We start from the raw sequence: 57,671 nt of genomic DNA on the forward strand, positions 1-57,671 counted from the left end.
TACTCATTTTATTGATGGGTGCTTCGGGGATATCCTATGCCCAAAATACTTTTCCCGCTACAGGTAACGTGGGGATAGGTACTACCAGTCCGACCAATAAGTTGGATATCCGAGGTACCATTACCATGGATAACGGTAAAGATGCTGCCATTTTTACAGGAATAGGAAGCTCGGAATTAAACAGGTTTCTGACATTATTGAATTCAGCTGGTTTAAGTTCGGCGTCGGGTCTTAAAGCGGGAGGTATCTTAGTGGCGGGCGACTATACGTATGCAAATCCCGGGAAGAATGATTTGGTGGTGAAGGGGAATGTAGGTATAGGTATTCAGCAGCCAAGATTACCGTTAACGGTTTTTAACGACTATGGCACCGGGAACTCTGGCTACTTGGCAAAATTTGGAGCAAAACGATATTGGACTATCAATGACTGGGAAGGGATACAGCTGGGGTTCAGTCACATTCATTCTATTTATGAGGGGAACAGCTTGTGGGGCCTGCGTATCTCCACCGGTAACTCAGCTGATTCGTTAGGGACAGAGGCTATTCGCATTGCTGGAAATGGAAACATCGGCATTGGCACTACAAATCCGCAGGCCAAACTAGCAGTAAACGGCAATATCCTAGCTAAAGAAATCAAAGTAAAAACAGATATCTCCGTGCCTGATTATGTCTTTGAACCCGATTATAAGATACGATCGCTCTCCGAAATTGAAAATTATGTGAAGGAACATAAGCACCTTCCAGAAGTTCCATCAGCGAAAGAAATAGGTGAAGAGGGATTGGATTTAGCAGAAATGAACCTGCTGCTTTTGAAAAAAGTGGAGGAATTGACTTTGCATTTGATAGAAGAGAGAAAAGGGCGAGAAGAGCTGGCAAGATATTGTAACCAACGTATAATGGTTTTGGAAGAGAAGTTGGGAAATCTATCAGCTGACAAACCGAATTATAAATAAGATCTGAAAAATCAGGTACTTAATTACGCATAAATGAAAACCTATCCCACTGCAAAGATTTTAGCAGTTACCGCAATATGCCTGTTGCTGCTCAAAAAGAACGCGCTGTCGCAAACGGTCACCACATTAGCGCCTGGAGACCTTAAAAGCATTGTTATCAACATGAATGGCAGTAACGACTATACCCGAGGAGTCATTTTGCTACATGAAATGTATAACGGAGTCAATCTTGCCAATAATTATGCCATTGGTACATTGACCGCCCGGAGGGGGACGGCCGCTTCTGTAAATAGAATCGCCGTAGCGGAACTTAATACTTCATCGGCTTATCAAAGTACCGCCGCCGCTTTAACATCACAAACAGATGGAGCTGTTTGGAAATTGAAGACGTGTATATATAGCGGGAAAAAATATTTAGCTGTAGATGTTCCGTATGCTGCACCTCGCTTCGAGAGCTATAAATTCAGTGGATGGACTATTTCTTCAGGCGAAAATATGCTTTATGTGGCCTATGAAACGAATGGCCAGGCCGTAAATCAATCGTTGATATCCAATCTGGCAGATTACGAGGGAACGATGCACTCTACGCAATTCTTAAGAACTAGCAACTTCATGGGTAATGTCGGCATTGGCACTACAAATCCGCAGGCCAAACTAGCAGTAAACGGTAATATCCTCGCTAAAGAAATCAAAGTAAAAACCGATATATCCGTGCCCGATTATGTCTTTGAACCAGACTATAAAATGCAATCACTTGCCGAAATCGAAAATTATGTAAAGGAACACAAACATCTTCCTGAGATTCCATCAGCGAAGGAAATAAAGGAGAAAGGATTGGATTTAGGCGAAATGAACCTTTTACTTCTCAAGAAGGTGGAGGAGCAGACTTTACACCTTATCAAACAACAGAAGAAGATCGATGCGCTGCTTAGCAGGCAAAAAAAGCTGCAGCAGGAAGTGAACACATTAAAAGGCAATTTGATCAAATAGAGTGCGAAATGGGCAGGTCTGCGTTAAAAATGATCGAATGCAATACCAAATAACATCAAAACATAATATATTAAATATGTTAACTAGCTTAATAGATACCAATTTACCGCCGAAAGGTAGAAAAAGGAAAAAGAGAGCATTAAGCCGATGGTCTTTAACGGTTATTCTAACTTGGTTTACGCTGTTACACGCTGTAGCCCAAAGTGTAGTTGATCCGTATAAATCCTTGTTTCCCAATGTTATCGAGCCTGCGCCCACCTCCAAGGCGTTGCAAAAGTTTTTAGGATATCCTGTTTCCCATGCAACTGGTCTGGTCGATATAACCATACCGCTCTATGAATTGAAGTTGAGAAATCTATCAATCCCTATTTCGTTGCGATACCATTCGTCAGGTATAAAAATACAGGATCATCCGGGTATAGTTGGCTATGGCTGGTCATTATTTCCCGGATTCAAAATTTCCAGAACCATTATGGGAAAGCCAGATGATAAATATCCGGTAAAGGGTGGGTTTGATCCTGGTAATTTAACATTTGATCAGCTTCAACAAAGATTGGTAAATCTAGCCCTTCCGGCGTCTTATCTGGATGTGAATACTACCGAAGACGGGCAATATGATATTTTTTCGATCCATTTGCCAAATCTGGATGGCTCTTTCATCGTTCAATACATTAATGGCGTTTTCCAAGCTAAAAGTATACCGGACAATCCGCTAGCTATCAAGCCTATAGTCGTCAATGTGAATTCAGGGACAAGTGCTCTTTTCTCGGGTTTTGAGGTAATGGATGATAAAGGTGTGAAGTATATTTTTGGAAATGAAGCAAACTTTCAAGAATTCTCGGATGCCCGTACTACAAATGTAATAACAGGTTGGATGCTAAAGGAGATCCTTCTACCGAATGGGGAGAAGATATCCATAGAGTATACGACTATACTGGAGTACCCGACAATTACTCCGTCCTATTGTAGTGTTTTGGATAATGGAAAGGTCTATTTCGGAGACCTTACTCAAATACGTACCAAAGTCAATCAAAAAACAGGAGGGGCGGGCTATAATGTTGCATATAACATTTCGCCTTCCGCTGACCCGGCCAGGGAACTGAAAGTGCCATCGGTTATTCGATCAAAAGATCAAACCATAACATTCAACTATACAGATATTGGAAGCAGAAAGCGGCTGTCTTCTATTGCGATACCGGCAACAAACCGAACTGTAACGCTCTCGAACGATGCGTCTAATTTTCTCAGACAGGTTGCTATCAGTGGAGAAGGAGCCTATAATCTAGACTATTATAACCAACCCTCTCAGTTTTCACAAACGTCCATTGATTGGTGGGGATTCTTTAATAATGCCGGGAACGAGAATAATATACCACGCTTTCAATTGCAAATGCGAACGCTTGGAAGTACGAGTTTTACCACGATGGTGGGTGGAGCTTTTCGCGAACCAAGTGCGACAAGTATGGAGGCCAAATCGCTTAAATCTATCACCTATCCCACGGGCGGTATTTTCACCTTAAAATACGAACCTCATAAGTTTATCATAAACGGAACTGAAAAAATCGGCGCCGGTTTACGGGTTACGTCAACAGAATCCTTTGACCCTGTCGCTGGACAAACGATTGTAAAGAGCTACCAATACGAAGACGCACATTATACAGCAGGTAACTATCCAATTGGGAACGATTTTATTAAGGAAACGGAATTATGTTATCGAGAGCCGGACCCGTTTGTTGATCGACTGGATTTTTCGATACGTTCGCGTACGATTAGTACGTTTTCCCCCAATGCGAATATATCGAACAACAGTACACCCGTCTGGTATGGGAAAGTAATAGAGTTCAGCAATGAAGGTAAAACCGAATACCATTACGAGTATTTTCCCGATGCAAACAACAATCGGTTAAGTCTTGTACCAATATCTGAATTTCACGTACTGCGTGTAAATAGACTTGTATATTCAGCTCCACGACTCCTTCGGCAACAGATTTTCAAGCGAGTTGGAAGCGGTTATGAACCTGTAAAATCAATCAATAATATTTATTCTCCCGCACAACCATACGTATCTAATATCCAGGGATACATTGCAGTGCCATTTAAACGTTTTAAGACGATCGATAACGAGCGGAATTCTGATTTTACAGCATCGGGACCTTCCACTACAACGGGTACACTATTAAATGTTTTTGGTTCTCCAATAGCATATAGTGCGTATTATATCACTACTGACAATACCTCGTTGACCGAGACGCTCACCGCAACTTATAGTGCAGCTGATAGTACAGTTGAAAAAATAGTTTATACATACGATGCTGCAAGACCTTACAATCTGGCAGAGAAAACAACATTGACTAGCGATGAGGGAACTTATAAGGAAAGCTATTATTATACCAACAATACGATTCCTAATAGGTCTGCTCTTACTACGGCCCAAAACCAGGTTATAGCACAAATGGATCAAGCGAACTATAAAACGACGGTTATCCAGCAGACTCTCGAAAAGGGAGGAAAACGTGTGTTCAGTAATCTTGTTGGTTACAAAAAATTGTCAGACTTCTTTTTTCTGCCCGAAACACAATACACTCAGCTGGGTAGCAGCACTATAATGGAAGCTAAATTAAACTATTTGCGATACGACAATCTGGGTAATGTTTTAAGTGTTTCAAAGCCGGGAGCACCACATATATCGTATGTGTATGGCTATAACGGGCTGTATCCGATAGCAAAGATCGAGAACCTGGAATACAGTGCGGTAGAAGCGGCTCTAAACGGTAACTCTGCCATAGAAACTTTCCGGAATAAAGTTAATCCAACGGATGCAGAAGTCACGAATTTCTTGTTGCCTTTGCGGTCGACTATATCAACCGGAGGAAGACTTATGAATTCCTACACCTATAGACCACTTTTCGGCATAAGCAGTAACATCGACCCTTCTGGCAGAACTACCTATTACAACTATGACAGCTTTGGGCGCTTGGAAGAGATAAAAGACACCCAGAGCAAGACAACGGATACCTATGAATACCATTACAGGCAATAGAGCTATGAAAGCAGGAAATAAACATACACCATATATTGACCTAAAACGTATCAATTTGGGGGCGATCAAAAAGCTTTTCGTCGGGGCAATTGTAACGCTGACCCTACCATTGTCCGTATCCGCACAATTGGTGCTAAGCACGCCCACAACAGGTGTAAAGACGGACCCTGTAAGCATTACCCTAAGGCCGGGTTTCAGCACGACGAGCTTTCATGCCTATATCACGAGCATATTACCGCCCGTGGCGCTGGGCAGCAGCCCCAGTGCAGACCGGAACTACATCCGGACGCGGACGTATCTGAGCCCCACTGTCTCGGCCACACCGCAGACCAATGAGATCATGGAGGATATCAGCTACTATGACGGGCTGGGGCGGTCAATCCTGACAATCGGCACCAAGGCAAGCCCGAGCTATAAGGATATCGTCAGTGCCCGGAGCTACGATGCCTTCGGGCGGGAGGACCGGAGCTACCTTCCGTATGCCACGGCGGCAACCGGTAACGGCGCCTACCGAGCGGCCGCGGTAACGGAGCAGGCCACTTTCTACAATGCACCGCCGACAGGAGTGGTGACCATCGCCAAACTTACAAGTGGCACCACGCCCTCTTTCGGCAGGCCTGTATACGAGGCCAGTCCGTTGAACCGGGTACTGGAACAGGGCTTTGCGGGCGCTGCCTGGCAACCAGGCACGCGGGGCACCAATACAGGCCGTACCGTGGCAACGGAATATACCACCAACAATACAACAGCGATCAGCGACTTAGCTAATACACGGCTGGCCAAACTGTATACGGTAACCTATGATGCTGCCGGCAGGCCGAAGCTGAACCTTTCGGGCAATTACGGAGCGAACCAGCTGTATGTAACGGTAACGAAGGATGAAAACTGGGCAGGCGGCAGCGGTAGCTTTGCCTCACGTCTGAATACCACGGAAGAATATACGGATAAACAGGGAAGGGTGGTACTAAAACGGACTTTCAATACCTACAAGAGCGGTACCACGGATGTGAACGAGATCCTGAGCACCTATTACGTGTACGACGATTACGGTAACCTGTGTTTTGTGCTGACGCCTGGAGTGAATGCCGATACCGCACGGCCGACAGAGCAACAACTGAAAGATCTGTGCTATATGTACCAGTACGACGGCCGTAACCGGATGAAACGGAAGCATTTACCCGGAAGGAGCCGCTGGGAAAGCTTTAATTACAATATGATGGACCAGCTGATCCTGCACGAAACGGCGAAGGATTCGGCGGAAACCTATAACGGCCATGCCGGAAGGAATCACCATTTCTACAAATACGACGGGCTGGGCAGGTTGATCATGACCGGTATGGAATGGGGGCGGACGGGCACACAGGAAGAGATCGAGGGTTATATCAAAGAACCCGGCAGGGCGAATACACAGTGGGAGACACGGACCGACGGGAGCAGCAGTCTGCACGGTTATACCAATGTAAGTATTCCTACCGCCTCGGCGAATTTCGATGTGCTGGAGGTGAACTACTACGACTATTACGGCAGTATACCGGGCTTTCCGTCCAACCTGGACAAACGCTCGCAGTACTCGGCAAAGACCCAGGGGCTATTGGTAGCAAAAAAGACCAAAGTGATGGGCTCGAACAACGTTTACCTCTGGACGGTGTACTACTATGACGAGCGGGGCGACAATGTACGCACCTTGAGCCAGCACTATAAGGGTGGGGCCTATAACCTGAACAATTATGACGATATCATCAACGAATATACCTTTACGCACAAGCTGAAGAAGAGCACCCGCAACCATTATGCAGGAACTACCACGGTTGCGGTAACGGTGACCACGGAATATACCTATGATCACCGCGACCGCCTGATCGATACCTGGAAGACGGTAACGGGCGGGGCCAAAACACTGGTTGCCCGTAACGAGTACAATGAGGTGGGGCAGCTGCGGGCAAAACAGCTGCACAGTGAGGACCAGGGCGGTACCTTCGGGCAGCGGATAGGTTATGCCTATAATGAGCGGGGCTGGCTGCGCTATGCCAATTCGGAGCTGATGCAGCTGCAGTTGCAGTACAATACCGGCACAGCGAAATACTATAACGGCAACATTGCCTACCAGACTTTCTCGCGGAAGCATACGGACGGAACTACCGCCAGCGGTACCTACAGTTATACCTATGATGCAGTAAACCGGCTGCGTGAAGGGATCATGGCAGGCGGAAAGGGGCGGGAGGGGATCGCCTATGACAAACTGGGCAACATCACGGCGCTGAACCGCAGGGCGAGTGATGGACTGACTGCCGATAGTCTTGCCTACAGTTACAGTGGTGGAAGACTCACCTCGGTGAATGACCGGAGCACCAATATCGGGGCTGCCTATATGCTGGCGGGGACAACGGCCTATACCTACGATGCCAACGGCAACATGAGCACGCGGGTGAACTCGGCCAATACAGCGAACAACATTACGGCAACCGTTTACAATTACCTGGATCTGCCGCAGACGGTTACGGCAAACGGTACAGCGGTAAGTTTTATTTACGATGGCAGCGGTAAAAAGTTGCGGAGCGTGAACGCGGTGAACGGGCAGACGCGGGATTACATTGACGGGATCGAGTATAGCGGCACGGCACTGGAGCTGATCCATATGGAAGAGGGGCGGATACTGAAGGGAACCAGCGGCTACACCTACGAATATATACTGAAGGATCATCTGGGCAATAGCCGCTCGGGCTTCAGGGGAACCAACGCCGTGGCGACCACGGCCAACTTCGGTTCGGACTATTATCCTTTCGGACTGGCATACCAATCAAAGATTGCACAGCCAAGTCCGAAAAATAACTATCTTTACAACGGGAAGGAATGGCAGGATAAGTTAAAGACCCTTGATTACGGGGCAAGGTTCTACGATCCGGTGATAGGGAGATGGGGAAGCGTGGATCCTTTGGCGGAGCAGGGAAGAAGATGGTCGCCTTATGCGTATGCGTTTAATAATCCGATAAGGTTTGTTGATCCAGATGGTATGTGGCCGGATGATCCTCGGGGTAACGGAATGACTATCGTTGAAAACGTTTACTGGGATATGCGGGACAGGGCTTCGTCTGCTGTACTTACTCTAGGTACCTATGTTGCCAATCTTCAGAACGGTGTAACCCCGATACTGGGCATAGATTATACTTATACTGATGCTGGAAGACAGGGGAGCGTTGTTGTCCGTGATGGTAACAAACACGTAGAGGCGGGTGTAGCGGCATTAGATGTTGTGGCGTCATTGCCTGGAGGAGGGCCTGCAGGTTTACTTTCAAAGGCCGCTGGCAGTAAATCTGCTGTTAGTGGCGTTGTTCAAGAGGCGTTGAAAGTCAACAAGAACTCCAATGCGGCAGAGGGCGTGTTTGTGTTGTATGGAGTAAAATCGGATAATAAACTGTTGAAAGTAGGAAAGGCAGATGCTGAAAGGACAACTGCTTTAGGAGACCCGGTAAGAATGAAGGCGAGTGAAAGAGCTGCTCAAAAAGCTGGTTATCCCGATGCTAAAGCCGAAGTCATAGAATCTTTGGGGAAAACCACCACAGGAGCGGCCAAAGAGGCCGAAGCAACTCGTGTAAGAGCGGAGAGAGCCAACGGAAATGATCTGCCTTTAAATAGAGAAAGAGATAAGCGTTATCATAATCAATAAAAGTATGCAAATGAAAGTTCGACATGTTTCTTATGTCCTTGATTTTATGGATAAGGACTTTGATACAGATAGCATAAGTGACGCCTTAACAAAGGAATTTAGTGGAGTCTTTGAAAGCATAAAGAACAGCAAATCGCAAATGTGGGAAATCCAGTTTAGAGCGACGTATACAAATGGAAAAATGCTATTGATCTCTAAAAACAAATTTGGAAACTATACTTCTGATAAAATAAAAGAGATTACCATTCCTATACCAATTCCAGTAGATGAAACGGTGTCTTGGGGAGTTAAACCCCAGCAGCATACCTTGAAAGTAGATCATTATGATAAGCTTTTGAATAACTTTTGGGAGTTGGATGTTGATTATACTAAGTTCTTTAATCGTACCGACTATATAATGGATTGTATGCGGAGGGCAATAAACCTCTGCTTTGAAAAAAGTTATACCGTAAACGGTGTTAAGCTGAATAAGAAGGAATGAAAAAGAGTCCGGTCATTGCGCCGGACTTTTTACTTTAATATAGCCTGTAGTTTCCTCTTGGCGAGGAACCAGATAAGATAAAAATAGAGCCTAAGGAAGTAATAAATCTAACAAAAGGCGTGGAAAGAGATTTCTTTTTGAAGGATGTTGTCAGTCAAAGTGGCTTTAAAAAAATAATGTTTGCTTCTTATAGAGATACGATTGACAATGACTTTTTTTCGTATCTTAAGAATTTTGTTAGGAAAAATGAAAGTAAATATTCTTTAACTATTAGGTATGCATTACCTGAAGAAAAATATGCAATAAAAGAGAAGAGACAATAGAAACCGAAGCGATATGATTATAGAGCTGCGGATATAGCCAATGTTTCTATTGACTTTGTCCAAAAAGTCGGTGCTGATCTAGCTAAAAAGAAAAAATAAAGATTTAAAACAGACATTTAAAGCCGTTTCTTTTTAGGAACGGTTTTTTATAATATGATCGCTCTTTCCCGCTGAACAACTTATTTATCAGTTTTTCTTAGTTTTTCAAGTTCCTCTTTAAGGATTTTGTTCTTCCAACACTAAACCGTAAGGAAAACTGACCCTTTGTTACAATTCATTATTTGCCAGAACAATGTAATTGGGCTTTGTTTAACTTTTCTTGTCACTTTTAAACAATCAAACTACCAATAATTAAAATAAATTTTTCACTCATCTTTATGATGGGCGTGTACATGGCGTCCTATGCACAAAATACTTTCCCTACTACCGGTAATGTGGGAATAGGTACAACTGCACCATACGGAAAATTACAAGTGATCAATACAGAGGAGGATTCCAATGGCAAAGCTCTTGTAATTGGTCAAGTCACATCTGCTACATCTTCTAATTTGAGGCTTGGATATAACTCAACTTATACATGGATACAATCGCACGGACAAAAACCATTATACATTAATGAGCTTGGGAACAATCTTATTTTAAATAAGACCACTGGTAATGTTGGTATTGGAACTACCAATCCTACAGAAAAACTAGCTGTTAATGGGGTTATCCGTGCAAAAGAGATCAAGGTAGAATCAGGTTGGGCGGATTATGTTTTCGATGAAAGCTATGAACTCAAAAGTTTGGGAGAAGTTGAAGCCTTTATCAAAAACAATAGACATTTACCTGGGCTACCAAGTGAAAGGAAGGTGAAGGAAGAGGGTGTTGAATTGGGTGAAATGAATCGGCTATTATTGGAAAAAGTGGAGGAGCTCACCTTGCATTTAATTGAAGAACAAAAAGCACGACTGACCATGGAAAAGGAAGTTTCTGATCTGAAGAAGGAAATCGGCAGTATGAAAGCAATAAAAGAAGTGATGAATCAATAATTATCAAAGATGAAAAAAGTACTATTTACACTGTTTACTCTTTGCTTACTACTGGATCAGGCTTGGGGTCAAACAACTTCAACCGTATCCTCCGGTGGAACAGGCTGGAAGAGAATCGCGTCCTCCCAAGGGAGTGCCGGGCGTGGTTTTGGTAAGGTGACGCTGTATACAGCGGGAGGCACTTTTACACCTTCGGCCTTGACCATCGATTGGTTCCATGATTGGAACGTAAGTGGCGGTATAACGCTCCATTCGGATAGTAAGAATTTTCCCTATTGGTCGGCGGCGCGCCTCACCGACGACGGGACGAATTCTTATATAGAGGTAAACTTTACCACCAGCGTTACCGGATTGATTTTAGTATCCGATAGCTACGGGTGGCGCCCCGCTACCCTTTACACGGGTACTCTGCCCGATGGTGGCGGTACGGTGAGGGCGGCGGCCAATGTCGGGAGGCTGAACATAGAAAATAATTTTTTAGTACATCAAAACGGACGGGTGGGTATTGGCACAGCTAGCCCGCAAGCAAAGTTGGCGGTCAACGGCAATATCCTCGCCAAAGAAATCAAGGTAAAAACAGACATATCCGTTCCTGATTATGTGTTTGAACCTGATTACAACCTGCAGTCACTTACCGAAATCGAAGATTTTGTGAAAGAGCATAAACATTTACCCGAAGTTCCATCGGCGAAAGAAATCAATGACAAAGGTTTGGATTTAGCGGAGATGAATCTGCTGTTACTGAAGAAAGTGGAGGAGTTGACTTTGCATTTAATCGATAAAAATAGGGTGATCGATCAACAGCAAAATATACTTACAGACGTGCTGGCGAGGCTAAAGCGGTTAGAAAATAAATAACACATTAAGAACTACATGATATATTAAAGGTTTGGGTAGAGATGAAACACATGAAACAAAAACAATACTTCTTATTTAGTTTACTGATGCTTCTGTGGCTTGGTACATTAGGGCAGACTGAGCCAAAATATATCGGCATCAAAACGCCGGAAAGCTATGCTTTTGGCAAAAATATCGAAACACCGGTTTCCCACTATTCCGGTCGACCGTCCATTTCAATTCCCATTTACGAGATCCAGGTCGGCAACGAGATCATCCCTATCAGCGTCAGCTATAATGCCGGCGGTATCAGAGTCAATGAACGAGCAACAATTGTGGGGCTGGGATGGAATCTCGATCTAGGCGGTCAGATATCGAGAAAAAGGCGGGGAGGTGCAGATGAGAGAGGATTCTACACGAGTAATTCTGTTGCGAATTTCAAGAATTTAAAGAACCATGTTGCTGATCCATACCTCACAGACCGGGCGAGCTACGTATGGAACGCGAAATATAACCTCAACAATGTAGATTATATGCCTGATGAATTTTATTTCTCAGCCTTAGGTTATTCGGGTAGATATATGTTCAGTCAGAAAGCCAACAAATTTGTTTTATTTCCGAAGGAAGATATTGATATCATACGGAATACAGGCGGTTGGGAGTTTCGGCTGCCCAACGGGAATCGCGCAATATTCACGGCTAACGGTGCCATGTCGGAGACTATTACAGGGATGACAGAGCCCGGCTCCAATTCATGGAATATCAATCACCTTGTCACGCCGAAAAACGATAGTGTTACCTTTAATTATGAGTCTTTCAGCTATTTCCTAACGGAGATAGGCCGAGAAGTCAGAATGGTTAACCTCGGTTCAAGTTACGATCTTAGTTATAGTGAAAATAGGTTTTCAGATAAAAGGATTGAAAGTATTAAATTTCCGTCGGGACGGATGATCTTTACCTATATAGCTCGGGAAGACCTGCCCACTAAAGCATTAGATAAAATTAGGATAACAAATAATAAAGGCGAATTAATTAAGGAAGTTGCTTTTCATTATAGTTATTTTCAATCTCCTAATCACTACACCACAGCGAATGTAGCTTTTACAACCTATGCCGTTAAACGGCTGAAATTGGATTCTGTTTCCGTAAAATCATCGATTGCGGCAGATCCACCTGAAAAATATCGTTTTACTTATTATGAGGAGACGAGTATGCCCTCTCGTTTTGCATACAGCAGCGATTATTGGGGTTTTCATAATGGAATCAATAACCCTTCGCTTGTTCCAAACATTGAACCGGACTTGTTTGTTGGCGGCAATAAAAAGGTAGTGCCGGAGCGAGCCAAAGTTTTTTCCTTAAGAACGATGCAATTTCCTGAAGGGGTAACTCGCGAATTTATCTATGAAGGTCACACTGCACTATCGAATAATATTCCAGCGGAAATGCTTTTAACCTATCAGGATGATAATTTCGTTGAAAAGAGCGAGCAGATTTATTTCAGCGGTTATGACAGAACCTATTTTGTGCCGGGGCCGGACTCAGTTTCGTCTTTGTATGAAAAAATTTGGAAGAAAACTTTCGATGTGCCGCAAAACGCGTTTCCCTATCTTGGAAAAGGCTTGCAGATAACTACGGATTTTGGACAAAGTCAGCTGGATCGAATGCTTACTTGTCAGGCTTGCCGTGCAGATTTTGCACTGTATCGTGTAAACGGAGGCCAAAGAACGCTTATCGCATCATTCAGCGCTGTTGATTGTAATAGTAATACACGCGTAGGCTCATATTCAAAAGCTGTAAGTATGTATCCCGGTAAATATCAAATGGAGGTGAAAATTCTCTATAGAACAAGCAGCACGGATCATATCAATCAAAGACATAGTACCGATTTTGTGGTTAAATGGAGAGAGTTAAACTTTATCGAGCAATATGTTAACGTGGGTGGTCTTCGCATAAAGGAAATAAAGGATTATGATAAAAACGTACTGATCAAACACAAAAAATATACTTATGAAAACGGGAGAGTGATAAGTTTTCCTGTGCATCGCAAGCTTCTTGTCGATATAAAAAATCTCAATGGGGCTTACGGAAGTGGTTATTATTCCAATTCCATTATACCATTGGAAACGACCGCAGGTGCTTATACGGGATATGAATATGTTACAGAAGAACAGCTAGGTATAGGTACGACTCAAACTTTGAAAACGAAGTATAGATTTTCCTATAAGGATCCCTTGTTCAGTGAGTTTTACGGTAACCGCTCGATGGCGATGTTGGAGCCCAAAGAATGGGAAAGAGGTAATCTGTTACGTAAGGAAGTATACCGAGGTAATGCTATCATTTATGCTGAAGATAATGAGTATTATTTCTATTCCCCTCATTTGGCAGGAAACAGCTATGAAGAAACAGTAGAAGAAATCAATACGGATTTTATAAGTTTTGCGAATCTTTCAGGCTTCAATTCCCAAATTGCCCCTATTGATTTTCGGGATCCCGTAGGTCTTGATTATACCGGATTTTACTATGGTCTTGATGATTATTTTGTACAGGGTATAAATCCTCCTAATGGTGCGCCGGGAACAAGTGCGGGCTATCCTGTAAGACTTCCCTATTTCGAACGTTATACCGGTTTCGGAAAATTGAAGTCAAGTACGGTTACACGGTATGACGGTGGGACAAGCTCGACGACTACTACGACCTATTATGATAATACAAGTAAACACTATCAGCCGACTCGCGTTGCTGTAACAAAAAGCGACGGAAGTATAGAGGTAATGGCACGTATATATCCCGAAGACTATGCCAGCGGTACGACCTTCATCGATAATATGAAGCGAACAGGCAGGCACCTCATGGCCTACCCAGTAGAGCAGGTAAGATACCGGGAGGTGGGTACGGCGAGGACCATCCTTTCGGGCACAATTACTAAATACCTGACGGGAGGTAAAGGATTGGTGGACCAGGTGCTGGAGCTTGAAACGGCCAGTCCCATCACCCAATCTACGTTCAAGTTCAGCAACACATTCGCAGGGCAGCTGCCCATTGGGACGGGGACGGGGCCTTTCGCACCTGATCCAAGCTATGCCGTTAGATTGACTTATGGTAATACATATGACGCTTTCGGCAATCCGCAACAGGTACTGCCGGCAGCAGGCATCCCTGTAACCTACATTTGGAGTTATAAAGGGCAATACCCGGTAGCTGAGATCCGTAATGCAACATTTACCCAAGTGCAGACTGCATTTGGAGGAAGTGCTGCATTAACATCCTTTATAGCTTCCGATCCTACAGATGCGGTAGTGAAAAGTAAGCTCGATCCGCTCAGAGCGGCGCTACCCAATGCCGTGGTCAGCTGGTATACCTACAAACCATTGGTTGGCATGACCAGCGCAACGGACCCATCGGGCAGGACCACCTATTACAATTACGACGGCTTTGGAAGGTTGAAGGAAACAAAGGATACCCAGAGCAAAACGACCGGTACCTATGAATACCATTACAGATAAAAAAGAGAATAAAATTATGATCAGGTTCTTTATAAAAAGAAAAGCAATATCGCCCGATAAGATTATCGGAAGTGAAAATTCTTCAGGCCATATCCATCAATGCAGGAGGTTTCTGGTTATAGCATTCGCGCTGGTCTGTTCCTTCAGGGTTTCGGCACAGACCAACAGATTCCCGTCGGACGGCAATACCGGTATCGGTACGTTCAATCCCACGGCCAAACTGCACATCGTGGAAGGGAACAACACCTTCAGGTTCAACAGGGGGGCGCTCAATGTAACACCCAATATATCCATCGGAACCTCGGGAGGTAAATCGCTTGCAGTGCTCTCGGGCCTGAACGGGACAGCCTCTGTTTTTGACAATACGGGCACGTTCATGATCGCCGGCGATACCAAGGCCAATATCGATGGCGGCGGCAGCTCGGGAGGCACCCCCTATTTAACGGTCACGGGAGGCGGGTACGTGGGTATCGGCACGGTGAACCCGCAGGAGCTGCTGACGGTGAACGGGATCATAAAGTCGAGGGAAGTAAAGGTGGAGAGCGGGGTATGGCCCGATTACGTGTTCGCGGCGGGCTATAAAATGCCCGGTCTGGCTGAAGTGGAAAAATACATAAGGGAGCATGGGCACCTGCCGGGAATCCCGGGGAAGGAAGAGGTGGCAAGAGAGGGGGTCGGCCTGGCCGAAATGAACCGGAAACTGCTGGAGAAGGTGGAGGAGATTACCCTGCTGCTGATCGAAAACGAGAAGATAAGGGAAAGCCAGGCGAGGGAAATGAAGGAGCAGGCGGCACGGATAGACCGGCTGGAAGACCTGTTAACGACCGGTAAACGAAGATAAGACTTTAGCTATATGAGATCGATCTACAAACTATACGCCGCTTCACTGCTGTTATCATTTACAGCTGTAAAGAGCCGGGCCCAGCTGGTACTGAGCAGCCCGAATACGACGGGGACCTATACGAACGGGGTGAGTATCACGCTCCGGCCGGGCTTCACGAGTCAGGCACCATTCCATGCCTATATAACGAGTATATTACCGCCCGTGGCGCTGGGCAGCAGCCCCAGCGCGGACCGGAACTACATCCGGACGCGGACGTACCTAAGCCCCGCTGTCTCGGCCACACCGCAGACCAATGAGATTATGGAGGATATCAGTTACTATGATGGGCTCGGTCGGCCTGTTCTGACAATCGGCACTAAGGCAAGCCCGAGCTATAAGGATATCATCAGCGCGCAGAGCTACGATGCCTTCGGGCGGGAGGACCGGAGCTACCTTCCGTATTCAAGCGGCTCGACGGCGAGCGGGAGCTATAAGGCCTCGGCGGTCACGGACCAGGCCGCCTTCTATAATACACCGCCGGCAGGGGTGGTGGCCATCGCCAGACCGGCAAGCGGTGTTACCCCTTCGTTCAGCCGCCCGGTATACGAGGCGAGCCCGCTGAACCGGGTGCTGGAACAGGCCTTTCCGGGCGCTACGTGGCAGCCCGCCGCAACACGGGGCACCACTTCAGGGCGTACCGTGGTAACGGAATATACCACCAATAACACGACGGGCATTACCGACCTGGTCAATACCCGGCTGGCCAGGCTGTACACGGTCACCTATGCAGCGGGTATACCCAAGCTGAACCTTGCGGGGAACTACGCAGCGAACCAGCTCTACGTAACGGTGAGGAAGGACGAGAACTGGACCGGGGGCAGCGGCTTTGCCCACTTTGGTTCCGGGATCGCATCCCAACGATACCCGTCTTTTAAATCGCTTTTGCAACATGTCACAATATTACGATTTTTATTAGCATAAACAGGGTTAAGAATGTTCTTTCGGCCTTGCTATGTTATAATTTATTTAAGTTTTCTTAACATTGCAAAAAAAACACCATTGAGCACGAGGGGAAAAAAAATAATAAGTGTAAGTATTAAAATTACCGTACTCTTACTGACGATATGGTTCATACATAGGAAATTAAGTGACAATAAAAACCTATATGAGTTTAAACGCTTAATCGGACGGTTGGATACAGAGTTACTAAGCTTAACCATTTTTTCGCTTTTCACTTTAATGCTTATAAACTGGTGTTTAGAATGCATTAAATGGCAATACCTTTGTCGTCCCATTCAAAAAATTTCCTTCGTAAAAGCGTTTGAATCGGTTTTTTGCGGGTTAAGCTGGGCTATTTTTACGCCTAATAGGATAGGCGAATATGGTGGACGGGTATTGTTTTTAAACCCTCGTAAACGCATGTTCGGTGTACTGGCTATGGCCGTCGGAGCTTTCGCTCAGTTAGTCATTACCAACATGATGGGAGCCATTGCGTTGGTATGGTTTATTGGCAACTACAAGTACCCTTCGTTTTGGTTATATCTCGCACTCTGCTTGTTGGCCCTAGGCTTTATTCTCCTCATGTTGCTTTTATACTTTAGAATCAAATGGCTTAATCGTTTCATCCGGAGGATCAAATGGCTCACTAAAGTGCAACGCTTCTTTTTCCTATTAGAACGATATGATACAAAACAGTTATGGTATGTTTTTTCCATGTCGTTATTCCGATATGCCGTGTTTACGTCTCAATATATGTTGGTAATGCACATACTTATCCCTTCGATACCCACAGGGCCAATGGTTTTGATGGTTTTTTTATTGTTTTTTATTCAATCTGCAATGCCTTCATTAGATTTGTTGGATGTGGGTGTAAGAAGCTTAACGGCGGGATATCTTTTTGCTTTTATAACAACGCAAGAGTTGGCGGTTATGGCCTCTGCGGCATCCATTTGGTTTATTAATCTGATTATTCCGGCCATCATAGGTTCGGTATTTGTTTTTAAAATTAATTTCTTTGGCAATTCAAATCATTAGTGGGATCACTACGATACTGTGTTTATATTACGGATATATGGTGTTTACGCTCCGAAGAGGGTGGAAGCAGCTGCCGGATCATGTAGCTAAGAACACGCACACTTTTAAAACATCGGTCAGCGTGCTCATCGCAGCTCGCAATGAAGAAGGTAATATTGCAAAAACAATAGAGTGCATCTTGAAGCAACATTATCCGAGTGAGTTAATGGAATTGATTATTATAAATGATCATTCGACGGATAGAACAGCTGAAATTATTGCATCGTACAGTGATCGGGGGGTTAAATTGATTGAGTTGAATGAGCATGAAAAACTAAATTCGTATAAAAAGAAAGCCATCAGTGAGGGAATTGCTAGTGCAAAGGGTGAGTTAATGGTCGCAACGGATGCCGATTGTGTTATGGGCCCAAATTGGTTACGCACCATTGTGAGCCTGTATGAAGAGAAGAACTATAAGTTAATTTCTTCTCCCGTTGTTTATCACCAAGAGAAGAGTTACTTCGAGAAATTACAGACCTTAGAATTTTTATACCTTATAGGTTTGGGTGCTGCTTCTATTGGCCTGCGTAGGCCATCAACATGCAATGGTGCCAATCTCGCCTATCGGCGAGACGTATTTTATGAATTAGGTGGATTTAACGGAATTGACGATTTAGCAAGTGGAGATGATGAGCTTTTTCTGCATAAAGTGGCGCAGAAGTATCCCCTCGGTATCGGGTTTTGTAAGTCGGAGGAGGCTATTGTCTATACAGAAGCTAAAGAAAACCTGAAAGAATTTATCCGGCAACGGAAGCGCTGGGCCTCTAAAAGCACTAAATACAAGAATAAAAACATCGTGCTATTAGGAATAGCAATTTGGATATTCAATCTGGCGGTTTTACTGAATGCCTTACTGGGCGTTTTTTTTCCTCCCATGCTTTTAGGGTTCGGCATCATTCTGTTGGCTAAAATTGGGATAGAGCTTTTATTTTTAATGCCGATTACAAAATTTGCTTCCCGAAGTGCCCTGCTGATCAATTTGCCTTTACTCAGCGTTATGCATCTTTTTTACATCGTTTACATTGGGATCGCCGGTAATACCGGTAAGTATTATTGGAAGGGAAGAAAGGTGAGATAATGGTGATGAGTATTTTATACTAGGGAACCACTTTCTCCCGAATCGCTTCTTCTGCCGCTTTTACTACGTCTTCTGCTGTGCGTCCTTCCGAAGAGATAGGAGCAAGCACTTCCCAGCTCATCGCTGTGAAAGCACGAAGCGGAAAAGAACCATATTGAACCATTTTCCAAGAGTTGTTAATGACTACGGGTACAATGATTGCATGAGGTACTTTTTTTAGAATGGTGGCGATGCCGCCAACCGCAAAGGGTTTCATAACGCCTGTTTTGGATCGTGTCCCTTCCGGAAAAATAACCGTTGACCAGTTTTTATCTTTCATGTTCTTCGCCAACTTCAATATTTCCGCGATCGACTGCTTTGGGTCACTTCGATCAATATTGGCTGCACCACCATATTTAAGATTGAACGATATACTTGGAATACCGCTTGCCAGCTCAATTTTAGACACGAATTTGGCATGATGCTTTCTTAGGAAGTAAATCAACGGCGGGATATCATACATGCTTTGATGATTTGCAATGAAAATGATGGGTTGAGCAACAGGTAGTTGTTGATTATTGATAAAATGTACGCTATTTCCTAAAAGATAATAGCTGCTTGTAAGAAACCAATTAAGGATATCGACAGACCTTTTGTGCGCTTCATACCCGCCTAGTTTGAGACAGATCCACTGAATAGGGTGGAAGATCACAAGAATAAGGCCGAAGTAAAGGTAATGGAATGGTGTCAGGATATATCCAAAAAATTTGTTCATATGTAAATAATCTGTTTTTGTGTAACCTATAAGACATGATATTTCATGTATTAAAGGTTCTACCCTTGCATTTTCAACCAGGTCTTTTGCAATGCCAGCAAAAATAAATATTTTTATAAAGCTATTGAATAAAAAAAGCCCGGCGTATGCCGGGCTCAAACAACATTTCAAATCCTTTAGAAGCCAAAAGCCTTCCTTACCGGTTCAATATAGTCCAGTTTTTCCCAAGTAAAAAGTTCTACCTCCACGGTCTTTACTTCACCCATCGAGTTTTCGAAGGTTTTATTAACAATAACGGATTCGCGTCCCATATGGCCGTAAGCAGCGGTCTCAGAATAAATAGGATTTCGCAATTTTAGTCTGGTTTCAATTCCATAAGGCGTTAAATCAAAAAGCTCAGCTATTTTTTCTGCAATCTGTCCATCGGTTAAAGCCACATTGCTTTTGCCATAGGTATTTACATAAATACCCATTGGGTGCTTTACGCCGATAGCATATGAAAGCTGAACGAGTATCTCGTCTGCAATGCCCGCAGCTACCAGATTCTTCGCAATATGTCGGGCAGCATAAGCTGCTGAACGATCCACTTTTGAGGGGTCTTTACCTGAAAATGCGCCACCACCGTGTCCACCTTTACCCCCATAAGTGTCTACGATAATTTTCCTGCCGGTTAATCCTGTGTCTCCATGCGGGCCGCCGATTACAAATTTACCCGTGGGATTAATGTGGTACGTAATGTGTTCATCAAATAATTGCTGAAGCTCAGGTTTGAGCTGCGCTTTCACTCTAGGAATTAAAATATGGATGATATCATGTTTAATCTTGTCGAGCATGGCGCCCTCTTCATCAAAATCGTCATGTTGGGTAGAGATGACAATGGTATCAATACGCAATGGGGTATGGTCATCGTTATAAGCAATGGTCACTTGTGCTTTCGCGTCCGGACGTAAATAGGTGATGTCTTTATTTTCCCTTCGAAGGGCGGCTAACGCCAGAAGAAGTTTGTGCGAAAGATCCAAGGCCAATGGCATCAGGTTCTCCGTTTCTTTGTTGGCGTAGCCGAACATAATGCCTTGATCGCCTGCTCCCTGATCTTGCCTTTCTTTACGGTCGACTCCCTGGTTGATATCAGCCGATTGCTCGTGGATGGCAGACAAAATTCCGCATGAATTGGCCTCGAACATATAGGCTGATTTGGTATAACCAATTTTTTCAATAACCGATCGGTGATCTTTTGAACATCTAAATAGGTGTTCGATTTAACTTCTCCCGCTAGGACGACTTGTCCGGTAGTTACTAATGTTTCAATAGCTACGCGCGCATCGGGATCCCAGGCAAGGAAATTATCAATAAGTGCATCTGAAATTTGATCAGCTATTTTATCAGGATGTCCTTCGGAAACGGATTCTGAAGTGAATAAGTATGGCATAAATTATTGTTTCAAAGATTTTTACCTAATATTATCTATTTTGTAAAATGCTTGATAAGTATGAAGTGTCAATTTGAAAGGCAATCATTAGCACTTTTTTACTGTGGTTGCAATCCCGCCATTTGATTGGCACGCAAATCATTCCACATTTTACCGTGCAAAAGTACAATTCATTTTGCTAATATAAAAGGAACGAGCAGAGAAGTATTTTTCGGGGTAATAATTGATGAGTATTTACACCTCAATTATACGTACAGGTGTGATGCATTCGTAACCCTGGCTTAAAAAAGGAGTGCCATAATACTTTCGTTGCTGTAGGTATTAAATTCAAGTGGGTTTAGTACATTTGTAAATGAATAGGCGCGACTGTTAAATGACAAAAAAACGAATCCAATTTCTAATCAATCCAATATCCGGAGGGAAGAGCAAGAAGGGCTTTGAAAGGCTAGCGAGAAAATACCTCAACGACGATCTGTTCGAAGCGAGTTTTAAGATTACGGAAAGGGCTCAACATGCGTCAGAGTTAACGAAAATAGCGATACAGGAGCAAGTAGATTTAGTGGTAGCAGTGGGAGGAGATGGTACGATCAACGAGATCGCGAAGGAACTATTGAATACCCCTACGCCTTTAGCAATTGTGCCCGAAGGCTCCGGAAATGGTCTAGCGCGTTATTTGGGAATTTCTTCTGATGTATCGCAAGCCATCGCAAAAATCAATAAAGGCCATATCATTACGATCGATAGCGGTCTGGTTAACGGAAAAGCTTTTTTTAATGTTGCAGGGATGGGTTTTGATGCCCTTATCAGCGATCGCTTTGCGGAAAATATGACCCGTGGCCCCGTAGGCTATTTAAAAATCGTGCTTAAGGAAATCAGTCGATATAAGCCCCAGGAATATACGATTTGTATAGATGGCAATGAAATACAACGGGAAGCATTTATGATCAGTATAGCTAATTCCCCGCAATATGGAAATAATGCTTACATTGCTCCCGGTGCGTCTGTTGACGACGGCCTACTTGACGTTTGTATCATTAAGCAGTTTCCATTAATTCAGTTTCCCGTAATGATCTACCATTTGTTTAGCCGAACTGCCCATCAATCGGATTACGTGGAAATTATTAAAGGAAAACAGATCACCATTGAACGCCCACAAAGGGGGCCGGTGCATTTAGATGGGGAACCGTTTACGCTCGACAAAAAATTGTCAATAGAAGTTTTGCCCTCTTCATTAAATGTTGTATGTTAGTAAAAGGCTTTAAATACCTTTATAATGGCTAAGCAGAAAAAACAACAGTTTGACGGTATTGTCTATTCCACTGATCAGAATTATAGCTATCGGGAAGAGGAATCTTTTGAAACAGACACCTTGCCTGCGGCGAAGCAACAATTGCGTGTTCAACTGGATAAAAAACAACGGGCGGGAAAAGCGGTAACGCTTATTACGGGTTTTGTGGGAAAGGAAGAAGATTTATCCGCTTTAGGGAAACAATTAAAACAGCGATGTGGAGTTGGGGGCGCCACCAAAGAAGGACAAATTATGATTCAAGGCGATTTTAGGAAAAAGATCGTCGAGATCCTAACCACCGAAGGGTATAAAGTTAAATTGATAGGAGGCTAGACCAAATAAGCTTTTGGAAATAAATTTGCCTAAAAGCACAATATTACCTTACTGCCAACGTTTACAATTGCATCTGAAAACACTTAAACGCTATTTAAATTTTACATTTGAGTTAAGGCGAGAAAAAAGAGGGGGCATAGTGTTCTTTTTACACTTAGTTTAGGCAGTTGGAAGAGAATAAATTAACAGGATTTGGGATGGTGTGATAATGACACATTCAAATGCACAATATTAACGAATAGATGCCGGAATCGACGTTTTTTTTATGTCATTTATTTGCAATTACAAAAAAAATAGTTTTTATTGTAAAATATTGTCTTCGAAAATGAGGGCAGTGACACAATAGAGCTCTTTTTTGGCGTTGATGCCGCTGTTGCACGTTAGAAGGAGAGATATTTAAAAGTTAATATTGCATAAATTTGTTTTTAAATCTAAAATTATAAATTTGCTTTTGCCTTTTTGACGACTGGAAAAAACGGCAAAATGTTTTGTACAATTAAAAATTAATCCATAAAAACTAAAAACTAAAAAATCAAGAAAATGGCAAACGCACCAAAACCAACCCCGGCTAAAAAAGAGAGCAGCTCAAAAGGTTCTAACGTATTTGCAAGTCTGGCAATTATTATCTGCCTTGTCATAGGCGCATTGGTATGGAAATTCGTGATGGGGGATCCTTCACACTTCCAAGGAGGAGATCCGGAGAATGGCGAACCGATGCCAGGAGACTATTTTGCAATGGTTTACAAAGCGGGTTACATCGTACCGGTACTATTAGGTTTATTATTAATGGTAATTGTTTTCTCGTTTGAGCGTTTCTTCGTAATCAGCAGAGCTGCTGGAAAAGGAAATGTAGACACTTTTGTTTCTAAAGTGCAAGGATTCCTTTCTGCAGGAAACATTGATGCAGCCATCGCCGAATGTGATAAACAACAAGGATCTGTAGCTAATGTAATCAAATCCGGTCTTTACAAATACAAAGAAGCTTCTGTAGATACAACTTTGGATACTGAACATTCTGTATTGGCAATTCAAAAAGAGATTGAAGAAGCAACTGCATTGGAAATGCCAATGTTAGAGAAAAACCTAACCGTTATCGCCACCTTAGTATCTATCGGTACATTAACCGGTCTATTAGGAACAGTAACGGGTATGATCAAGGCGTTTGCGGCTTTGGCTACCGGTGGTGCTCCTGACCAAGCGCAGCTGGCAAACGGTATCTCTGAGGCGCTTATCAATACAGCAACCGGTATCTTTACTTCTACCATCGCTGTAATCATGTACAATGTATTTACTTCTAAAATAGATAAATTGACCTATTCTATTGACGAGGCTGGCTTCTCGATCGTTCAAACTTACGCGTCTAAGCATAAATAAAAAAAGGTGAAAAAATTCCATAGTTTTTATGGAAAGGCTGTGGAATTTGCATCACTATATTAGAAACTAGTTTTTATTTACTTATAAACGTAAAGAGATGCCAAAGATTAAAGTAAAAAGAGCGAGCACAACCATTGATATGACGGCGATGTGTGACGTGTCATTCCTGCTGCTTACGTTCTTTATTCTTACCGCAACTGCTCGCCAGCCAGAGCCTTTGCCGGTAGATACCCCTGCATCCACGGTACAGATTAAGGTTCCGGATGCAAATTTGGGTACAATTACCGTAGGAGGAGATGGTAAGGTGTTTTTCGGTGTTGCCGGTCCGAACATAAGAATGCGTATGCTGGAAAGAATGTCGGAAAAATATAGCGTCGGTTTCTCGCAAAAGGAAAAAGAAAGATTTTCTTTGATGGAAGGTTTCGGCGTTCCTTTCAAAAATCTAAAGCAGATTATTGCAATGGATAACGCAGAGCGAAACAGAGCTGGCCTTCAGCCAGGTATCCCCACGGATTCTGTAGGGAATAGCCCTTCTGAGTTACATGAATGGATTATAGCTGCCCGTTACGCTACAAAAGAAACTAATAATGCGGAAATGCGCGTGGCTATCAAAGGAGACGCTAAAGAACAATACCCTGCTATTAAGAAGGTGATAGATATTCTCCAGGGACAGAAGATCAATAAGTTTAGTTTAGTTACTAACCTTAGAACGGAGGATTACGGTAAATAATCATTAAAAATATTAAGAAATGGCAGAATTAAATACCGGTGGTAAACAGACCCCCCGGGTGGATTTAACACCCATGGTTGACTTGGCGTTCCTTCTGATTACCTTCTTCATGTTAACGACCAGTTTGGCTAAGCCGCACGCAATGGACGTGGCTATGCCGGATAAGGACAAGGAAAACAAAGATGATAATCTGGAAGTGGCTGATAATAGATCAATGACCATCTTATTGGGTGCAAAGGACAAAATCGAATACTATATGGGACAATTGGAAAAACCACTGGATGGCCCGACAGTAGTAGATTATGGTAAGAACGGAATCAGACCCGTCCTGCTCAAGAAGATGAAAGATGTGCAAGCCGCAACGGGTAAACCACTCATTGTTATTATCAGACCAAGCGACAATTCGAACTACCGTAACTTAGTAGATATACTGGATGAGATGAAAATCGTTAATGCACAACAATACATGATTGGCGATATTAGTACTCCGGAGGTTGAATTGCTTAAACGTGAGGGAATTTATTAACAAAGGGTTATCCCAAAAAATGAAATAAGAATGTCTAAATTAGATATATTTAAACCGCAATGGCTTGATGTAGTCTTCGCAGGACGCAATAAAGCGTATGGCGCTTATGACTTGCGCACCATTTCGCCTAAATATACTTCACGAGCATTACTCATAGGTATAATATTGTTCGTAGGCTTGGTAACATCGCCTATGATCATCAAGGCGATTCGGGGTGAACAGGATGAAGCACCAGAAGAAGTAATTGAAACAGAAGTGGTTCTATCAGAACCACCTCCGGTGAACGAGGAAGCACCGCCTCCACCGCCACCGGTTGAACCTCCGCCTCCACGTGTGGATCAAGTACGGATGCCTCCTCCTAAGGTGGTACCGGCAGAGCAGGTGCGTGACGAGGAACCGCCAACCGTTGAACAGCTGAAAAAGGCTGATCCGGGACCTAAAACAATCGCTGGGGACCCTACGGCTGATATACGTATCGATATGCCGGTAGGTGAAGGACCAAAAGATGCTCAGGTAACGGAAGAAGGTTCCGGTATTATGGACTTCAATGCGGTGGAAGTACAGCCATCATTTCCAGGAGGTTTACCTGCTTTCTATAAATGGGTTGGTGCAAACTATAGATACCCACAGATGGCAAAGGAACAAGGCGTAAGTGGTTCTATCCATGTGTCTTTCGTGGTTGAACGAGATGGATCTTTGACCGATATCAAAGTATTGCGTGACTTGAAATATGGTACTGGCGAAGAAGCGGTGAGATTGTTGAAATCTTCACCTAAATGGAAACCTGGTATTCAGAACGGACGCCCGGTACGGGTATCTTACTCCTTACCTATTAAATTGAACCTTCAAGGAATGTAATTCATGCTTGAACGTACCAATAAAAGTAGTGATAGACAGAAATCGCCCGCAAAGCGATTTCTGTCCATTTTAGGACTTTGCATGTTCGGATTCTATTTCGTGCTTGGTTTGGTTATCATTTTCTGGAAGGATTTCCCACTGAGCTTGGATAGAACCTACCGTGTTTTGTTCGGTTTATTGCTTATCGTTTACTCTTTTTTAAGATTTGCAAGATTATGGCAAAGTCAACGAATTGGGAGGGGTAGCTAACGTAAAGTCGTATTGGAACAGGTCTTCTAGCATTAACCTAATCAATGCCTAACCATGAAAAATATCCGCGTTATTCTGTGTGTTGTATCAATGTCCATTGCAGCACTTTTCTTTGTTGCCTGTAACAATGCGCCGACAAAGGACACGCAGGGAATTCTTACAGGAAGAGCGAATGTATTGGTTGACGAAACCGTAGCACCTATTATCGAAGATCAGATCGCCATTTTTGAGAGTAGCTACACCAATGCAGAGCTTACCATGATTGCTAAATCTGAAAATGAGCTGATACGTGCATTGTTGCGAGATTCGGCTCAACTAGCTATTACTACACGCGAATTGACAGAAAAAGAATCGGAATTTTTTAAATCGAAGACAATATATCCCCGAACTGTACGTTTTGCTACGGATGCCATTGCTATTATAACGAATAAACGCAACCCGGACTCGACCATCTTGGCAGATGACATTATCCGGATCATGAAGGGGCAGGAGGTAACAAAGATAAAGGCGTTGGTATTCGATAATGCCAATTCGAGTACGGTTGCTTATTTCAGGAAATTGGCGGGCGTCGATAAATTACCTGATCAGGGCGTTTATGCACTGAAAGGTAGCCGTGAAATACTGAAGTATGTGAAGGAAAATCCACAAAGCGTAGGTGTTTTGGGGATTAATTGGATTATGCAACCAGAGAGGGAGCTGGTCCCTTATATGGAGCATATAAAAGTGCTCGGTGTTAAGAATCAGCAAGGAAAACCCGGTGATGACGGATATTATAAACCAACCCAATCAAATTTGGCTTTAAATTTGTATCCTTTCACCAGGCCTTTGTACTGTATCAATGTGCAAGGAAAAGAATCGATCGGCCTCGGCTTTTCATCCTTCCTGCATGGCGAGCGAGGTCAAAGACTTATTTTGAAATCCGGCCTATTGCCTGATAGTATCCCTCCACGGGAAATAATAATAAGAAATTAGTATATTAGACTTTAAATAAATTAAAAGAACAATGAAAATGATAAGAAGAGCAGCAAGTGTAGGTCTTGCGATTGCTTTCATAGCTTCGGGGGCTTCTTATGCACAAAGTCTGAAAGATGCACAAGTAGCAATCGACGCGGAGCAATACGCAAAGGCTAAATCGATTCTAAAGAATTTAGTGCAGAACAAGCCGAAAGATGCCGAAAACTATTTTTATTTGGGCGACGTCTATTTGGTAACCGATTATCCGGATTCGGCAAAAACTTTTTTCCAACAAGGACTTGAAGCTGATCCAAAAGATAACCTGAATAAAGTAGGCTTAGGAGCGGTAGCGCTTGTACAAGGTAATACAGCGGAAGCTGAAAAGCTATTTACCGAAGCTACGGAGAAAGCAAAAAAGAAGGACTACCTAGAGAATCTGTATGTAGGTCGTGCCTATATGAATCCTAACTTAGAAAAACCGGATTATAAAAAGGCCTTGCCTTACTTGGAAAAAGCAAAAGAAGCGAATCAGAAGGATGCCTTAATCCCATCTTCTTTGGGAGATGCTTACTTCGGCATGGGCGATGCAAGTAATGCGTATACCAACTACCGTGATGCATACGATTTGGATAATACCTTTACACGTGCCCGTGTACAAATGACCGTTATCTCTAAACAAGCACGTGCGTTTCCTGAAGCTGTTCAGGATTTAAATACCATTATTCAAGAACATCCGGATTATGCGCCTGCTTACAGAGAATTGGCAGAGACCTATAATGCTTACGCACAATTTGCGACAAAATCAGAAGACTATAACAGTCGTATCCAAGAGGCGTTGAAGGCTTATAAGCAATATATGGATTTAACGGATTACTCCTTGGATTCACGTATGCGCTATGCCGACTTCATGATCAAGGCAAGGGATTACAAGAACTTAGAAGAACAAGCTAATGAAATGGCTAAGTTGGATAAAGTAAACCCGCGTATCTTACGTTACTTAGGTTACGCTTCTTACGAAAATGGTAATTATCCTTCCAGCCAAAAAGCATTGACTGATTTCCTTTCCAAAGTAGAGCAAAACCGTATCATTCCTCAGGATTACTATTTCTTAGGCTTATCTGAAATTAGAATTGCAAGCGATACAACCAAAGCGACCGATACTACACTATTGGCCCAAGGTATCGCTAATTTAACCAAGGGCGTTCAAATGGACACCACTTGGAAATTGGCAGAGGATGTGAGTGCAGAAGCGAAAAAGACTTTTGATGCAAAACGTTTTGATTTAGCCGGTGCTTTGTTTAAAGCAGCAGCACAAGCACCAAAGTCAAAAACATACAATTACGATTTGTTTTACTGGGGATTTTCGCAGTATTTCAACTATGCTATGCATATGAATGACGATCCGAAGCCAAGTATGGGCATTTTAGATGATGCGGTAAACGCCTTTACGAAAGTAAATGAAGTAGCTAAAGATATGCCTGAAGCATACTTATATAAGGCAAAAGCCCTATCTCTAAAAGAAGACCCACAAAATCCTCAAGGGCTTGCTGTACCTGCTTATAAAGAGTATCTAGGCGTGATTCAAGCAAAGGATGCCGAAACACAGAAGAAGTCGGGACGGTATATTGCTGAAGCTTATAATGTAATTGCTGCAGATTTAGTAAACAAAGAGCAATACCAAGAAGCTCGTGAGAATTTGGAAAAAGCTTTAGAAGCTGAACCTGGAAATGCTTACGCTACGCAAACATTAGAGCAATTAAAGCCTGCTGCTAATAACGGTACATCAGCTCAACAAAAATAATCTTATTAAATTATTGTTTAAAAGCGCCACTCATCCGAGCGGGCGCTTTTTTTATGGCAAAATCTTGGGTGATAAGTTGATAATGTAAGAAGTAAAATTTATGTTTGCATTATTAACAGACACTAACTAAACATAAACTATGGAAGCCGCTACAAACAGTACTCCCATTGATTACTTGCCGATTTTGCTTCAAATGTTTGTTGCCGTAGGCTTTGGCGTTACTACCATTATTGGTACGCATCTCATCGGACCAAAACTTCGCACCGAAAACAAACTAAGTTCCTTTGAATCGGGCATAAAAGTAATCGGAAATGCCCGTCAACCCGTTTCGATTAAATACTTCATGGTGGCTATACTCTTCGTAATTTTTGATGTCGAAGTTATTTTCATGTACCCCTGGGCCGTCAATTTTAGATCGCTGGGGATGGAAGGACTCATCGAGATGTTTATATTTATGGGGCTCCTATTGCTGGGTTTCATCTATGTAATAAAGAAGAGAGCCTTGGAATGGGACTAAAAGTTGCGCATATATTAGAACGATTCTAAATACCTGCAATTTTCACCCTTAACCTATTAAATTATTAAATTTGAGCATACCTGCTTTTAAAAGCAGTGGCATTTTGTGATGGATAATGCCATGACCAGTTGGCATTTTAATACCTAGGAATTATGAGTGATATAAAATTAGCCCCCCCTCCTCCGGGAGTCACCGGGTCAGGTTTTTTCGCCACTACGCTCGATAAAGCTGTTGGGCTTGCCCGCGCAAACTCTTTATGGCCTTTACCGTTTGCCACCTCTTGCTGTGGAATAGAATTTATGGCTACCATGGGTGCTACCTATGACCTTGCCCGTTTTGGTGCAGAACGGCCGAGCTTTTCTCCGCGCCAATCCGATATGTTGTTAGTAATGGGAACCATAGCAAAGAAAATGGGGCCGGTACTGAAACAGGTCTATATTCAAATGGCTGAACCTCGCTGGGTAATTGCCGTTGGCGCCTGCGCTTCCAGTGGTGGAATATTTGATACCTATTCCGTTTTGCAAGGTATTGATGAAGTGATTCCTGTGGATGTGTATGTCCCTGGATGCCCGCCAAGGCCGGAAGCCATTTTGGACGGCGTTATGCGCCTACAGGATATTGTCAGGAACGAATCGGTTCGCCGAAGAGAGACGGAAGAATATAAAGCGCTTTTGGAAAGTTACGGAATACATAAAAATGACTAAACTAAATAAAGAAACGCTTATAGGATACTTAAAGCAGGCATTTGAAAGTGACGTGAACGGGGTGGAAGAACCTTTCGGTTTACTAAGCATAACAACCTCAAAAGAGAAAATTTTAGAGGTACTTGCCTTCTTGAAAACCAATAAAGATTTACAGTTTATTTACCTGACAGATATTACCGCGGTTCACTACCCGGAGCAAGCGCTTAGTATCGCTGTTATATATCATGTACATAGCTTAGTGCACAATGTCAGGATTCGAATTAAGGTATTTTTGGATGGTACTAAGCCGGAAATACCCTCTGCTACATCTTTGTGGAACGGCGCGAACTGGATGGAGCGTGAAACATACGATTTCTTCGGCGTGATATTTCAAGGACATCCCGATTTACGGAGAATCTTGAATGTAGATGAAATGGAGGTCTTTCCCATGCGGAAGGAATATCCGTTGGAAGACCCAAATAGAGTAGATAAAAAAGACTTTTTCTTTGGTAGATAATTCATTATGAGCGAGCTGCGACCGAAAATAACCACTAACCACCTCGTGTTTGAGGATAATGATCCACAGGACGACTTGGTTACCTTGAACCTTGGACCTACACACCCGGCAACACACGGCGTCTTTCAAAACGTGTTGCAAGTGGATGGAGAGCGTATTGTAAGTGGTGTCTCTACCATCGGTTATATTCATCGGGCTTTCGAAAAAATAGCCGAACATCGACCCTACTATCAAATTACTCCGCTTACCGATCGTCTTAATTATTGCTCTTCTCCCATTAACAATATGGGATGGCATATGACGGTAGAGAAGTTGTTGGGCATAGAGATTCCAAAGCGCGTACAGTATATGCGGGTTATCATCATGGAACTTGCCCGTATAGCCGACCACATTATTTGCAATGGGATATTAGGAGTGGATACCGGCGCGTTCTCCGGCTTTCTGTATGTGATGCAGGAGCGCGAATTTATCTACGAAATATTTGAGGAGATTTGTGGTGCCCGATTGACAACTAATATTGGACGAATTGGAGGTTTCGAGCGCGATTTTAATGAAATAGCCTTTTCCAAAATCAGGCAATTTGTAAAAAGATATCCACCGGTTTTAACGGAATTCGAGGAACTGTTTAACCGAAATAGAATATTTATTGACCGTACGTCAGGTGTAGCGGCTGTGGATCCTGAAACAGCCTTAAGTTATAGCTGGAGTGGCCCCCTCTTGAGGGCAACAGGCATTGATTATGACGTGCGTGCCAACGAGCCATACTCATCCTACGACGAGTTCGATTTTGACATCCCCGTAGGTGAAAATGGGGATGTATACGACCGCTATATGGTACGGAATGAGGAAATGCGACAAAGTATACGGATCATTGAACAGGCATTGGATAAGATTGAAAAGGAACCCAAAGGTATCTTTCATGCCGATGTACCTGAATTCTATCTACCTCCGAAAGAGCAGGTCTATAATAATATGGAAGCGCTCATCTATCACTTCAAAATTGTGATGGGAGAAATTGATACACCAAAAACTGAGGTATATCATGCGGTTGAAGGAGCAAATGGCGAACTGGGTTTTTACCTGATTAGCGATGGAGGGCGATCCCCTTACCGACTGCACTTTAGGCGGCCGTCTTTCATTAATTATCAGATGTACGCGCCTATGAGCAGTGGTATGTTGCTTTCGGACGCTATTATTAATATGAGTAGTTTAAACGTTATAGCAGGAGAATTAGATGCTTAGTGTAAAAAACAACAGCCCTGTGGAAATAAAGGACGACCTCCTTGCAAAGTTTGACGAGATCGTAAAAAGATACCCGGAAGGTAGGCAAAAGTCGGCTTTGCTACCTATACTACATTTAGTGCAAGCCGAGTTCGGGTGGTTAAGTGTAGACGCAATGGATAAAGTTGCAGCCTATTTGCGGATAGAACCTATAGAGGTATACGAAGTGGCAACTTTTTATACTATGTTTTTCTTACAACCTCAAGGTAAATATGTGTTGGAGGTTTGTCGTACAGGACCTTGCTGTTTGGTGGGTGCCGAACGGATTATGAAACATATCGAAAACCGATTAGGAGTAAAGGAAAATGAAGTAACACCTGACGGCTTATTTAGTTGGAGAGGTATCGAGTGTGTTGCAGCATGCGGTATGGGACCTGTTCTACAAATTGGACCAACTTATACTTATTACGAAAACCTAACGGAAGAAAGTGTTGATCAGTTAATTGAAGAATTAAAGCACAAGTAAGTAAAATGAGGTAAAGGTGTTTGAGGATAGAACAAAAGCGTTGAATGACTGAGCTGTTTTGTATGAAACTAAGCGCTAATCACCGATTATACCAACAACGAATAACTAACAACGAATGACCATACGAATAGCTAAAGACTAAATGCAATGGCGCGGAAATTACTATTAGAGCATATTCAGGTACCTGGAATAAATACATTTGAGGTTTATCGCCAAAAGGGTGGGTATCGGGCGGTTGAAAAGGCTTTGAAAACCCTCAGTCCGGAAGAAGTGGTGGAAGAAGTGAAAAAGTCGGGACTGAGAGGGCGCGGTGGAGCGGGCTTTCCCACAGGAATGAAATGGAGTTTCTTGGCCAAACCGGAAGGAGTGCCCCGTTATTTGGTATGCAATGCCGACGAATCCGAGCCCGGCACGTTTAAAGATAGGTACTTAATGACTCATATTCCCCATGCGCTAATTGAAGGAATGATCGTTGCTAGCTATGCATTGGGAGCAAACACTTCTTACATCTATGTGAGAGGGGAGATGATGCCCCAAATCCGTATTCTCGAAAGAGCTATTGAAGAGGCTAAAGCCGCAGGATTCTTAGGTAGCAACATTTTAGGTACCGGATATAATTTAGAACTGTATGTGCAACCGGGTGGCGGAGCTTATATATGTGGTGAGGAAACAGCGCTCTTGGAATCACTTGAGGGAAAACGAGGAAACCCTCGTATAAAACCTCCATTCCCTGCAGTGGCTGGTTTGTATAACTGTCCTACGGTTGTCAATAATGTCGAGTCAATCGCCGCCACAGTCCCGATATTAAATATGGGTGGAGAGGAATACGCCAAAATAGGTATCGAGCGAAGCACCGGAACTAAATTGATATCAGCCTCCGGCAATATTAATAAACCGGGGGTGTATGAAATCGAACTCGGTCTACCGGTAGAAGAATTTATCTATTCTGATGAATACTGTGGAGGCATCACCAACGGAAAGCGTTTAAAAGCAGTTGTAGCAGGCGGTTCTTCTGTCCCGATTCTTCCCGCTAATTTAATATTAAAAACAGCAAAGGGAGAGAATCGGCTCATGACTTACGAATCGTTGGCTGATGGTGGTTTCGCAACCGGAACAATGCTCGGATCGGGAGGTTTTATCGTCTTCGATGAAGATCAATGCATTGTGCGTAATACCTGGAATTTTGCCCGCTTTTATCATCACGAGAGCTGCGGTCAGTGCTCACCTTGTAGAGAGGGAACAGGTTGGATGGAGAAAGTATTGCACCGGCTCGAATATGGCCATGGCAAAATGAGTGATATTGACCTATTGGTAGATGTCTCGAAAAAAATAGAAGGGAATACAATTTGCCCGCTTGGTGATGCAGCTGCTTGGCCCGTTGCAAGTGCTATTCGTCATTTTAGAGACGAATTTGAGTGGCACGTCATTCATGGAGAAGAGGCACAACATAGAAATTTCGGCTTGGCACATTATGCAGATCCCCTGACGGTGGAAGGGTGAAGGTAAAAAGTGAGGGGCTAATGGCTGGTTAACAACTAATAACTAACAGCTAATAACTAAATATATGGCTGATAACGAAAAAATAAAAGTAAGCATTGATGGTATTACCGTTGAAGTAGCACCTGGAACAACCATATTAAATGCCGCACGGCAGATTGGGGGAGAAATTGTACCACCCGCTATGTGTTATTATTCCAAATTACAAGGAAGCGGCGGGAAATGTAGAACCTGTCTGGTAAAAGTAAGTAAAGGCTCAGAGAAGGATCCGAGACCAATGCCTAAATTGGTAGCTTCTTGTCGCACTACGGTGATGGACGGTATGGAGGTTCAAAACATTACTTCCAATGAAGTTTTGGAAGCACGGAAAGGGGTCGTTGAAATGTTGTTGATTAATCATCCATTGGATTGCCCTATCTGCGATCAGGCCGGCGAATGCCACTTGCAGGATCTAGGTTTTGAACACGGTGCTGCAGCTACCCGTTATGAATTTGAGCGAAGAACTTTTGAACGAATAGATATTGGAGATAAGATCCAATTACATATGACGCGATGTATTTTATGTTATCGTTGCGTTTTTGTTGCAGATCAAATAACGGACAAAAGAGTACATGGCATTTTGGGAAGGGGAGATGCCGCTGAAATATCAACGTATATCGAAAAGGCGATCGATAACAATTTTTCAGGCAATGTGATTGATGTCTGCCCGGTAGGGGCTTTGACCGATAAAACTTTCCGGTTTAAAAACAGGGTCTGGTTTACCAAACCGGTAGATGCACATCGGGATTGCCCGGACTGTTCCGGTAAAGTTACCCTGTGGTATAAAGGGGAAGAAGTGCTACGCGTTACAGCCCGAAAGGATGAATACGGCGAAGTTGAGGATTTTATTTGCAATACATGCCGTTTCGATAAAAAACATACTACCGATTGGGTTATAGAAGGTCCTCGAAAGGTAGTCCATACATCCGTTATCTCGGCGAATCATTATGAGACCCTGAAACCCTTACCGGTAGTTAAGGAGAATCCGAAGCTTCAAGAAGCTAACAAACATCAGTTCGAACGGTCAGTCCGGCTTTAATAAAGCTATATAAACAATAATAACACGGTTAATAAACAGATAAATTAAACGTTGATGGAAGCTGCATTTATAATAGAGAAATTGATACTGATCGTAGTCGTGTTTGTATTAACACTCGTTATTGCCATGTATTCAACCTTGGCCGAAAGAAAAGTGGCCGGCTTTATGCAAGACCGCAAGGGGCCGGATCGTGCGGGTCCCTTTGGTATTTTGCAACCTTTAGCGGATGGAGGGAAATTCTTTTTTAAGGAAGAGATAATTCCGGCCGGTGCACACAAAGGACTCTTTATAGCGGGACCAACTATCGCTATTATAACGGCTTGTATCAGTAGCGCTGTGATACCATGGGGCCAGTCCCTGCAAATCGGAGAGCGAGTAATAGATTTACAAGTAGCCGATGTAAACGTTGGGATTCTTTACATCTTCGGTGTGATTGCGTTGGGAGTTTATGGTATTATGCTTGGTGGATGGGCTTCCAATAATAAATTTTCTTTAATGGGAGCGATTAGAGCGGCTTCACAAAGCATCAGTTATGAAGTGGCGATGGGGCTTTCCATTATCGCGCTCTTAATGGTCACGCAAACATTATCCTTAAAGGAGATCGTAGCACAGCAAAGCGGTTTTGTGAACTGGAATATATGGGTTCAACCCCTAGGCTTTATCATTTTTGTTACCTGTGCTTTCGCCGAATGTAACCGTGTACCATTTGACCTCCCGGAATGTGAAACGGAATTAGTTGGCGGGTATCACACCGAATATTCATCGATGAAACTGGGACTTTATATGTTCTCGGAATATATCAATATGTTTGTTTCATCGGCCGTGATGTCCGCCCTTTACTTTGGCGGATATAACTTTCCTTTTATGCACGATTTAGGGCTCTCGCAGAACTGGATCACCATCATTGGCGTACTGGTATTCTTTCTGAAAATATTTGCCTTCATCTTCTTTTTTATGTGGATTCGGTGGACTTTACCTCGTTTCCGTTATGATCAGTTGATGAATCTAGGATGGAAAATTCTCATTCCTTTAGCAATCGCAAACATTGTATTAACAGGTGTAATAACCTTAATAAAGGATACCTATTGGTAAGGAATGCCAGGTATTTAACGAAGCCCTTGCTTAATAATAAAAAAAATGGAACCCTTAAGTAATAGAAAAAAAGTTTTAGAGCAGAAACCGATGAATTTCTGGGAGCGGATGTATCTTCCGGCTATTCTAAAAGGGATGCGTGTTACCATAAGGCATTTCTTTAGAAAAAAAGCCACCGTCTCTTATCCCGAAGTAGAACGCCCTTACTCGAAAAATTATCGTGGAATGCATTCGCTGAAGCGGGATGAAGAAGGAAGAGAAAGGTGTACGGCCTGCGGTCTATGTGCACTTTCTTGTCCGGCTGAAGCAATTACCATGATATCCGCTGAACGAAAAAAAGGAGAGGAACACTTGTATCGTGAGGAGAAATATGCTGCGGTATACGAAATTAATATGCTCCGATGCATTTTTTGTGGCTTGTGCGAGGAGGCTTGTCCAAAAGAGGCGATTTATCTGGATGGTCCGCACGTACCGGCGGATTACTTGCGGAAGGATTTTATTTATGGAAAAGACAAGCTTGTCGAAGAACGATTTGATATCCATTCCCTGAGGTAGATGCTTAACTAAAACGAATACGATAAAACATATAAACTTTAGATTGTGAGCTTATTTTATTTTGTAGCCTTTCTTTCAATATTCTTCTCATTGATGGTGATCATTACCAAAAATCCGGTACATAGCGTACTGTATTTGGTAATCACTTTTTTCACTTTCACTGTGCATTATATTTTGTTGAACGCCCAGTTTTTGGCCGTGGTAAACTTTATAGTCTATATGGGAGCTATCATGGTTCTCTTTCTGTTTGTATTGATGCTTTTAAACCTGAACAAGGATACGGAGCCTATGAAATCGGTTTTAGTGAAGGTAATGGGAGCTGTTGCAGGTATGTGCTTGCTCGTGACCGTTGCGGGTTCTATACGAGCGATTGAAGTTTCCGACCCTTTAATCCTTAAAAGCCCGGATATTGGTCTTGTCGGCAATCTCGGTAAAGTGTTATTTAATGAATTTTTATTACCCTTTGAAATTTCGTCATTGCTATTGCTTACAGCGATGGTAGGCGCAGTGTTACTGGCAAAGAAAGAACAAAAAAGTATATAATGGAGACAATCGTTAAAGATTTACAAGGAATACCGCTGAATCATTACATATTATTGAGTAGTATAGTGTTTTCGATTGGCGTAATCGGTGTACTTACTCGCAGAAATGTGATTATCATTATGATGTCCATAGAACTGATGCTCAATGCGGTAAACCTTTTACTGGCAGCTTTTTCGGCATACCACGGCGATGCCTCGGGGCAGGTCTTTGTGTTTTTTGTCATGGCCCTTGCAGCGGCGGAAGTTGCGGTTGGACTGGCCATCATTGTGATGGTATATCGAAATACCCGATCGATTGATATCAATTCGCTCAATAAGTTGAAGTGGTAAGATTTGAAGCTTACAGCCGGGCTGTAATCAATCTAAAATTTAAATCTATTTTGAACAAAATAAGCTACTCGCAAGACGTATAGCTAACATAAACATCGTATGACTGGATTAATTTGGATCGTTCTTTTACCTTTAATAGGGTTCGTATTAAACGGATTAGGCAGAAATAGCCTGTCGAAGCCAATTATCTCGCTTATTGGCTGCGGAACTATTTTGGCCTCCTTTTTATTAAGTTGTAATGTTTTTGGTGCGGTTTATACCGCTCGGCAGGGAGGCGAAGACGCCGCCTTCTCCCAAACGATCTTCCACTGGATAAGCGCAGGCAACTTACATATATCATTGTCCTTTTTGGTGGACCCCCTAAGTGCTATTATGTTACTCATCATTACGGGTATCGGCTTCTTGATTCATTTGTATTCAACAGGATATATGAAGCATGATGCAGGTTTTGGTAAATTTTTTGCCTATCTGAATCTTTTTATCTTTTTTATGCTGCTGTTGGTTTTGGGATCCAATTACGTCGTTATGTTTATTGGATGGGAGGGCGTAGGTTTATGTTCGTATTTATTAATCGGATTTTGGTACCAGCGCGTTGACTATGCAAGTGCGGCTAAGAAAGCCTTCGTTATGAATCGAATCGGAGATCTGGGTTTTTTGCTTGCCATATTCCTCTTGTTTTATACCTTCGGTTCGCTTGAATTTAACGATATCTTACCAAAAGCAGCCGGATTCCCGGTAGGCGATTCCTCCTTGTTTTTAATTTCACTCCTACTCTTCATAGCGGCAACGGGTAAGTCTGCTCAAATACCTTTATTTACCTGGTTGCCGGATGCGATGGCTGGCCCAACACCGGTTTCTGCGCTAATACATGCCGCAACCATGGTAACAGCAGGAATTTACCTGATTGCAAGATCGAACATTCTCTTTACTTTATCACCGGCAACCATGGAAATCATAGCAATTGTTGGTTTGCTAACAGCTTTATTGGCGGCATTTATCGCAGTTACCCAAAACGACATAAAAAAGGTACTAGCTTATTCAACCGTTTCACAATTAGGCTATATGTTTTTGGGACTCGGTGTAGGAGCTTTCACCGGAGCGTTTTTTCACGTTATTACCCATGCTTTCTTTAAAGCTTTGTTGTTCTTGGGAGCGGGATCGGTAATCCATGCCATGAGCAATGAGCAGGATATGCGATCAATGGGCGGTTTAAAGAAAAAACTGCCGATAACTTTTGTAACCATGTTGATTGGTACAATTGCTATAGCGGGTATCCCGCCGCTAGCAGGCTTTTTCTCCAAAGACGAGATATTGGCACATGCTTTCGCTCATAATAAAATTTTATGGGTTGGAGGATTTGTAGGAGCCTTGTTCACCGCCTTCTATATGTTTAGAATGCTATTTCTTACCTTCTATGGTAAATTCCGAGGTACCTATGATCAGGAAAGACATCTCCACGAGTCTCCGGTAGTCATGACCTTACCACTCATTATTTTAGCCGTACTCTCTTTCGGTGGAGGCTTTTTAAACATACCGGAAGCCTTGGGTGGACATACAGGACTTTCTAATTTTTTGCAGCCCGTTTTTGCAGCCTCTACGTCAAAAAATACAAGCGGTCATCTGTCACATACAACAGAATATATCTTAATGGGGCTGTCTGCCCTTGCGGCGCTCGTAATGGCTGGCTATGCTTACACCAAGTACATAAAGAAAGCCGCTCTGCCTGCAGCCGATCACGAGGATCGCAGTGTATTGGAACGACTTTCATATCACAAGTTTTATATTGACGAGTTTTATGATCGTGTTGTTACCAAACCATTGAATGGATTGTCTAGTCTTTTTTATGCAGTTGACAGAAAGCTCATCGACGGTTTCGTAAATTACATCGGAAATGGCGCATCGCAAGCAGGAACCTTATTGAGGTTACTACAGCAAGGTAATGTGGGCTATTATATTTTTTATATGGTGATCGGCATTATCGCCGTATTGGCTTACGGTTTATTTATAATTTAATCTGATAAGGTAAAGAAAATTCATGGATAACTTAGTTTTACTTCTTCTTGTACCCATAATAGGAGCAGTTCTGTTAGCTTTCATAAAAAACACTAACTTAGCTAAGCCAATAGCACTCATCTGTTCACTTATAGCGCTCGGGATAACCGGTACTTTACTTGGCGCTTTCGTGCCGGATGCCAGTATGCAATTTGAACAGAATATTCCCTGGATCCCGGCACTGGGCATACACTTTCATGTAGGGATCGATGGCATCAGCATGCCTTTGGTATTACTTACCAACGGGCTCATACCCTTAATTATTCTTAGTACGTTTAAACAACAACAAAGGGGGGCGTTCTACGCGCTTGTTTTGTTTATGCAAACAGGCCTTTTGCTGGTTTTTACCGCATTAGATGCCTTTCTTTTTTACGTTGGTTGGGAAATTGCGTTGATTCCGATTTACTTCATATGTGGTTTATGGGGAGGGGAGAATAGAGCGCGTGTTACGCTGAAATTTTTCATTTATACCTTTGCTGGGAGTCTGTTAATGCTCATTGCTATTATCTATCTCTATACCCAGGTCCCCACAGCAAATTATGAATTAAGCTCCTTTTATGAGCTAAAGCTGGATGAAAAGACACAACGCTATATTTTCTGGGCATTTTTCATCGCTTTTGCCATCAAAATGCCTTTGTTTCCTTTTCATACATGGCAACCGGACACTTATGTAGAAGCACCCACGGCAGGAACGATGTTATTGTCAGGCATTATGTTAAAAATGGGCGTTTACGGATTAATTAGATGGTTGTTACCGATAGCGCCGCTCGGTTTCAGTCAGTACGGAGCCCTCGTGCTCAGTTTGGCAGTGATCGGCATTGTGTATGCATCTATCATTGCCTTTAAGCAAAGAGACGTAAAACGTTTAATTGCCTATTCTTCCATCGCACACGTCGGACTGATTGCGGCAGGCGTTTTTGTTTGGAACATTCAGAGCTTGCAAGGCGCCATGATACAGATGATCAATCACGGGATTAGCGTTGTTGGATTATTCTTTGTAATAGAGATTATTGCTCGCCAATTGAAAACGCGGGAGATACAGGACATGGGGGGGCTTGCAAAAAACGCTCCAACACTCGCGCTTGTTTTCCTTGTTATTGTTTTGGGGGCTATCGGTCTACCTTTAACCAATGGATTTATTGGTGAATTTTTATTGCTTATAGGACTTTATCAAGCGGGTCTTTGGTGGGCGATATTTGCCGGACTTACTATTATTTTGGGAGCGGTTTATATGCTGCGTATGTACCAGGGTGTAATGCTCGGTGAGACGAATGAAAGAATGACCCACTTTAAAGACATTAGCGGAACGGACCTGCTTTTATTAGGGGTTCTCGTTGTTTTGATAATCGCTATCGGATTGTATCCAAGGCCATTGCTTCACCTCTCTGAAGCCGCCGTGACAAATTTGATAGAACAGGTGAAGACGATGCACTAAAGAATAGGGAGTAGATTAAAGAACTATATCTGAAAAGAAATTAATAGAATACAAATGAGCGCAATTATTACATTGTCATTATTAGCAATACTCGTTTTATATCTGGGAATATTTAAAGCGCCTAAGGCCTTGTTACCGGTTTCCTTATTCGGGATGTTGGCGGCTTTATTTTTTCAATGGAAACTGTGGTCTGTAGATGCTACACCGCTTTACAGTGGAATGGTCCTATTCGACAAATTTGCATTGGCATTTTCTATGCTCCTTATTGGTATTACGATGTTGATATTTGTGCTGTCCAAAGGTTATTTTGATAGTATTAGCTCGAATATAGCAGAGTATTATGCACTTCTGATTTTTTCTCTTACGGGCTCTTTACTGGTTGTTGCTTTTCACAATCTTTCCATGTTGTTTATTGGAATAGAAATTATGTCTGTAGCGCTCTATATTTTAGCCGGTATAAGAAAAAAGGATCTGGCATCAAACGAAGCTTCACTCAAATACTTTTTGATGGGTGCGTTTTCGACCGGCTTCCTGTTATTTGGTATTGCCTTGGTTTACGGGGCCAGCGCTTCCTTCGACTTAGCTAAAATAAGGGATTACGTAAGTAACGGTTCTACTATTTCCCCTTTGTTTTATGCCGGTATATTATTTTTGATCGTTGGTTTGGCCTTTAAGGTGGGGGCTGCGCCTTTTCATTTCTGGACACCGGATGTTTATGATGGATCACCGATTTTAATTACCACTTTTATGAGCACTGTGGTGAAAACGGCCGCATTCGGTGGCTTTTTACGCCTGTTCTCCGTCTGCTTTGAGCCGTTGCAAAGTTTTTGGGCTCCTATTCTACTCATCATTATCGTTCTAACCCTTTTCATAGGGAATATCAGTGCCCTCGTGCAACAAAGCTTTAAACGTATGCTTGCTTATTCGAGTATTTCGCATGCCGGTTATATGTTGTTCGCTATATTAAACATGAATAATCAGGCCAACGGTGCCATGTTGGTATATGCGACGGCTTATTCAATTGCCTCCGTTACCGCTTTCGCCGTATTGATATTGGTTAAACGGAGCGAGGGTGGTGAATATTTCGAATCGTTTAACGGCTTGGGAAAAACAAATCCTTTTCTTGCATTAATACTTACAATAGCCATGCTATCTTTAGCAGGTATCCCATTAACGGCTGGGTTCATTGGCAAATTTCTGATGTTTTCCGAGGCGCTGTCTAATTTACATGTTGCGCTTGTCATCTTGGCAGCCATCAATGCAGCGATTGGTATTTTCTATTATTTCCATGTTATTATTAATATGTATTTCAAGGAGGGAAATGCCGTTCTTATAACAACAGACAACAACTATAAGGTAGTATTATTTATAGCTGCGCTATTAACCTTGCTTATTGGCATTTACCCAGAGTGCTTAAGCAGTTTAATATAATGTCTATTAGGTACGGAGCTAGTAAATTTTTCGTATGTTTGAATTTATAATGGTAGCTTTGTAGCTATATATGCAAGAATTCTGCTTATCTATTTTTCAATACTTTGATGCTGAGACCCTAATCCGGTCGGGAGGCTTCTACCTAATAGTATTCGTAGTTTTTGCTGAAACAGGGCTTTTTTTTGGCTTTTTTCTACCAGGGGATTACCTGCTTTTTCTGGCAGGCCTATTTGTTGCTTCAGGTTTATTGGATGTTTCGATTTTTACCTTGTGTTCAGGAATGATATTTGCTGGCATATTAGGGAATTTTGTAGGCTATTGGTTTGGATGGCGTACCGGACCTATGCTTTTTAAGCGTAAGGATTCGTGGCTTTTTAAACGGAAATATATCGTAATGGCTGAGGAATTCTATAACAAATATGGAGGAGCTGCTTTAATTTTGGGCAGATTTATGCCAATAATACGTACCTTTGCTCCCATATTTGCGGGTATCGTGCGTTTGGATTTTAAAAAATTCGTTCTATATAATATAATAGGAAGTTTTTTGTGGGTGTTAACATTAACCTTAGCAGGGTTTTATTTAGGTAGACAGTTTCCGCAGATTATAGATTATATTGAATATATTGTAATTGGCTTTGTTGCCTTGACAGCATCGCCTATTATTGTCGCAATCATAAAACAGAGTTTTAAAAAGCATCCTGTCAACCAGGATAAAAAAGAAGAAAAAGAGTATTAGTTAAGTTTAGAATTATATGAATAACGCACATCCGTGGCACAATGTATCTCCGGGCGATGATGTCCCTTCTTCCGTAAACGCAATCATAGAAATACCTAAAGGTTCCAAAGCCAAATATGAAATTGATAAAGAAAGCGGTCTGCTAAAGTTGGATCGTGTTTTATTTTCATCGGTAATGTACCCGGCAAACTATGGTTTTATACCCCAAACGTATTGTGATGATAAAGACCCGCTTGATATTCTGGTTATCTGCTCCGTGGATGTAGTTCCTATGTCTATTATCGAAGCTAAAGTCATTGGAGTCATGCACATGGTTGACGGAGGTGAACAGGACGATAAGATTATTGCTGTAGCAAAAAATGATATGTCGGTTAACTATATTAATGACCTTTCCGAGCTTCCTCCACATACGATGAAGGAAATCGTTCGATTCTTTCAGGATTATAAGGCGCTGGAAGGAAAGAATGTTACCATTGAAAAATGGATGGGTAAGTCGTTCGCGTATACTTGCATCCAGGAGAGCTTAGAGCTCTATCAGAAGACGTTCATTAACAAATAGTACATGGGCTTCCAAATTTTTGTCACATTATTTCTGGTAGTGCTCAATGGGTTTTTTGTTGCTGCTGAATTTGCTATTGTAAAGGTTAGACTTTCGCAAATTGAAGTAAAAGCAAAATCCGGTAATAGCGTGGCAAAAGTTGCTAAGCATATAACTCAGCATTTAGATGGTTATTTAGCGGCAACCCAACTTGGAATTACATTGGCATCGCTTGGCCTCGGTTGGGTGGGCGAATCCGTTATGACCGAAATCGTGAACAAGGTGTTTGGTTTGTTTAACGTTGAGTTGACTGGGCAAATTGCTACTAATCTTGGACATGTTTTAGCATTCTCTATTATAACAGTTCTGCACATTGTCTTCGGTGAATTGGCTCCGAAGTCGATAGCAATTCAACGTCCTGTGGGGACAACTATGGCCTTGTCCTTGCCTTTAAGGTTTTTCTATGTCATATTTCGCCCGTTCATCTGGATCTTAAATGGATTCGCCAATTTTATTTTACGCCTTTTAGGCTTTGGTGCTCATATGCATGAAGCGCATCACTCTACTGAAGAGCTACAATACCTCTTGGACCAAGGAAAGGAAAGCGGTGCTTTGAATATGATTGAACATGAGTTGATTAAGAACGTCTTCGATTTTAATGAACGGGTTGTAAAGAACATCATGGTACCGAGAACCAAGATCGTCGGTATTGAATTAAGTAGCCCAAAGGAGGAGCTTCTGCAAACCATTATCAGTGAAGGTTACTCAAGAATTCCTGTGTACGATGAAACAATCGATAAGATTGTCGGCATTGTGCATGCCAAAGATATTTTACCTTTAATGGTAAATAATAAAGAATTCGTGCTCAAAACCATTATCAGAAAACCTTATTTTATAGCGGAGAATAAGAAGATAAATGATTTGATGAGCGAATTTCAGTTGAAACGCATTCAAATAGCGATTGTGCTCGATGAATTTGGTGGTACGGCGGGTATGGTTACATTGGAAGATATTGTGGAAGAATTGGTTGGTGAAATTCAGGATGAATATGATGAAGAAAAACCGATTGTTGAAAAGGCTTCGGATACCGAGTATATCGTTGAAGCTGCTGCCAGCGTACATGACGTGAATGAATATTTACCGTATGAGTTGCCTGAAAGCTCAGATTACGATACGCTTTCCGGCCTAGTAATAACCGTTTTCGATAAAATCCCGGATGTTGGAGAGCGAAAAGAATTCCACGGTTATATCTTCACTATTTTAAAGAAGACACAGCAGAACATCGAATATGTAAAGCTGGAGTCGCTACCTCGCGACAGCGAGAACATGGAAGAAGAGGATTGATATTAATTAATAGTGCACCTTTTTTATACACCGGATATTGAGGCTAATGCCATTGAATATGTGCTTAATGAGGATGAAAGTAAACATTGCGCACGTGTATTAAGGCTTGGCATAGGTGATCCCATTGTATTAATTGATGGACGCGGCAGCTTGTTTCGAGTCGAAATTGCCGATGCGCACCCCAAACGCACCAAAGTCCGCATTTTAACTATTGAGCGGAATTATGGGAAGCGAAACCACTATTTACATATTGCAGTGGCGCCCACTAAAAACCTGGACCGCTTGGAATGGTTTTTAGAAAAGGCAACGGAAATCGGTATCGATGAGATTACACCGATCATTTGTGAGCATTCTGAACGTAAAGAGCTTAAAGTCGAACGCTTGATGAAGGTGGTGACCGCTGCTGTGAAACAGTCGTTAAGCGCCTATCACCCTAAAATTAACGAACCAATCGATTTTCGTCGTTTTGCTGAAGAACTGCCGGCAACGCAGCATTTTATAGCACACTGTCTGGAAGCAACTAAAGTGACCCTAACCGCTGAAATAAAGCCTCATGGCAGTTATTGTGTTCTTATTGGGCCTGAGGGTGATTTCAGTCCTTCGGAAGTTGAATTCGCTATAAGCAAAGGCTGCCAGGCAATAAGCTTGGGGAACACACGTCTTAGAACGGAAACCGCTGCTTTATATGCCTGTATGGAAATTAATCTCCTGAATAGAAATTGATGCAGCATAGCGGTTGCTTTGCATCATTACTTTAATATCCGCTTAATCTTGTTCGATTTTTTAATCAGCTTATAAAACGATTGGTAATCTTCGATTTCCAATAGATGTTGCATGTTCTGCAATTGATGAATATGCTCCTCCAAAACATCCATAACGTTTTTTCGATTTTGCCTGAATATGGGTACCCACATATCCGCTGAACTTTTGGCTAAACGTACGGTGGATTCAAATCCCGAACTAGCTAGTTCGAAAATCCTTCCTTGCGACTTCTCTTTCTCTAAGACGGTAAGCGCTAAAGCAAAAGAAGTGATATGCGAAATGTGCGAAACATAAGCGGTGTGTACGTCATGTTCTTTGGCGTTCATGAAAACTGTCTTCATTTCCAACTGGTCTACCACCGCTTCTGCGGTATCAAAAGCGTCTTCATCACTATTGGTAGCATCGCAATAAATCATGGTCTTTCCACTGAATAAGTTGGGAACAGCAGCCTCCGGACCGGAGTATTCTGTCCCTGCCATGGGATGGCAAGCGACAAGTCGCCCACGCTTTTCATGGTTTTCAACCAGCGATAAAAGCTTCTCTTTGGTAGATCCCATATCCATTACCACTTGTTTGGGAGATAGTTGGTCGAGTAGACTTGGCAGTATCTTACAAATCGCATCAACGGGCACCGCTAAAATGAATATATCTGCTTCGGCTATGGCCTCTTCTAATGATTTTCCCTCGTCGATCAGACCCAAACTTAGCGCCTTTTTTATATTTTGCTCATCTTTGTCAATACCAATAACCTTCGAAGCAAATTTTTTCTCTTTGAGCGTAATGGCAATTGATCCACCAATTAACCCTACACCAATAATGGCAATTTTCATTGTATCTGTAAATCGTTTATATTTTTGCTTTGATTCTGTCAATAGCTTCTTGTAGTACTGTTTCCGTGGTGCATAAGCTAACTCTTACATAATGTTGACCCGCACTTCCAAAGATTCCACCGGGAGTTATAAATACCGCCGCTTGTTTCAATACATCATCGCTTAACGCGTAGCCATCTTGATAAGATGCCGGTACGCTTGCCCAAACAAACAAACCTACCTGCGTGTCATCAAAATCGCAGTTCAACGTTCGGAGTAATTCATAGACCTTTTCTCTCCGACCCTGATAAATTTTATTAAGTGACGTATACCAATCCTCATCCAATTCTAAAGCCGCGGCCGCGGCCATTTGCAATGGCAAGAACATACCGGAATCCATGTTGCTTTTAAAACGCATAATCTCATTAATGCGATCTTGATGGCCTACAAGCATTCCGATTCGCCATCCGGCCATATTACTTGATTTACTTAATGAATTTAATTCCAGAGCAACATCCTTAGCCCCGTCTATTGACAGGAGACTACTTGGTTCCTCCGTCAAAATAAAACTGTAGGGATTATCATGACAAAGGAGAATTCGATGTGCTTTGGCGAAAGCGATCAAATCCTTAAAAAAGGTCTTGTCGGCCTTCGCCCCTGTTGGCATATGTGGATAATTAACCCACATCAGCTTCACTTTACTTAAATCTTGTTTGGCCAGTGCCTCTAAATCCGGAAGCCAGGCATTGGCTTCTTGCAAATCATAGTATACACCCTTCGCACCCGTTAATCGAACTGCAGAGCTATAGGTCGGATAACCTGGATTGGGTATCAGGGCTTCATCTCCCTCTTGAAGGTAAGTCATGCAAATATGCATGATTCCCTCTTTCGACCCAATAAGGGGCAATACTTCAGTGTCCGGATTTAATTCTACTTGATAATATTTCTTATACCAAGAGGCAATGGCCGATCGTAAGGCAGGCGCTCCCTTATAACTCTGATAGGCATGGGTATTGGGTAGGTCAGCATATTTGTTTAATGTTTCGATAACCGTTGGATGGGGCGGTAAATCGGGACTGCCGATTCCCAGATTAATAACGCTCGCTCCTGCTTTATTAAGCTCGTCGATTTCCCGTAATTTTTTGGAGAAATAATATTCTTCTGTATGCTGTAATCTTTTAGCTACCTCTATGAACATCGCATCTATTTTAAGCGGCCTAATTTACTAAAATAGTTGCGTTATTGACATCAGAACTCCCTGAACTTTTTTTGTTTCCGGAGGTAACGTAAATATCTGCATGTTTTATATGTATGTTGATCAACTTTTTACGTTCTATTACCGGAGTATTTAAGCTTTTTCTTACCTTTGGACTTTTGGTTTAAAAACATTGAATGAAAACCTATCTAAGATTACTGTCTTTTGCAAAACCCATTGAGAAATACGCTATACCCTATATTATCTGTACGCTTATTACTGTCTTCTTCGGAACACTGAATTTAGCCCTTCTTATCCCCTTACTGAATACGCTATTTATTGACGGGGAAAGGGTGGAGGTTGTGAGCAAACCGGATAACTGGTATAACTTAATTGATCATTTTAATTATTACGCGCAAGAATTGAGTCACCAATTCGGGCCTTACGGAACTTTGCAACGTGTATTAATCGTCATTGTTGCTTCGGTGTTTGTCAGTAATCTCTTTCGCTACTTCGCGCAACGGATTATGGAGAACCTTCGAATCCATACGTTGCTGAATCTCCGAAAAACGGTTTTTGATAACGTAATGGATCTGCACGTCGGATACTTTAATAATCAACGAAAAGGAGATATCATTTCTAAAATTGCTTCTGACGTACAAGTTGTGCAATTTTCCGTGACAGCTACGCTGCAAGTTGTTTTTAAGGAGCCATTGCAATTGCTGTTTTACATCATTTGGCTATTTGCGATTAGTTATAAGCTAACTTTCTTTGCCATTTTGGTTATTCCCGTGTCTGCGTTCATCATCTCTTTAATTGTTAGGCGATTGAAGGAGCAAGCAACGGAGGCGCAGCAGGTATATGGTAGAATGATCAGTTATCTGGATGAGGCTTTATCGGGTGTGAAAATTATTAAGGCTTTTAACGCTACATCCTATGTAAAGGGAAGGTTCCATGATGAAAATGTGTATTATTCCAAATTGGGTAGGAGAATGGCCAGACGGCAACAGCTAGGATCGCCGGTATCGGAGCTGCTGGGGATTTTAATGGTAGCGGCGCTAGTACTTTATGGGGGTAATCTGGTGCTTACGGGGAGTGAGGAATTGGATGCAGCTTCTTTCATCGCCTATATTGCTATGTTCTCCCAAGTGATGCGACCAGCGAAAGCGATTACCGACTCTTTTAGTAATATTCACTCGGGGATTGCAGCAGGCGAACGTGTGTTGGAGTTAATCGATGAGCGGCCTGCCATACAAGATGCATCCAATGCAATCGCTATTACTGATTTTAAAGAGGGTATCGCGTTCAAAAACGTAAGCTTTTCGTACCAGGATAAAAAGGTGCTAAACAATATAACTTTTGATATTCCAAAAGGAAAAACAGTTGCCCTGGTTGGCCCTTCCGGTGGCGGAAAATCCACGCTTATGGATTTAGTTCCCCGGTTCCAGGATGTTCAGTCGGGCGAGATTACTTTCGATGGTATAAACATTAAGGATGTTCAAAGCAATTCGTTGCGATCCTTAATGGGGACAGTGAACCAAGAATCGATTTTATTCAATGATACCGTATTTAACAACATCGCATTTGGCGTGCTGGATGCAACGCTGGACCAAGTGATGGCGGCAGCGAAAATTGCGAATGCACATGATTTTATAGAGGCTACTGAAAATGGATATTATACCAATATTGGTGATCGAGGGGTTAAATTATCAGGAGGACAGAGACAACGAATTTGTATAGCAAGGGCTGTTTTACGCAATCCGCCTATCTTGCTTTTGGATGAAGCTACGTCCGCATTGGATACGGAGTCGGAAAAATTGGTCCAAGATGCTTTAAATAAATTAATGCATAGCCGAACCACCTTGGTGATCGCGCATCGACTCAGCACGATTCAGTCCGCGGACGTTATTATTGTTCTGGAATCCGGTACGATTGTAGAACAGGGTAGCCATAACGAACTGATTGCTCGAAATGGTTTGTACAAACGTTTGGTTGATATGCAGCAGTTTGAAGAAGTATAGATAGCCTTGATCTTTTTTTCTTATGCAGATAGGATGTCTTCCGAAGAAGTCGGCTAAATAAAAAAGGGGTTTTCCAATCGAAAAACCTTTTTATTTATAGAAGAGCTTCTTTATAATTTTCTCTTTACTTCTACTTGTTCATAAGCCTCCACAATATCGCCTACTTTGATATCGTTAAAGTTTTGAATACTCAATCCACACTCGTAGCCTTGAGATACTTCTTTAACATCATCTTTGTAGCGTTTTAAGGAAGCTAACTTGCCTGAATAAACAACCACGCCGTCGCGGATTAACCGGATATCGTGATTACGGTTTATTTTTCCATCCAGCACCATACATCCCGCGATCGTACCTACCTTACTGATTTTAAAGGTCTCCCTAATCTCTACGTTGGCAACAATCTTCTCTTCAAATTTAGGAGCTAACATGCCTTCCATCGCGGCTTTTAGTTCTTCAATCGCATCGTAAATGATCGAATATAAGCGGATATCAATCTGTTCTTGTTCAGCTAACTTACGAGCATTTTGAGAAGGTCTGACTTGGAAACCAATTATAATCGCATCAGAAGCAGACGCTAATAGAACATCAGATTCCGAGATCTGTCCAACAGACTTATGTATAATGTTTACTTGGATCTCTTCTGTGGATAACTTCAGTAAAGAGTCTGATAAAGCTTCGATAGAACCATCCACATCACCTTTCACAATTACATTGAGCTCTTTGAAGTTTCCAATAGCCAAACGGCGACCGATTTCATCCAAGGTAATGTGTTTCTGTGTGCGGAGCCCTTGCTCACGTTGTAACTGTAGACGCTTATTTGCAATCTGCCTGGCTTCAGCTTCACTTTCGAGCACATAAAATTTGTCCCCCGCCGTCGGCGCTCCGTTCATTCCCAATATTTGGATAGGAGTAGAAGGCCCCGCTTCAGTCACTTTCTGGCCACGCTCGTTGGTAAGTGCTTTTACTTTACCACTATGAGACCCTGCTAAGATCGGATCCCCAACACGTAAAGTACCTCCTTGAATCAACACGGTGGTTACAATACCTCTACCTTTATCGAGTGCGGCTTCTACAACCGAACCCACGGCACGTTTCTTCGGATCCGCTTTTAGATCAAGCATCTCTGCTTCCAGAAGCACTTTTTCCAATAATAAATCAACATTTAAACCAGTCTTACCGGAAATCTCTTGGGCCTGATACTTTCCTCCCCAATCTTCCACTAAAATATTCATGGTAGAAAGCTGCTCCCTGATTTTATCCGCGTTTGCCCCAGGTTTGTCGATTTTTGTAAAGGCGAATACTATTGGTACACCTGCAGCCTGTGCGTGGTTGATGGCCTCTTTGGTTTGTGGCATCACGCTATCATCTGCTGCAATTACGATAATGGCTATATCAGTTATTTTGGCACCACGAGCACGCATCGCTGTAAACGCTTCGTGTCCAGGTGTATCCAAGAAAGTTATTTTTCTTCCATCATCCAATTTAACGGCGTATGCTCCAATATGTTGGGTAATACCTCCGGCTTCGCCTCCGATCACATTCGTTTTCCGGATATAATCCAGTAGTGAGGTCTTACCATGGTCGACGTGTCCCATTACCGTAACAATAGGTGCGCGTTGCACCAAGTTATCGGGATTATCGTCTTCTTCTAAGGAATGAGTCTCCTCATCTTCCGGTTTAACAAATTCAACTTCGTAACCAAATTCATCAGCCACAATTGTCAAAGTTTCTGCATCAAGCCGTTGATTAATCGAAGCAAAAATTCCCAAACTCATACACGTTGAGATAACCTGCGTTACCGAAACATCCATCATGTTGGCCAGGTCATTCGCAGTAACAAATTCCGTCACACGAAGAACCTTTGATTGCATCTCCCTTTCTAAAGCTGCTTCCTCAGCAGATAAAGCTACATCATCCCGTTTTTGACGTCGTAATTTTGCTCGTTGGGCAAATTTACCGGATTTACCCGCTCCACTGAGACGGGCAAGCGTTGCTTTTATTTGATCTTGTATTTCTTTTTCCGAAGGTTCTTCCTTCGGCGTCTCAACGTGACGTCCGCGTCCCTTAAAATCATGCTTTCCTTTACCACCGCGCTGATCGGGTCGTTGTCCCCCTTGGTTTGGACCTTGATTTTGTCCCTGACCCGGGTGAGGACGATTTTGCGTTTGACCACCTCCGGCAGGTTGGCCGCCTCGTTGTTGTTGCGTATTATCCCCTTGATTGCGATTCTGATTCCCTCCAAGCGTATTACGCTTACGTTTCCGTTTGTGATCAGATAAACTACCGGCACCGGAAGAAGAAGCAATCGGCTGATCCTTGCGTTTTTGAGGAGAAGTGGGCAACTCTATTTTGCCAATCACTTTAGGCCCACTCAAATGCTCGGCCCGAGCTCTGATAACCTCATTTTGTGGAGCCGGTTCCTTTTCCGGTTCTTTCGGCCCAGGTGCATTTGCCTTTACTTCTTCGGCTTTTGGTTGCTCCTTTTGTTCTATTGGGGCTTGTTCCTGTTTTTTGGGTTCCTCCTGTACAGCTGCAGGTTTTTCTTCCGTAACAGATGCACTTTTCGGAGTTTCAACCGGTTGCTCCGGTTTTTGCTCCGCAGCCGGAGCCGGTGTTTCGCCGGTTTGTTCTGCCTTGGGTTCTTCTCTGTTATAAGGCTTTTTATCGGGCCTACTCCGCTGATTAAGGCTAGAAAGATCGATTTTTCCAACTACCTTAACACCCATGGTAGGCTCAGAACTTGGTTCTTTGGCCTTATCTTGTTGCTCATCTGTAGTAGAAGGTTCCTTTTGCTGAGGTTTGTAAGCATTCGCTTTGGTATCCTCAACAGAAGGAGAGAAAGCGCTATTATTTTTAATTAATATCTCATCATTTTCAACCTCAGGCTGCGTTGCTTTTGATGCAGTTGTTTCAATAGGAGCCTCCTCGCGACGAATCTTTCCAATCACAATCTGATTGGCTTCCTCTTTCACGATCTTATCTCCTTGAAACTCTCGCAGAAGAACTTCATACATGTCTCGGTCTAACTTAGTGTTAGGTTTAGCTTCAATTTCATAGCCTTTCTTTGCCAGAAAATCAACCGCTGTACCAATTCCGATATTCAGTTCTTTTGCAGCTTTCAGTAAGTTTATGCTTTTACCTTCTGTCATTTAATCTATTTACCTCTTAATTTATTACGTGATATTACAAAAGTATACTTTTTAGTTGTTTATTACTAAAATAATAAACAAAGCATTCTTTTGTTTGTGCGCGCTCCGCCGAATTATTCAAATTCCGAACGTAAGACCTGCACTACTTCTTGTATTGTGTTTTCTTCTAAATCAGTACGACGCACCAGCTCGTCCATTGATAAGGCTAATACCGATTTTGCCGTATCTAATCCAACACGCTTGAACTCATCGAGAATCCAACCGTCAATTTCATCTGCAAATTCTTCCAAATCCACATCTTCATCATTCTCGTCACTCTCTCTATACACGTCAATCTCATACCCGGTTAGTTTACCCGCCAACTTAATATTATGCCCGCCACGGCCAATAGCAAGTGACACTTGATCAGACTGCAAATAAACAGCAGCTCTTTTCTCTTCATCATCTAATTTAATAGAACTGATTCTTGCCGGACTTAACGCACGTTGTATATACAGGGAAATATTGTTCGTGAAATTGATCACGTCGATATTTTCATTGCGCAATTCACGAACAATTCCATGAATACGAGAACCTTTCATCCCTACACAGGCTCCTACCGGATCGATACGATCATCGTATGATTCAACGGCAACTTTTGCCCGCTCACCCGGTTCGCGAACGATTTTCTTAATGGTGATCAACCCATCGAAGATTTCGGGAACCTCCAGTTCAAATAATCGTTGTAAAAATTCAGGAGCGGTACGTGAAATGATGATTTTAGGAGTCGTATTCATCATGTCTACCTTATAAACTACCGCACGGATCGTATCCCCTTTCTTGAAATAATCGGCCGGAATTTGCTCAGTTTTAGGTAAGATTAATTCGTTCCCCTCGTCGTCCAAAACCAAGGTCTCTTTTTTCCATATTTGGTATACCTCGCCGGTGACGATCTCACCTACACGGTCTTTATACTTCTTAAAGATTTCGTCCTTTTCAAGTTCCAGTACCTTCGAAACCAAGGTTTGTCTTGCCGCAAGAATCGCTCTTCTTCCAAAGCTCTCCAAGGTGATCTCTTCAATGAAATCATCACCGATTTCTAAATCCGGATCTACTTTGCGAGCTTCCGCAAGTTCGATTTCCAAATCGTCGTCTTCGGAAAATTCATCCTCCACAACTGTTCTTGTGCGCCAAATTTCCAAGTCACCGTTATCCGGATTAACAATTACATCGCAGTTTTCATCTGTGCCGAAACGCTTACGTATCATGCTTCTGAATACTTCTTCCAGCACACTTATCACCGTCGGGCGGTCAATATTTTTGAAGTCTTTAAACTCCTGAAATGAGTCTATTAAATTTATATTGCTCATTTTATTTAAATGAAATTAAAACCTTTGTTTCTATGATTTGATCCAGTGGAACCACTGTTTCCACTTGTATTGCTTTTTTGCCTTTTTCCTTGATTGTTTCTGCTAACTTCATCTCTTTTTCCGATGCCGCTAGTAGGGTGCCTTCTCGTTTTGAACCATCCGCCATTTTTAGTGTGATGGACCGGCCAATATTTTTTTGATATTGACGGAGTAATTTTAATGGAGTGTCTATGCCCGGTGATGACACTTCAAGATTATACGCATTCTCTATCGCGTTTTCCTCTTCTAAATGATAACCGACGTGTCTACTGATGGCTGCGCAATCCTGAATAGTTATTCCCTGATCTCCATCCATGTGAATAATCAGTTTGCCATTACTGTGCATTTTAACGTCTACCAGAAATAAGTCCGGACGATCCGCAATCTTTTCTTCTACTAATTCTGTTACCCTTTTCTCGATGCCCATAGTGAATTTACAAATTTCTTGTAATAAAAAGAGGGGACCATGCTGTCCCCTCTTTCATCAAGATATGCAAATGTACGACAAATTATTTAATAATTCAAATAGTTGATTTTCTTGATACAACGAAATACAGGATAGATTTTTTAAACATTTTCGGTCTAAACTCGTTTGTGTAATAGCTAAAGAAAAAATGTATGAGATTTATCATTGAATTAATTATTACCGGTTTAGCCGTTATGGGAGCGGCTTACGTTGTTCCCGGAGCGGAAGTTTCCGGTTTTTGGAGTGCCATGCTTGCCGGCATATTGATTGCTTTGGCCAATGCTACGGTAGGTACAATCCTACGCTTTTTTACCTTGCCCTTGAATATCTTAACCTTGGGCTTAATATCTTTTATTATCACTGTTCTGATGGTCATGTTAGTCAGTAGCATCATGAGTGGATTTTCGGTTAGTGGCTTTTTCTCGGCCATGTTCTTCGCTATTTTAACAGCCGTTATTCAAATGATTTTGAGCAGCCTTTTCGGGACGAATCGCGAAAATTAATTGATGGTACTTAATATTTTATGTATACTTGGTTTTATAAAACATCATTTATGAAACCTGTTAATATATGCCGCTTGTTAGGTTGCATGATTTTATTGCCCATGGTATTAAAAGCTCAAACAAAAACGATTAATGTTCTTATTGGAACCTATACCAATACAGGCAAAAGCAAAGGGATTTATGTGTACTCTTTTGATCCAAGTTCCGGGAGCTTAACGTATAAAAATGAGGTTGCGTCGTCTGACCCGTCCTTTTTGGCATTGAGTGCCGACAAGAAATACCTCTATGCCGTGAACGAATTAAATACCGGGGAAGGAGCGATTAGTACGTTTAAATATCATCCTACGGATGGTAAACTTGTTTTACTGAATACACAACTAACGCATGGCGACAGCCCCTGTCATGTCATAGTGGATCAAAAAGATAACCATGTGGTGGTATCCAACTATTCCGGCGGAAGCCTTACCGTTTTTGGAGTTCAACCTGATGGCAGTTTGACGGAAAAAGTCCAATTGATAAAGCATGAAGGAAGCGGGCCGAATAAAAGTAGACAAGAAAAGCCTCACGTTCATTCGGCAACTTTGTCGCCCGATGGAAGATTCCTATTGGTGCAAGATCTCGGTACTGATCGTATTAATGTATATGGTTATGACGCATTGAATAAAAACGCACCGCTATCAACAGAAGCAAAAGTCGCGAAGGCGTCTCCGGGCAGTGGTCCACGACATATTACGTTCGCTAAGGATGGAAGATATGTTTACCTTGTTCAGGAAATGAAGGCTGCTGTTACGGTTTATGCTTATAGTGATGGGCAATTAACAGCTATACAGGAAATTAGTATGTTGCCGCCTTCTTATAAGGGAGATGTTGGAGCAGCAGATATTCATATATCGCCGGATGGTAAATTCTTATATGCCTCGAATCGGGGCGAAGCCAATGATATGGCGATTTATGCCATTAACAAGAAGGATGGGAAACTATCTTATGTTGGAAATCAGTCGGTAGAAGGTAAGGGGCCGCGAAATTTTGCTATTTCTCCCGACGGAAAGCATCTTTTGGTGGCAAACCAATACACCGATGATGTCATTGTATTCGCACGCGATGAGCAGACAGGTAGATTAAAAAACACAGGAAACCGTATAGAAATAGGGGCGCCGGTTTGTGTGCTGTTTGATGAATAGTGGTTAACTCATAAAACAAGTAAGGAGGTTCCTCGTGGAACCTCCTTACTTGTTTATATAACACTCGCTTTTACTTGATCGATTACTTCCTGGTAATAATTCTCGTAAACCGGTAAAATTAATCCTAAATCAAATTCCTTAGCGCGCGCTAAAGCAGCTGCTTTGAATGTTGCCAGCCGGTCGTTGTCTTCAAGTATATAAACCGCGTGGGCTGCCATGCGATCAATATCACCCACGTCATCCAGAAAGCCCGTTACACCATCCACATTCAGTTCCGGTAAACCGCCTGCATTAGACGAAACTACCGGCACACTGCAAGCCATTGCTTCCAAGGCTGCTAAACCAAAACTCTCTGACTCGGACGGCATCATAAAGAGATCCGCAACCGAAAGTATTTCTTCAATGGCGTCCTGCTTCCCTAAAAAGCGTACATCGTTACAAACACCTAAATCTCGGCAGAGCTGTTCAGCATTTACCCGATCGGGCCCGTCACCTACCATTAAAAGCTTACATCGTACCTTTTCCTGGATTTTTTGGAAGACTTTGATCACATCGGATGTCCGCTTTACTCTTCTAAAGTTCGATGTATGGACTAAAATGCGCTCGTCACCGGGGGCGATGGCTTTTTTGAAATGCTCGCGGGGCTTTAAGCTAAACCGCGTCAAATCGATAAAATTAGGGATCACCCGGATATCTTTGGCTACTTCAAAATGTTTGATGGTGTCTTCTTTCAAATTAGTGGATACCGCAGTGACACCGTCCGACTGATTGATCGAAAAGGTGACTACCGGATTATAACTTGGATCTTTTCCCACCAAGGTAATGTCGGTTCCGTGAAGCGTCGTAACTACCGGAATGCGAATCCCATAGGTTTCCAGTATCTGCTTGGCCATGAAAGCCGCAGAAGCATGCGGTATCGCATAATGTACATGTAATAGATCGAGTTTTTCGAAGCGGACTACATCAACCAGTTTACTGGCTAAAGCCAATTCATACGGCGGGAAATCGAAT

At 42.6% G+C, this 57,671-nt stretch carries 48 protein-coding genes and 3 pseudogenes (1 of these 51 only partly in view); 42 read left to right on the plus strand and 9 right to left on the minus strand.

Going from position 1 to position 57,671, the window contains the following annotated elements; all coding sequences use genetic code 11:
- The 4 genes and pseudogenes from QT327_RS21685 to QT327_RS28555 form a co-directional block, all read left to right on the plus strand.
- A pseudogene (locus tag QT327_RS21685) lies at positions 1–953 on the plus strand (hypothetical protein); the annotation flags it as partial.
- A 33-nt stretch (positions 954–986) separates the two neighbouring features.
- The gene (locus QT327_RS21690; RefSeq protein WP_289554038.1) at positions 987–1,943 is read left to right on the plus strand and encodes a hypothetical protein; all 957 of its coding nucleotides are present in this window, start codon (positions 987–989) and stop codon (positions 1,941–1,943) included.
- A 76-nt stretch (positions 1,944–2,019) separates the two neighbouring features.
- Positions 2,020–4,983, plus strand: a complete 2,964-nt coding sequence (locus QT327_RS21695) for a hypothetical protein (protein ID WP_165446888.1) — start codon at positions 2,020–2,022, stop codon at positions 4,981–4,983.
- 4 nt (positions 4,984–4,987) lie between these two features.
- Positions 4,988–5,683 (plus strand): annotated as a pseudogene (locus QT327_RS28555) (DUF6443 domain-containing protein); the annotation flags it as partial.
- 264 nt (positions 5,684–5,947) lie between these two features.
- Here the strand turns inward: QT327_RS28555 and QT327_RS21700 are convergent.
- Positions 5,948–6,157 carry a hypothetical protein gene (locus tag QT327_RS21700; RefSeq protein ID WP_168204532.1) on the minus strand — a complete coding sequence of 70 codons (210 nt, stop codon included), beginning with the start codon at positions 6,155–6,157 and terminating at the stop codon, positions 5,948–5,950.
- Positions 6,158–6,319: 162 nt separating this feature from the next.
- Between QT327_RS21700 and QT327_RS21705 the strand changes: the two genes are divergently transcribed.
- From QT327_RS21705 to QT327_RS21745, 9 genes are all read left to right on the plus strand, one after another.
- Entirely contained in the window at positions 6,320–8,647 is a 2,328-nt protein-coding gene (locus tag QT327_RS21705; RefSeq protein WP_289554039.1) for an RHS repeat domain-containing protein, read from the plus strand.
- A 10-nt stretch (positions 8,648–8,657) separates the two neighbouring features.
- The gene (gene imm9 / locus QT327_RS21710) at positions 8,658–9,128 is read left to right on the plus strand and encodes an Imm9 family immunity protein (protein ID WP_168204535.1); all 471 of its coding nucleotides are present in this window, start codon (positions 8,658–8,660) and stop codon (positions 9,126–9,128) included.
- A gap of 700 nt (positions 9,129–9,828) precedes the next feature.
- On the plus strand, positions 9,829–10,482 hold the full coding sequence (locus QT327_RS21715; RefSeq protein WP_289554040.1) for a hypothetical protein: 654 nt from the start codon (positions 9,829–9,831) through the stop codon (positions 10,480–10,482).
- 9 nt (positions 10,483–10,491) lie between these two features.
- Complete coding sequence (locus QT327_RS21720; protein WP_289554041.1) at positions 10,492–11,340, plus strand: hypothetical protein; 849 nt, start codon at positions 10,492–10,494, stop codon at positions 11,338–11,340.
- Between the two features lie 50 nt (positions 11,341–11,390).
- The gene (locus QT327_RS21725; protein ID WP_168204536.1) at positions 11,391–14,822 is read left to right on the plus strand and encodes an RHS repeat domain-containing protein; all 3,432 of its coding nucleotides are present in this window, start codon (positions 11,391–11,393) and stop codon (positions 14,820–14,822) included.
- Complete coding sequence (locus QT327_RS21730) at positions 14,803–15,663, plus strand: hypothetical protein (RefSeq protein ID WP_149105259.1); 861 nt, start codon at positions 14,803–14,805, stop codon at positions 15,661–15,663. Before QT327_RS21725 ends, QT327_RS21730 begins: the two co-directional genes overlap by 20 nt.
- Positions 15,664–15,675: 12 nt before the next feature.
- A complete protein-coding gene (locus tag QT327_RS21735) occupies positions 15,676–16,626 on the plus strand; it encodes a DUF6443 domain-containing protein (RefSeq protein ID WP_502910540.1) in 951 nt (316 codons plus the stop codon).
- A gap of 78 nt (positions 16,627–16,704) precedes the next feature.
- Entirely contained in the window at positions 16,705–17,679 is a 975-nt protein-coding gene (locus tag QT327_RS21740) for a lysylphosphatidylglycerol synthase domain-containing protein (protein ID WP_242627106.1), read from the plus strand.
- A 37-nt stretch (positions 17,680–17,716) separates the two neighbouring features.
- Positions 17,717–18,796, plus strand: coding sequence for a glycosyltransferase family 2 protein (locus tag QT327_RS21745; protein WP_013664864.1), 1,080 nt, complete (start codon positions 17,717–17,719; stop codon positions 18,794–18,796).
- Positions 18,797–18,815: 19 nt separating this feature from the next.
- Here the strand turns inward: QT327_RS21745 and QT327_RS21750 are convergent, their stop codons facing one another.
- Positions 18,816–19,550: a lysophospholipid acyltransferase family protein gene (locus tag QT327_RS21750; RefSeq protein ID WP_041388039.1), complete on the minus strand. Its 735-nt coding sequence runs from the start codon at positions 19,548–19,550 to the stop codon at positions 18,816–18,818.
- A gap of 176 nt (positions 19,551–19,726) precedes the next feature.
- Positions 19,727–20,979: pseudogene (gene metK / locus QT327_RS21755) on the minus strand (methionine adenosyltransferase).
- 373 nt (positions 20,980–21,352) lie between these two features.
- Here metK and QT327_RS21760 point away from each other — a divergent pair.
- The 26 genes from QT327_RS21760 (at position 21,353) to QT327_RS21885 (ending at position 45,909) form a co-directional block, all read left to right on the plus strand.
- The gene (locus QT327_RS21760) at positions 21,353–22,228 is read left to right on the plus strand and encodes a diacylglycerol/lipid kinase family protein (protein ID WP_130854482.1); all 876 of its coding nucleotides are present in this window, start codon (positions 21,353–21,355) and stop codon (positions 22,226–22,228) included.
- A gap of 24 nt (positions 22,229–22,252) precedes the next feature.
- Positions 22,253–22,600 (plus strand): translation initiation factor, encoded by a 348-nt coding sequence (locus tag QT327_RS21765; RefSeq protein ID WP_013664868.1) that lies wholly within the window; start codon positions 22,253–22,255, stop codon positions 22,598–22,600.
- 540 nt (positions 22,601–23,140) lie between these two features.
- Entirely contained in the window at positions 23,141–23,974 is an 834-nt protein-coding gene (locus QT327_RS21770) for a MotA/TolQ/ExbB proton channel family protein (protein ID WP_013664869.1), read from the plus strand.
- Between the two features lie 97 nt (positions 23,975–24,071).
- A complete protein-coding gene (locus QT327_RS21775) occupies positions 24,072–24,704 on the plus strand; it encodes an ExbD/TolR family protein (protein ID WP_013664870.1) in 633 nt (210 codons plus the stop codon).
- A gap of 19 nt (positions 24,705–24,723) precedes the next feature.
- Positions 24,724–25,230 (plus strand): ExbD/TolR family protein, encoded by a 507-nt coding sequence (locus QT327_RS21780; protein ID WP_013664871.1) that lies wholly within the window; start codon positions 24,724–24,726, stop codon positions 25,228–25,230.
- Positions 25,231–25,260: 30 nt separating this feature from the next.
- On the plus strand, positions 25,261–26,088 hold the full coding sequence (locus QT327_RS21785; protein WP_013664872.1) for an energy transducer TonB: 828 nt from the start codon (positions 25,261–25,263) through the stop codon (positions 26,086–26,088).
- A 303-nt stretch (positions 26,089–26,391) separates the two neighbouring features.
- Entirely contained in the window at positions 26,392–27,309 is a 918-nt protein-coding gene (locus QT327_RS21790) for a PstS family phosphate ABC transporter substrate-binding protein (RefSeq protein WP_289554044.1), read from the plus strand.
- 37 nt (positions 27,310–27,346) lie between these two features.
- On the plus strand, positions 27,347–29,092 hold the full coding sequence (locus QT327_RS21795; protein ID WP_165446895.1) for a tetratricopeptide repeat protein: 1,746 nt from the start codon (positions 27,347–27,349) through the stop codon (positions 29,090–29,092).
- 139 nt (positions 29,093–29,231) lie between these two features.
- Complete coding sequence (locus QT327_RS21800; RefSeq protein ID WP_013664876.1) at positions 29,232–29,609, plus strand: NADH-quinone oxidoreductase subunit A; 378 nt, start codon at positions 29,232–29,234, stop codon at positions 29,607–29,609.
- 152 nt (positions 29,610–29,761) lie between these two features.
- Positions 29,762–30,313, plus strand: a complete 552-nt coding sequence (locus QT327_RS21805; RefSeq protein WP_013664877.1) for an NADH-quinone oxidoreductase subunit B — start codon at positions 29,762–29,764, stop codon at positions 30,311–30,313.
- Positions 30,306–30,809, plus strand: a complete 504-nt coding sequence (locus tag QT327_RS21810; RefSeq protein WP_289554045.1) for an NADH-quinone oxidoreductase subunit C — start codon at positions 30,306–30,308, stop codon at positions 30,807–30,809. The genes QT327_RS21805 and QT327_RS21810 overlap by 8 nt, the downstream gene beginning before the upstream one ends.
- A 6-nt stretch (positions 30,810–30,815) precedes the next feature.
- The gene (locus tag QT327_RS21815) at positions 30,816–32,051 is read left to right on the plus strand and encodes an NADH-quinone oxidoreductase subunit D (RefSeq protein WP_013664879.1); all 1,236 of its coding nucleotides are present in this window, start codon (positions 30,816–30,818) and stop codon (positions 32,049–32,051) included.
- A complete protein-coding gene (locus QT327_RS21820) occupies positions 32,044–32,556 on the plus strand; it encodes an NADH-quinone oxidoreductase subunit NuoE family protein (RefSeq protein ID WP_013664880.1) in 513 nt (170 codons plus the stop codon). Before QT327_RS21815 ends, QT327_RS21820 begins: the two co-directional genes overlap by 8 nt.
- A gap of 147 nt (positions 32,557–32,703) precedes the next feature.
- Positions 32,704–34,056, plus strand: coding sequence for an NADH-quinone oxidoreductase subunit NuoF (gene nuoF, locus QT327_RS21825; RefSeq protein WP_130854479.1), 1,353 nt, complete (start codon positions 32,704–32,706; stop codon positions 34,054–34,056).
- Positions 34,057–34,120: 64 nt separating this feature from the next.
- The gene (locus tag QT327_RS21830) at positions 34,121–35,131 is read left to right on the plus strand and encodes an NADH-quinone oxidoreductase subunit G (RefSeq protein WP_130854478.1); all 1,011 of its coding nucleotides are present in this window, start codon (positions 34,121–34,123) and stop codon (positions 35,129–35,131) included.
- A 54-nt stretch (positions 35,132–35,185) separates the two neighbouring features.
- Entirely contained in the window at positions 35,186–36,223 is a 1,038-nt protein-coding gene (gene nuoH, locus QT327_RS21835) for an NADH-quinone oxidoreductase subunit NuoH (protein ID WP_130854477.1), read from the plus strand.
- Positions 36,224–36,268: 45 nt separating this feature from the next.
- Positions 36,269–36,778, plus strand: coding sequence for a NuoI/complex I 23 kDa subunit family protein (locus QT327_RS21840; protein ID WP_013664884.1), 510 nt, complete (start codon positions 36,269–36,271; stop codon positions 36,776–36,778).
- Between the two features lie 45 nt (positions 36,779–36,823).
- Positions 36,824–37,321: an NADH-quinone oxidoreductase subunit J family protein gene (locus QT327_RS21845; protein WP_013664885.1), complete on the plus strand. Its 498-nt coding sequence runs from the start codon at positions 36,824–36,826 to the stop codon at positions 37,319–37,321.
- Positions 37,321–37,650, plus strand: a complete 330-nt coding sequence (gene nuoK / locus QT327_RS21850) for an NADH-quinone oxidoreductase subunit NuoK (protein ID WP_013664886.1) — start codon at positions 37,321–37,323, stop codon at positions 37,648–37,650. Before QT327_RS21845 ends, nuoK begins: the two co-directional genes overlap by 1 nt.
- Positions 37,651–37,749: 99 nt before the next feature.
- Positions 37,750–39,663, plus strand: a complete 1,914-nt coding sequence (gene nuoL, locus QT327_RS21855; protein WP_289554046.1) for an NADH-quinone oxidoreductase subunit L — start codon at positions 37,750–37,752, stop codon at positions 39,661–39,663.
- A 22-nt stretch (positions 39,664–39,685) separates the two neighbouring features.
- Complete coding sequence (locus tag QT327_RS21860; protein WP_289554047.1) at positions 39,686–41,137, plus strand: complex I subunit 4 family protein; 1,452 nt, start codon at positions 39,686–39,688, stop codon at positions 41,135–41,137.
- 54 nt (positions 41,138–41,191) lie between these two features.
- Positions 41,192–42,568, plus strand: a complete 1,377-nt coding sequence (locus tag QT327_RS21865) for an NADH-quinone oxidoreductase subunit N (RefSeq protein WP_289554048.1) — start codon at positions 41,192–41,194, stop codon at positions 42,566–42,568.
- 70 nt (positions 42,569–42,638) lie between these two features.
- The gene (locus tag QT327_RS21870; RefSeq protein WP_013664890.1) at positions 42,639–43,304 is read left to right on the plus strand and encodes a DedA family protein; all 666 of its coding nucleotides are present in this window, start codon (positions 42,639–42,641) and stop codon (positions 43,302–43,304) included.
- Positions 43,305–43,320: 16 nt separating this feature from the next.
- Positions 43,321–43,863: an inorganic diphosphatase gene (locus QT327_RS21875; protein WP_013664891.1), complete on the plus strand. Its 543-nt coding sequence runs from the start codon at positions 43,321–43,323 to the stop codon at positions 43,861–43,863.
- A 3-nt stretch (positions 43,864–43,866) separates the two neighbouring features.
- Positions 43,867–45,186: a hemolysin family protein gene (locus QT327_RS21880; RefSeq protein WP_289554049.1), complete on the plus strand. Its 1,320-nt coding sequence runs from the start codon at positions 43,867–43,869 to the stop codon at positions 45,184–45,186.
- Positions 45,187–45,198: 12 nt separating this feature from the next.
- Positions 45,199–45,909 carry a 16S rRNA (uracil(1498)-N(3))-methyltransferase gene (locus QT327_RS21885; protein WP_289554050.1) on the plus strand — a complete coding sequence of 237 codons (711 nt, stop codon included), beginning with the start codon at positions 45,199–45,201 and terminating at the stop codon, positions 45,907–45,909.
- A gap of 26 nt (positions 45,910–45,935) precedes the next feature.
- On the opposite strand, the gene QT327_RS21890 is transcribed toward QT327_RS21885, so the two are convergent.
- Together QT327_RS21890 and QT327_RS21895 are read right to left on the minus strand one after the other, a co-directional pair.
- On the minus strand, positions 45,936–46,778 hold the full coding sequence (locus tag QT327_RS21890) for a prephenate dehydrogenase (RefSeq protein WP_289554051.1): 843 nt from the start codon (positions 46,776–46,778) through the stop codon (positions 45,936–45,938).
- Positions 46,779–46,794: 16 nt separating this feature from the next.
- The gene (locus tag QT327_RS21895; protein ID WP_289554052.1) at positions 46,795–47,955 is read right to left on the minus strand and encodes a pyridoxal phosphate-dependent aminotransferase; all 1,161 of its coding nucleotides are present in this window, start codon (positions 47,953–47,955) and stop codon (positions 46,795–46,797) included.
- 194 nt (positions 47,956–48,149) lie between these two features.
- On the opposite strand from QT327_RS21895, the gene QT327_RS21900 reads away from it, so the two are divergent.
- On the plus strand, positions 48,150–49,973 hold the full coding sequence (locus QT327_RS21900) for an ABC transporter ATP-binding protein (RefSeq protein WP_289554053.1): 1,824 nt from the start codon (positions 48,150–48,152) through the stop codon (positions 49,971–49,973).
- Positions 49,974–50,083: 110 nt separating this feature from the next.
- Here QT327_RS21900 and infB read toward each other — a convergent pair whose 3' ends face one another.
- The 3 genes from infB to rimP form a co-directional block, all read right to left on the minus strand.
- Positions 50,084–53,122: a translation initiation factor IF-2 gene (infB, locus tag QT327_RS21905; protein WP_130854470.1), complete on the minus strand. Its 3,039-nt coding sequence runs from the start codon at positions 53,120–53,122 to the stop codon at positions 50,084–50,086.
- 113 nt (positions 53,123–53,235) lie between these two features.
- Positions 53,236–54,471: a transcription termination factor NusA gene (gene nusA, locus QT327_RS21910; RefSeq protein ID WP_013664898.1), complete on the minus strand. Its 1,236-nt coding sequence runs from the start codon at positions 54,469–54,471 to the stop codon at positions 53,236–53,238.
- Between the two features lies 1 nt (position 54,472).
- Complete coding sequence (gene rimP, locus QT327_RS21915; RefSeq protein ID WP_130854469.1) at positions 54,473–54,937, minus strand: ribosome assembly cofactor RimP; 465 nt, start codon at positions 54,935–54,937, stop codon at positions 54,473–54,475.
- Positions 54,938–55,128: 191 nt separating this feature from the next.
- On the opposite strand from rimP, the gene QT327_RS21920 reads away from it, so the two are divergent.
- Both QT327_RS21920 and QT327_RS21925 read left to right on the plus strand, forming a co-directional pair.
- Complete coding sequence (locus QT327_RS21920) at positions 55,129–55,479, plus strand: phage holin family protein (protein WP_013664900.1); 351 nt, start codon at positions 55,129–55,131, stop codon at positions 55,477–55,479.
- Positions 55,480–55,529: 50 nt separating this feature from the next.
- Positions 55,530–56,660, plus strand: coding sequence for a lactonase family protein (locus QT327_RS21925; protein ID WP_289554054.1), 1,131 nt, complete (start codon positions 55,530–55,532; stop codon positions 56,658–56,660).
- Between the two features lie 53 nt (positions 56,661–56,713).
- Here the strand turns inward: QT327_RS21925 and bshA are convergent, their stop codons facing one another.
- A protein-coding gene (gene bshA, locus QT327_RS21930) for an N-acetyl-alpha-D-glucosaminyl L-malate synthase BshA (protein WP_130854468.1) crosses the window boundary here: on the minus strand, positions 56,714–57,671 show its 3' portion. It continues 185 nt past the right edge of the window; the window shows 958 of its 1,143 coding nt (coding positions 186–1,143); the start codon falls outside the window, past its right edge; the stop codon is at positions 56,714–56,716.

Source organism: Olivibacter sp. 47 (assembly GCF_030372825.1).
Taxonomy (GTDB): domain Bacteria; phylum Bacteroidota; class Bacteroidia; order Sphingobacteriales; family Sphingobacteriaceae; genus Olivibacter; species Olivibacter oleidegradans.

Coding starts and splice junctions, on each gene's coding strand:
- QT327_RS21690 (WP_289554038.1), top strand. CDS start 987: ATGAAAACCTATCCCACTGCAAAGATTTTAGCAGTTACCGCAATATGC.
- QT327_RS21695 (WP_165446888.1), top strand. CDS start 2,020: ATGTTAACTAGCTTAATAGATACCAATTTACCGCCGAAAGGTAGAAAA.
- QT327_RS21700 (WP_168204532.1), bottom strand. CDS start 6,157: ATGCTTCCGTTTCATCCGGTTACGGCCGTCGTACTGGTACATATAGCA.
- QT327_RS21705 (WP_289554039.1), top strand. CDS start 6,320: ATGGAATGGGGGCGGACGGGCACACAGGAAGAGATCGAGGGTTATATC.
- imm9 (WP_168204535.1), top strand. CDS start 8,658: ATGAAAGTTCGACATGTTTCTTATGTCCTTGATTTTATGGATAAGGAC.
- QT327_RS21715 (WP_289554040.1), top strand. CDS start 9,829: ATGATGGGCGTGTACATGGCGTCCTATGCACAAAATACTTTCCCTACT.
- QT327_RS21720 (WP_289554041.1), top strand. CDS start 10,492: ATGAAAAAAGTACTATTTACACTGTTTACTCTTTGCTTACTACTGGAT.
- QT327_RS21725 (WP_168204536.1), top strand. CDS start 11,391: ATGAAACAAAAACAATACTTCTTATTTAGTTTACTGATGCTTCTGTGG.
- QT327_RS21730 (WP_149105259.1), top strand. CDS start 14,803: ATGAATACCATTACAGATAAAAAAGAGAATAAAATTATGATCAGGTTC.
- QT327_RS21735 (WP_502910540.1), top strand. CDS start 15,676: ATGAGATCGATCTACAAACTATACGCCGCTTCACTGCTGTTATCATTT.
- QT327_RS21745 (WP_013664864.1), top strand. CDS start 17,717: ATGGTGTTTACGCTCCGAAGAGGGTGGAAGCAGCTGCCGGATCATGTA.
- QT327_RS21750 (WP_041388039.1), bottom strand. CDS start 19,550: ATGAACAAATTTTTTGGATATATCCTGACACCATTCCATTACCTTTAC.
- QT327_RS21760 (WP_130854482.1), top strand. CDS start 21,353: ATGACAAAAAAACGAATCCAATTTCTAATCAATCCAATATCCGGAGGG.
- QT327_RS21765 (WP_013664868.1), top strand. CDS start 22,253: ATGGCTAAGCAGAAAAAACAACAGTTTGACGGTATTGTCTATTCCACT.
- QT327_RS21770 (WP_013664869.1), top strand. CDS start 23,141: ATGGCAAACGCACCAAAACCAACCCCGGCTAAAAAAGAGAGCAGCTCA.
- QT327_RS21775 (WP_013664870.1), top strand. CDS start 24,072: ATGCCAAAGATTAAAGTAAAAAGAGCGAGCACAACCATTGATATGACG.
- QT327_RS21780 (WP_013664871.1), top strand. CDS start 24,724: ATGGCAGAATTAAATACCGGTGGTAAACAGACCCCCCGGGTGGATTTA.
- QT327_RS21785 (WP_013664872.1), top strand. CDS start 25,261: ATGTCTAAATTAGATATATTTAAACCGCAATGGCTTGATGTAGTCTTC.
- QT327_RS21790 (WP_289554044.1), top strand. CDS start 26,392: ATGAAAAATATCCGCGTTATTCTGTGTGTTGTATCAATGTCCATTGCA.
- QT327_RS21795 (WP_165446895.1), top strand. CDS start 27,347: ATGATAAGAAGAGCAGCAAGTGTAGGTCTTGCGATTGCTTTCATAGCT.
- QT327_RS21800 (WP_013664876.1), top strand. CDS start 29,232: ATGGAAGCCGCTACAAACAGTACTCCCATTGATTACTTGCCGATTTTG.
- QT327_RS21805 (WP_013664877.1), top strand. CDS start 29,762: ATGAGTGATATAAAATTAGCCCCCCCTCCTCCGGGAGTCACCGGGTCA.
- QT327_RS21810 (WP_289554045.1), top strand. CDS start 30,306: ATGACTAAACTAAATAAAGAAACGCTTATAGGATACTTAAAGCAGGCA.
- QT327_RS21815 (WP_013664879.1), top strand. CDS start 30,816: ATGAGCGAGCTGCGACCGAAAATAACCACTAACCACCTCGTGTTTGAG.
- QT327_RS21820 (WP_013664880.1), top strand. CDS start 32,044: ATGCTTAGTGTAAAAAACAACAGCCCTGTGGAAATAAAGGACGACCTC.
- nuoF (WP_130854479.1), top strand. CDS start 32,704: ATGGCGCGGAAATTACTATTAGAGCATATTCAGGTACCTGGAATAAAT.
- QT327_RS21830 (WP_130854478.1), top strand. CDS start 34,121: ATGGCTGATAACGAAAAAATAAAAGTAAGCATTGATGGTATTACCGTT.
- nuoH (WP_130854477.1), top strand. CDS start 35,186: ATGGAAGCTGCATTTATAATAGAGAAATTGATACTGATCGTAGTCGTG.
- QT327_RS21840 (WP_013664884.1), top strand. CDS start 36,269: ATGGAACCCTTAAGTAATAGAAAAAAAGTTTTAGAGCAGAAACCGATG.
- nuoK (WP_013664886.1), top strand. CDS start 37,321: ATGGAGACAATCGTTAAAGATTTACAAGGAATACCGCTGAATCATTAC.
- nuoL (WP_289554046.1), top strand. CDS start 37,750: ATGACTGGATTAATTTGGATCGTTCTTTTACCTTTAATAGGGTTCGTA.
- QT327_RS21860 (WP_289554047.1), top strand. CDS start 39,686: ATGGATAACTTAGTTTTACTTCTTCTTGTACCCATAATAGGAGCAGTT.
- QT327_RS21865 (WP_289554048.1), top strand. CDS start 41,192: ATGAGCGCAATTATTACATTGTCATTATTAGCAATACTCGTTTTATAT.
- QT327_RS21870 (WP_013664890.1), top strand. CDS start 42,639: ATGCAAGAATTCTGCTTATCTATTTTTCAATACTTTGATGCTGAGACC.
- QT327_RS21875 (WP_013664891.1), top strand. CDS start 43,321: ATGAATAACGCACATCCGTGGCACAATGTATCTCCGGGCGATGATGTC.
- QT327_RS21880 (WP_289554049.1), top strand. CDS start 43,867: ATGGGCTTCCAAATTTTTGTCACATTATTTCTGGTAGTGCTCAATGGG.
- QT327_RS21890 (WP_289554051.1), bottom strand. CDS start 46,778: ATGAAAATTGCCATTATTGGTGTAGGGTTAATTGGTGGATCAATTGCC.
- QT327_RS21895 (WP_289554052.1), bottom strand. CDS start 47,955: ATGTTCATAGAGGTAGCTAAAAGATTACAGCATACAGAAGAATATTAT.
- QT327_RS21900 (WP_289554053.1), top strand. CDS start 48,150: ATGAAAACCTATCTAAGATTACTGTCTTTTGCAAAACCCATTGAGAAA.
- infB (WP_130854470.1), bottom strand. CDS start 53,122: ATGACAGAAGGTAAAAGCATAAACTTACTGAAAGCTGCAAAAGAACTG.
- nusA (WP_013664898.1), bottom strand. CDS start 54,471: ATGAGCAATATAAATTTAATAGACTCATTTCAGGAGTTTAAAGACTTC.
- rimP (WP_130854469.1), bottom strand. CDS start 54,937: ATGGGCATCGAGAAAAGGGTAACAGAATTAGTAGAAGAAAAGATTGCG.
- QT327_RS21920 (WP_013664900.1), top strand. CDS start 55,129: ATGAGATTTATCATTGAATTAATTATTACCGGTTTAGCCGTTATGGGA.
- QT327_RS21925 (WP_289554054.1), top strand. CDS start 55,530: ATGAAACCTGTTAATATATGCCGCTTGTTAGGTTGCATGATTTTATTG.